Annotated in this window: 52 protein-coding genes and 1 pseudogene (2 of these 53 cut by a window edge); 27 read left to right on the plus strand and 26 right to left on the minus strand. The window is 63.9% G+C overall.

Annotation, left to right across the window (positions count from 1 at the left end; translation table 11 throughout):
• The 4 genes and pseudogenes from E5A74_RS18780 to E5A74_RS18795 all read left to right on the plus strand — a co-directional run.
• Positions 1–1079, plus strand: partial view of a tyrosine-type recombinase/integrase gene (locus E5A74_RS18780; protein ID WP_135987174.1) — the 3' portion only. The gene continues 184 nt to the left of window position 1, outside the view; only the last 1079 of its 1263 coding nucleotides appear in the window; the start codon falls outside the window, past its left edge; it ends in the stop codon at positions 1077–1079.
• A 123-nt stretch (positions 1080–1202) separates the two neighbouring features.
• Positions 1203–2060: a helix-turn-helix transcriptional regulator gene (locus E5A74_RS21305; protein ID WP_240699882.1), complete on the plus strand. Its 858-nt coding sequence runs from the start codon at positions 1203–1205 to the stop codon at positions 2058–2060.
• The gene (locus E5A74_RS18790) at positions 2057–3397 is read left to right on the plus strand and encodes a HipA domain-containing protein (RefSeq protein ID WP_135987175.1); all 1341 of its coding nucleotides are present in this window, start codon (positions 2057–2059) and stop codon (positions 3395–3397) included. Before E5A74_RS21305 ends, E5A74_RS18790 begins: the two co-directional genes overlap by 4 nt.
• Positions 3398–3616: 219 nt before the next feature.
• Positions 3617–3766, plus strand: a pseudogene (locus tag E5A74_RS18795) (DUF4172 domain-containing protein); the annotation flags it as partial.
• Positions 3767–3851: 85 nt separating this feature from the next.
• Here the strand turns inward: E5A74_RS18795 and E5A74_RS21390 are convergent.
• Entirely contained in the window at positions 3852–3986 is a 135-nt protein-coding gene (locus tag E5A74_RS21390; protein WP_276469531.1) for a hypothetical protein, read from the minus strand.
• Positions 3987–4053: 67 nt separating this feature from the next.
• Positions 4054–4389 carry a hypothetical protein gene (locus E5A74_RS18800; RefSeq protein WP_135987176.1) on the minus strand — a complete coding sequence of 112 codons (336 nt, stop codon included), beginning with the start codon at positions 4387–4389 and terminating at the stop codon, positions 4054–4056.
• 128 nt (positions 4390–4517) lie between these two features.
• Here E5A74_RS18800 and E5A74_RS18805 point away from each other — a divergent pair, with 128 nt between their 5' ends.
• Genes E5A74_RS18805 through E5A74_RS18815 form a run of 3 tightly spaced genes read left to right on the plus strand, consistent with a single transcriptional unit; the run spans position 4518 to position 7851 of the window.
• A complete protein-coding gene (locus E5A74_RS18805; RefSeq protein ID WP_338111990.1) occupies positions 4518–6077 on the plus strand; it encodes a recombinase family protein in 1560 nt (519 codons plus the stop codon).
• Positions 6077–6964: a plasmid partitioning protein RepB C-terminal domain-containing protein gene (locus E5A74_RS18810; protein ID WP_135987226.1), complete on the plus strand. Its 888-nt coding sequence runs from the start codon at positions 6077–6079 to the stop codon at positions 6962–6964. The genes E5A74_RS18805 and E5A74_RS18810 overlap by 1 nt, the downstream gene beginning before the upstream one ends.
• A complete protein-coding gene (locus E5A74_RS18815; protein WP_135987178.1) occupies positions 6961–7851 on the plus strand; it encodes a plasmid partitioning protein RepB C-terminal domain-containing protein in 891 nt (296 codons plus the stop codon). The genes E5A74_RS18810 and E5A74_RS18815 overlap by 4 nt, the downstream gene beginning before the upstream one ends.
• A 192-nt stretch (positions 7852–8043) precedes the next feature.
• On the opposite strand, the gene E5A74_RS18820 is transcribed toward E5A74_RS18815, so the two are convergent.
• Positions 8044–8241: a helix-turn-helix domain-containing protein gene (locus E5A74_RS18820; protein WP_135987179.1), complete on the minus strand. Its 198-nt coding sequence runs from the start codon at positions 8239–8241 to the stop codon at positions 8044–8046.
• On the minus strand, positions 8238–8324 hold the full coding sequence (locus tag E5A74_RS18825) for a DUF2274 domain-containing protein (protein ID WP_338111991.1): 87 nt from the start codon (positions 8322–8324) through the stop codon (positions 8238–8240). The genes E5A74_RS18820 and E5A74_RS18825 overlap by 4 nt, the downstream gene beginning before the upstream one ends.
• A 77-nt stretch (positions 8325–8401) precedes the next feature.
• On the opposite strand from E5A74_RS18825, the gene E5A74_RS18830 reads away from it, so the two are divergent.
• The gene (locus E5A74_RS18830; RefSeq protein ID WP_135987180.1) at positions 8402–10207 is read left to right on the plus strand and encodes a hypothetical protein; all 1806 of its coding nucleotides are present in this window, start codon (positions 8402–8404) and stop codon (positions 10205–10207) included.
• A gap of 20 nt (positions 10208–10227) precedes the next feature.
• Positions 10228–12918 carry an RHS repeat domain-containing protein gene (locus E5A74_RS18835; protein WP_166745739.1) on the plus strand — a complete coding sequence of 897 codons (2691 nt, stop codon included), beginning with the start codon at positions 10228–10230 and terminating at the stop codon, positions 12916–12918.
• A 752-nt stretch (positions 12919–13670) separates the two neighbouring features.
• Here the strand turns inward: E5A74_RS18835 and rlxS are convergent.
• From rlxS to E5A74_RS18855, 4 genes are all read right to left on the minus strand, one after another.
• Positions 13671–15635, minus strand: a complete 1965-nt coding sequence (rlxS, locus tag E5A74_RS18840; protein WP_135987182.1) for a relaxase/mobilization nuclease RlxS — start codon at positions 15633–15635, stop codon at positions 13671–13673.
• A 255-nt stretch (positions 15636–15890) separates the two neighbouring features.
• Entirely contained in the window at positions 15891–16358 is a 468-nt protein-coding gene (locus tag E5A74_RS18845) for a hypothetical protein (protein WP_240699883.1), read from the minus strand.
• Between the two features lie 112 nt (positions 16359–16470).
• On the minus strand, positions 16471–17064 hold the full coding sequence (locus tag E5A74_RS18850; protein WP_135987183.1) for a lytic transglycosylase domain-containing protein: 594 nt from the start codon (positions 17062–17064) through the stop codon (positions 16471–16473).
• A complete protein-coding gene (locus E5A74_RS18855) occupies positions 17052–17312 on the minus strand; it encodes a S26 family signal peptidase (RefSeq protein ID WP_240699884.1) in 261 nt (86 codons plus the stop codon). Before E5A74_RS18855 ends, E5A74_RS18850 begins: the two co-directional genes overlap by 13 nt.
• A gap of 221 nt (positions 17313–17533) precedes the next feature.
• On the opposite strand from E5A74_RS18855, the gene E5A74_RS18860 reads away from it, so the two are divergent.
• From E5A74_RS18860 to E5A74_RS18870, 3 genes are read left to right on the plus strand one after another with little or no spacing between them, the layout of a single operon-like run.
• Positions 17534–17746: a hypothetical protein gene (locus E5A74_RS18860; RefSeq protein WP_135987185.1), complete on the plus strand. Its 213-nt coding sequence runs from the start codon at positions 17534–17536 to the stop codon at positions 17744–17746.
• Between the two features lie 8 nt (positions 17747–17754).
• Positions 17755–18213: a hypothetical protein gene (locus E5A74_RS18865; protein WP_135987186.1), complete on the plus strand. Its 459-nt coding sequence runs from the start codon at positions 17755–17757 to the stop codon at positions 18211–18213.
• A complete protein-coding gene (locus E5A74_RS18870) occupies positions 18213–18527 on the plus strand; it encodes a hypothetical protein (protein WP_135987187.1) in 315 nt (104 codons plus the stop codon). Before E5A74_RS18865 ends, E5A74_RS18870 begins: the two co-directional genes overlap by 1 nt.
• A 33-nt stretch (positions 18528–18560) precedes the next feature.
• Here the strand turns inward: E5A74_RS18870 and E5A74_RS18875 are convergent, their stop codons facing one another.
• The 3 genes from E5A74_RS18875 to E5A74_RS18885 form a co-directional block, all read right to left on the minus strand.
• Entirely contained in the window at positions 18561–19205 is a 645-nt protein-coding gene (locus E5A74_RS18875) for an SOS response-associated peptidase (protein WP_135987188.1), read from the minus strand.
• A gap of 89 nt (positions 19206–19294) precedes the next feature.
• Complete coding sequence (locus E5A74_RS18880) at positions 19295–19951, minus strand: SOS response-associated peptidase family protein (RefSeq protein WP_135987189.1); 657 nt, start codon at positions 19949–19951, stop codon at positions 19295–19297.
• Complete coding sequence (locus E5A74_RS18885) at positions 19952–20368, minus strand: thermonuclease family protein (RefSeq protein ID WP_240699885.1); 417 nt, start codon at positions 20366–20368, stop codon at positions 19952–19954.
• 61 nt (positions 20369–20429) lie between these two features.
• Between E5A74_RS18885 and E5A74_RS18890 the strand changes: the two genes are divergently transcribed.
• The 4 genes from E5A74_RS18890 to E5A74_RS18905 all read left to right on the plus strand — a co-directional run bounded on the left by E5A74_RS18890 (position 20430) and on the right by E5A74_RS18905 (position 23078).
• Positions 20430–20981 (plus strand): hypothetical protein, encoded by a 552-nt coding sequence (locus E5A74_RS18890; RefSeq protein ID WP_135987190.1) that lies wholly within the window; start codon positions 20430–20432, stop codon positions 20979–20981.
• Positions 20982–21113: 132 nt separating this feature from the next.
• Positions 21114–21569, plus strand: a complete 456-nt coding sequence (locus E5A74_RS18895) for a dienelactone hydrolase family protein (RefSeq protein ID WP_166745738.1) — start codon at positions 21114–21116, stop codon at positions 21567–21569.
• A 294-nt stretch (positions 21570–21863) separates the two neighbouring features.
• Positions 21864–22478, plus strand: a complete 615-nt coding sequence (locus E5A74_RS18900; RefSeq protein ID WP_135987192.1) for a hypothetical protein — start codon at positions 21864–21866, stop codon at positions 22476–22478.
• A 141-nt stretch (positions 22479–22619) separates the two neighbouring features.
• Positions 22620–23078 carry a hypothetical protein gene (locus tag E5A74_RS18905; protein ID WP_135987193.1) on the plus strand — a complete coding sequence of 153 codons (459 nt, stop codon included), beginning with the start codon at positions 22620–22622 and terminating at the stop codon, positions 23076–23078.
• A gap of 161 nt (positions 23079–23239) precedes the next feature.
• On the opposite strand, the gene E5A74_RS18910 is transcribed toward E5A74_RS18905, so the two are convergent.
• A complete protein-coding gene (locus E5A74_RS18910) occupies positions 23240–24118 on the minus strand; it encodes a LysR family transcriptional regulator (protein WP_206365919.1) in 879 nt (292 codons plus the stop codon).
• Positions 24119–24237: 119 nt separating this feature from the next.
• On the opposite strand from E5A74_RS18910, the gene E5A74_RS18915 reads away from it, so the two are divergent.
• Entirely contained in the window at positions 24238–25227 is a 990-nt protein-coding gene (locus tag E5A74_RS18915; protein ID WP_135987195.1) for a zinc-dependent alcohol dehydrogenase family protein, read from the plus strand.
• A gap of 91 nt (positions 25228–25318) precedes the next feature.
• Here the strand turns inward: E5A74_RS18915 and E5A74_RS18920 are convergent, their stop codons facing one another.
• Positions 25319–25594, minus strand: a complete 276-nt coding sequence (locus E5A74_RS18920; RefSeq protein WP_135987196.1) for a hypothetical protein — start codon at positions 25592–25594, stop codon at positions 25319–25321.
• A 23-nt stretch (positions 25595–25617) separates the two neighbouring features.
• Here E5A74_RS18920 and E5A74_RS18925 point away from each other — a divergent pair, with 23 nt between their 5' ends.
• Positions 25618–25833 (plus strand): hypothetical protein, encoded by a 216-nt coding sequence (locus E5A74_RS18925; protein ID WP_166745737.1) that lies wholly within the window; start codon positions 25618–25620, stop codon positions 25831–25833.
• Here the strand turns inward: E5A74_RS18925 and E5A74_RS18930 are convergent.
• The 5 genes from E5A74_RS18930 to E5A74_RS18945 all read right to left on the minus strand — a co-directional run bounded on the left by E5A74_RS18930 (position 25828) and on the right by E5A74_RS18945 (position 28456).
• Positions 25828–26367, minus strand: a complete 540-nt coding sequence (locus E5A74_RS18930) for a JAB domain-containing protein (protein ID WP_166745736.1) — start codon at positions 26365–26367, stop codon at positions 25828–25830. The two genes, E5A74_RS18925 and E5A74_RS18930, sit on opposite strands and share 6 nt — an antisense overlap.
• A 41-nt stretch (positions 26368–26408) precedes the next feature.
• Positions 26409–26858: a hypothetical protein gene (locus tag E5A74_RS21020; protein WP_166745735.1), complete on the minus strand. Its 450-nt coding sequence runs from the start codon at positions 26856–26858 to the stop codon at positions 26409–26411.
• Between the two features lie 35 nt (positions 26859–26893).
• A complete protein-coding gene (locus E5A74_RS18935; protein ID WP_135987199.1) occupies positions 26894–27220 on the minus strand; it encodes a hypothetical protein in 327 nt (108 codons plus the stop codon).
• A gap of 37 nt (positions 27221–27257) precedes the next feature.
• Complete coding sequence (locus tag E5A74_RS18940) at positions 27258–27809, minus strand: helix-turn-helix domain-containing protein (RefSeq protein ID WP_135987200.1); 552 nt, start codon at positions 27807–27809, stop codon at positions 27258–27260.
• A 221-nt stretch (positions 27810–28030) separates the two neighbouring features.
• Positions 28031–28456 carry a hypothetical protein gene (locus tag E5A74_RS18945; RefSeq protein WP_135987201.1) on the minus strand — a complete coding sequence of 142 codons (426 nt, stop codon included), beginning with the start codon at positions 28454–28456 and terminating at the stop codon, positions 28031–28033.
• 135 nt (positions 28457–28591) lie between these two features.
• On the opposite strand from E5A74_RS18945, the gene E5A74_RS18950 reads away from it, so the two are divergent.
• The 8 genes from E5A74_RS18950 to E5A74_RS19075 all read left to right on the plus strand — a co-directional run bounded on the left by E5A74_RS18950 (position 28592) and on the right by E5A74_RS19075 (position 46596).
• On the plus strand, positions 28592–29875 hold the full coding sequence (locus E5A74_RS18950; RefSeq protein WP_166745733.1) for a hypothetical protein: 1284 nt from the start codon (positions 28592–28594) through the stop codon (positions 29873–29875).
• Between the two features lie 396 nt (positions 29876–30271).
• Complete coding sequence (locus tag E5A74_RS18955) at positions 30272–31057, plus strand: hypothetical protein (RefSeq protein WP_135987203.1); 786 nt, start codon at positions 30272–30274, stop codon at positions 31055–31057.
• On the plus strand, positions 31044–41195 hold the full coding sequence (locus E5A74_RS21025) for a calcium-binding protein (protein ID WP_166745732.1): 10152 nt from the start codon (positions 31044–31046) through the stop codon (positions 41193–41195). Before E5A74_RS18955 ends, E5A74_RS21025 begins: the two co-directional genes overlap by 14 nt.
• 729 nt (positions 41196–41924) lie before the next feature.
• Positions 41925–42089: a hypothetical protein gene (locus E5A74_RS21030; RefSeq protein WP_166745731.1), complete on the plus strand. Its 165-nt coding sequence runs from the start codon at positions 41925–41927 to the stop codon at positions 42087–42089.
• A 368-nt stretch (positions 42090–42457) separates the two neighbouring features.
• Positions 42458–44380, plus strand: a complete 1923-nt coding sequence (locus E5A74_RS19060; RefSeq protein ID WP_135987204.1) for a ribonuclease H-like domain-containing protein — start codon at positions 42458–42460, stop codon at positions 44378–44380.
• Positions 44370–45419 (plus strand): adenylosuccinate synthetase, encoded by a 1050-nt coding sequence (locus E5A74_RS19065; RefSeq protein ID WP_166745730.1) that lies wholly within the window; start codon positions 44370–44372, stop codon positions 45417–45419. Before E5A74_RS19060 ends, E5A74_RS19065 begins: the two co-directional genes overlap by 11 nt.
• Positions 45416–46372, plus strand: a complete 957-nt coding sequence (locus E5A74_RS19070) for a hypothetical protein (protein ID WP_135987206.1) — start codon at positions 45416–45418, stop codon at positions 46370–46372. Before E5A74_RS19065 ends, E5A74_RS19070 begins: the two co-directional genes overlap by 4 nt.
• Positions 46369–46596: a hypothetical protein gene (locus E5A74_RS19075; RefSeq protein WP_135987207.1), complete on the plus strand. Its 228-nt coding sequence runs from the start codon at positions 46369–46371 to the stop codon at positions 46594–46596. The genes E5A74_RS19070 and E5A74_RS19075 overlap by 4 nt, the downstream gene beginning before the upstream one ends.
• A gap of 83 nt (positions 46597–46679) precedes the next feature.
• Here E5A74_RS19075 and E5A74_RS19080 read toward each other — a convergent pair whose 3' ends face one another.
• A complete protein-coding gene (locus E5A74_RS19080; RefSeq protein WP_135987208.1) occupies positions 46680–48020 on the minus strand; it encodes a TonB-dependent receptor in 1341 nt (446 codons plus the stop codon).
• A gap of 265 nt (positions 48021–48285) precedes the next feature.
• On the opposite strand from E5A74_RS19080, the gene E5A74_RS19085 reads away from it, so the two are divergent.
• Positions 48286–48933 carry a DUF6088 family protein gene (locus E5A74_RS19085; RefSeq protein WP_206365920.1) on the plus strand — a complete coding sequence of 216 codons (648 nt, stop codon included), beginning with the start codon at positions 48286–48288 and terminating at the stop codon, positions 48931–48933.
• Positions 48934–49532: 599 nt separating this feature from the next.
• Here E5A74_RS19085 and E5A74_RS19090 read toward each other — a convergent pair.
• From E5A74_RS19090 to E5A74_RS19120, 7 genes are all read right to left on the minus strand, one after another.
• The gene (locus E5A74_RS19090) at positions 49533–51509 is read right to left on the minus strand and encodes a papain-like cysteine protease family protein (RefSeq protein WP_135987210.1); all 1977 of its coding nucleotides are present in this window, start codon (positions 51507–51509) and stop codon (positions 49533–49535) included.
• Entirely contained in the window at positions 51509–52429 is a 921-nt protein-coding gene (locus tag E5A74_RS19095) for a hypothetical protein (RefSeq protein ID WP_135987211.1), read from the minus strand. Before E5A74_RS19095 ends, E5A74_RS19090 begins: the two co-directional genes overlap by 1 nt.
• Positions 52426–53202 (minus strand): hypothetical protein, encoded by a 777-nt coding sequence (locus tag E5A74_RS19100; RefSeq protein ID WP_135987212.1) that lies wholly within the window; start codon positions 53200–53202, stop codon positions 52426–52428. The genes E5A74_RS19095 and E5A74_RS19100 overlap by 4 nt, the downstream gene beginning before the upstream one ends.
• On the minus strand, positions 53183–53461 hold the full coding sequence (locus E5A74_RS19105; protein WP_135987213.1) for a hypothetical protein: 279 nt from the start codon (positions 53459–53461) through the stop codon (positions 53183–53185). Before E5A74_RS19105 ends, E5A74_RS19100 begins: the two co-directional genes overlap by 20 nt.
• Positions 53462–53615: 154 nt before the next feature.
• Positions 53616–55523 carry a hypothetical protein gene (locus E5A74_RS19110; RefSeq protein ID WP_135987214.1) on the minus strand — a complete coding sequence of 636 codons (1908 nt, stop codon included), beginning with the start codon at positions 55521–55523 and terminating at the stop codon, positions 53616–53618.
• A gap of 15 nt (positions 55524–55538) precedes the next feature.
• Positions 55539–56594 (minus strand): hypothetical protein, encoded by a 1056-nt coding sequence (locus tag E5A74_RS19115; RefSeq protein WP_135987215.1) that lies wholly within the window; start codon positions 56592–56594, stop codon positions 55539–55541.
• Between the two features lie 30 nt (positions 56595–56624).
• Positions 56625–57266 carry the 3' portion of a hypothetical protein gene (locus tag E5A74_RS19120; protein WP_135987216.1) on the minus strand. 588 nt of this gene lie beyond the right edge of the window, so 642 of the gene's 1230 nt are visible here — the last part of the coding sequence; the start codon falls outside the window, past its right edge; the stop codon is at positions 56625–56627.

The following is a 57266-nucleotide window of genomic DNA, read 5'->3' on the forward strand; positions in this document are numbered from 1 at the left end:
CCGATGCCCGTATCAAACGCGACTCCGCGCGCCAGATGGTCGCGGACGGCCTCGACCCGATGGTCGAGAAGAAGCGCCGCAAGCTCCGCGCGCATTTCGATGCCAACAACACGTTCCGTGCGGTCGCCGAAGAATGGTTCGTCAAGATCACGCGCGAGGAGCGCGCCGAGGTTACGCTGAGCAAAGTCCGCTGGTTGCTCGAGAAGGTCTATCCGTTCCTCGGCGACCTGCCGATCCATGAGATCGAGGTGCAGGAAGTGCTGGCCGTGCTACGAAAGATCGAGGCGACGGGCCGCTACGAGAGCGCACGGCGCATGCGAAGCGTGATCAGCCGCGTCTTTCGCTATGGCATCGCCACGGGGCGGGCGAAAGTCGACCCTGCACGCGACCTGCGGGGCGCGATCATCGTGCCCAAGACCAGGCACTTTGCGGCGATCACGCGGCCGAAGGAGGTGGGCAAGCTGCTCCGGGACATCGACGATTCGCCAGGATACGCGATCACGCGGCTTGCCCTGCGGATGACGCCGCATGTCTTCGTGCGCCCGGGAGAGTTGCGCCGGGCCGAATGGAGCGAGTTCGACCTGGAGCGCGCCGTATGGTCGATCCCCGCCGAGAAGATGAAGATGCGCTGGCCGCATCAGGTGCCGCTGTCGCGGCAGGTGCTCGATCTCCTCGACGAGATCCGGCCGCTTACCGGCCACAGCCCCTATGTGTTCCCGGCCTCTCATACCTGGAAGCGCCCCATGTCGGAGAACACCATCACCTTCGCGCTTCGGCGGATGGGCTACAGCGGCAGTGAGATGACCGCGCATGGCTTCCGCGCGATGGCGGCGACGCTGCTCAACGAGATGGGGCTGTGGAACCCCGACGCGATCGAGCGGCAGCTCGCGCACATGGAGAATAATGGCGTGCGCCGCGCCTATGCGCGCGGACAATATTGGGAAGAGCGCGTGCGGATGATGCAGCACTGGTCGGATTATCTCGACGAACTGCGAAGCGGAGGCGACGGCAACAAGGCCTCCGATGGCGGCAACGTCGTCGCGGTCGATTTCGCCCGGCGAGGCGAGCGAAGGCGGTAGGTCGGCTATATGCACCAAACAGAATGCTCCCGTACAGGAACATTTCAGCCGTGATCGTTTCAACAAAGGCGCTATGGACCCGTTCGGGAACATTCTTGAAGCTTTAGCTATTTGGCCATATATATGTACCCGAACGGGAACACCACGATGCCGAAGCGATCACCTTTTGACGAGTTCAGCACGCTGGCCTCCGCTTCGGCAGCCGTCAAACAGACGCGCGAGCTGATGAGCGGCGGGCTTGACGATGCGACCCTTCGCGCGGTTCGGGAGAGCCAGACTCTCGAGTCGGCGCTCGCCGCAGCTAAAGACGGCACGGCGACCTCGCGCCTCCTCGAAGCCGATGCCGGCATCGCCAAAGCCATCAAGGAGATGGACGAGGCGCTGAGACCAGGCATCACGAAGAACCCGGTGGCCGAGGCGATCGGCCAGCTCCAGGCTGGCAGCGCGCTCGACACGAACAGATTGTTCCCCGGCGCGGCTGTCGTTCCGGATGTTGTCGGCAAGGCGCTCAAGGAAATGCAGGCGGCAGCGGGACTGGGCTCGGTTAGCGATATTCTCGCCCGCGACGGGCTCGGCTCCGCCTATCGGCAGCTCGCGGGTCCGGACGTCGTAAGCGCTCTCGATTACGTCTCCCCGATGCGTAGCGTGTTCGACGAACTGGGCGGCGCGGTCGCCCCCGCAGCGTCGGCACCGAAAACGCTCCCCGCGCCGCGGCCGCGCCCCGCGCGTCCGGCACCCGGGGGGCCAGAAGCCTCTCCTGCCGTACCCGTCTCGAGCGCGCCGGTTACGATCGGCGAGATCGGCAAGCGGGTTCGCGCTGCGCGCAAGGCGATGGGAATGACCCAGCAGCGCTTCGCCGATCTGGCCGGCGTCGGTCGACGCTTTCTGATCGAACTCGAACAGGGCAAACCGAGCCTCGAGATCGGCCGCGTCCTCGCAGTGTGCCATGCGGCCGGGATCAAGCTGGGCTTCCTGACGTGACCGTTCGCCTCACGCTGGATGTCCATCTGGATGGCCAGCACGATTCCGCAGGGCATCTGGAAGCGCTCGACGATGGCAACGTGCGCTTCCGCTATTCGGATGCGGCGCTTGCCGCCGGTCGCGCGATCTCGCTGTCGCTGCCGCTGGATGATGCACCTTTCGGCGATGCGATCACGCGCGCTTTTTTCGACAATGTCCTCCCCGAGAACGACCAGGTGCAGCGCGTCCTCGATCGCGAGGGACTGGACCGTGCCGATATCGTCGACATCCTCGCGCATGTCGGTGCGGACTGCCCGGGCGCGATCTCCTGCGTGCCGGCGGGCTCGGGCCCGATGAAAGTGCCGGGAGAGCTTGCCAGCGACTATCGTCCTATCGATCCTCAGGAACTGGCAGTTATCGTCCAGCGCCTCGCCGACCGCCAGCCGCTGCCCGACGATATCGTCGACCCGTCGCCCGTTGCCGGCGTCCAGCGCAAGCTCGCCGTCACCAGGCTACCGGACGGGCAACTCGCCTTGCCCGCCGACGGCCGCAAGGTGCCGACCACCCATATCCTCAAGGTACCCCGGCGTGCCGAGGCTGCAGAGGCCGTACAGGAGGCAGCCGCCTGCAGGATAGCGCGAGAATGCGGTTTCGAGGTCTCGGGCACGGAGCATTTCGCCTATGGCGGTGTGGACGCGGTTCTCATCGAGCGGTTCGACCGGGTCGTCATCGAGGATGTCGTCTATCGCCTGCATCAAGAGGATTTCGCACAGGCGCTGGGCCTTCCAGCACGGCTCAAATACCAGCGCAATGGCGTGGAGGGTCGCCGCTTCGATACGCAAGCGGTGCGTGCCCTGCTTGACCGCCTCTCTGCCCCCGCGCAGGCCCGCGAGACCTTCGTGCTGGCGACCCTGTTCAATCTGGCGATCGGCAATACCGACAATCATGCCAAGAACCATGGCATCCTCTATCTGCCGAACGACCGGCTCCAGCTGACGCCACTCTACGATCTGCTGCCGATCCGCCTGCATCCACGCTATACGCATGAGCTCGCCTATCATCTGGGAGGAGCCTCGCATCTCGATGACATGACTCCGGAACACATGGCGCGCTTCCTTTCCGAATTCGCTTTGGAAGGCGGACGCGCGCGGCGGTTCATCGAAGGACCGGTCCGCACCATGTTCGGGATCCTCGAGCGGCAAGCGCCAGTGCTCCGCAAGCTCGGACAGCGCTTCTTTGACGATCTGATCGGCCGCGAGCTCAGTCAGGTCTGCGACCTGCTGAACCTCGAAATGCCGATACGCGAGCGCGACTATTTCGAACCCGAGGGCGCCGGAGGATGGCTCGCGCCCAGTTAAAGGCGGCGGTCCTGACCCGCGGCGATCCATCGCAAATTCCCGATGCGCCTCGTCGCCGGAATCTGCGCGTTTCCGAGCAATAGAAAGATTCCTATCGATCAAATGATGGTGCAATTTGATCGATAGAAAGGTGTGTTATCGATCGTGCGCTGGAACTGGCAGCAACCGGAACGGGCCCAATTTTACCTATAACGCGAAGCGTCTGAGAAGCCGCGAAGACCGGTTTCTCAAGGGCGCGGCATTCTCGTCGGCGCGTTCCATCTCGATATCGGCGACCGCCAGAACCTCTCTATCGAACTCCTGGCCCAGGAAGCTGTCCACAGCTCTGCGATCGAGGGAGAGATCCTCGATCGCGCGAGCGTGCAGTAGTCCGTTGCCAAGCATAGCCACGTCCGACGGCATCTCGTGCTCGGCCTAAGCCGACCCCGTGGCCGACCGAGGCTTTAGTTCGGAACTACGCATCGTAGTTCGCCGAATCGCTTCGACCCTCTCTTGCCGTTGCCTTGCGCCGAAAAGCCCAAACCAGCGCAGCCAAGCTGCTGATCACATAGGCCAGACCGATCAGTTGGCCCTCGCTCAGGAAACTCATGTCCACTCTCCCTAATGGGGAGTCGAGATATGTTCACTTTACGTTCCTACATTGCAAGGGCCAATGGTCAGTCGAATACCGGCGGTCCTGGCGGCCTTCGGAGTAGTCGAAGTGCGCTCAGAATTTCCTCCAGCCCGGACTCCAGGGCACCGATGTCGATATTCAACGCGAGCCCATCATATCCGGTAAGTCGGAGGACCACCGACATCACCAGCCGGGAATGGGCCGCCAGCGCCAGCAGATGCAGACTGCTCGGGCTCTTGCGGCCGTGCAGCCAGGCACGCGCCGTGTGATCGCTGACGCTGGTCCATGCCATAATCGTCTTCGCCGCCCGGTGGCTGCCACCCAGTTCATCTCTGAGGGCGCCTCCGACAAGCGCAGCAAATTGTGCGTCCGTGATCATACCCTGTGATTTCGGAAATCGAGCTCCGCTTTTAGGAACCATGGTTCCGGACCTTTTGCGTTAAGTGGTCACTTCGCAGCGGCTTTTGCCGCCGAGCCAATCTGAGGCCGGCGATGGTAATAAACTGGATGCACACGGAGGGTCCGGACGGGCGCCCGCGGCCGCCCGCGGCAAGGGCGGCGCAGTACGTCCGCATGTCGACCGAGCACCAGAAATATTCGACGGACAATCAGGCGGAGGCAATCCGGCGATACGCGGGGCTGCGCGGCTATGAAATCGTCGCCACCTATGCCGACGAGGGCAAAAGCGGGCTGAATCTGGATGGACGCCCCGCCTTGCAGCGGTTGCTGGAAGACGTAGAAACCCATCGGACGGACTTCACCGCGCTTCTGGTGTATGACGTCAGCCGCTGGGGGCGGTTCCAGGATCCCGACGAGGCAGCCTCGTACGAGCTGCGTTGCAAACGCGCTGGCGTTCAGGTCCATTATTGCGCCGAGCAATTCGAGAACGATGGAAGCATCGGCTCGTCGATCATCAAGACCGTCAAGCGAGCCATGGCAGGCGAGTATAGCCGCGAGCTCTCGGTCAAGGTTTTTGCGGGCCAGGCAAACCTTATCCGGCTCGGCTATCGACAGGGCGGAGTTGCCGGCTTCGGTCTGCGCCGAATGCTGGTGGACGAGGCGGGTGTCGAGAAAGGAATCCTGCGTCACGGGGAACACAAGAGCATCGCGACCGACCGGGTCGTTCTCGTTCTGGGTCCTCAAGCAGAAGTGGAGGTCGTGCGAGAGGTCTACGCGATGTTCGTGGAGCGGGGGCTATCGGAGAACGACATAGCGAATGAACTCAATCGGCGATCCATACGCACAGATTTCGATCGAGAATGGACGCGTGGATCCGTTCATCAGCTTCTGATCAACGAAAAATACATCGGCAACAATGTGTGGGCCCGAACTTCCTTCAAGCTCAAATCCGCGCATGTTCACAATCCCGCGGACGAATGGGTACGGGCGGATGGAGCCTTCCCGGGACTTATCGACGCGACGACATTCGATCAGGCGCAGCAGATTATCCGCACGCGCTCCGATCGTCTGAGCGACGAACGGATGCTGGAGCTTCTGGCGGGAATTCTGGGCCAGCGTGGGCTTCTCACCGGCTTGATCATCGACGAGATGGATGATTGCCCTTCCAGCAGTGCCTACCGCAGCCGCTTCGGAAGCCTGCTTCGGGCCTACGCCCTGGTCGGGTTCGCTCCGGATCACGACTATCGGTATCTCGACGTCAACAGAAGACTGCGGGCCCTTCATCCTGAGCTGATCGGCACGGTGATGAACGGGATTCACCGCGCAGGCGGAAGCCTGATTCAGGACAGCGCAACCGACCTGCTCACCATCAACGACGAGTTCACCGCGTCGATCGTCGTCGCGCGGTGCTTTGAAACCGCCGCCGGCTCATCGCGGTGGAAGCTTCGCCTGGACACCGCGCTTGGGCCCGACATTACCGTCGCCATCCGCATGGATCGCTCGAACGAGCGCCCGGGCGACTACTATCTGTTGCCTCGGCTCGATATGCGCGAAGCGGTTCTGCGGCTCGCTGAATATAACGGCCTCTCCCTCGACGCGTATCGGTTTGACACCCTCGATCCCTTCTATCGCATGGCAGCCCGGGCAGCATGGCGGGAGGCGGCGTGATGACAGCATTGCCGGCACAGCGCGTCGAGATGATCCCGGTCGACAGAATCACCGTTGTGAACCCGCGAATCCGGAACAAGCGGTCTTTCAAGGAGATCGTCGACAATATCGCGCAACTTGGCCTCAAACGACCAATCACCGTTACGCGCCGCATAGAGGCGGACGGTCCTTTCTACGACCTGGTCTGCGGCCAGGGGCGGCTCGAGGCATATAGAATGCTGGGCCAACCTGAAGTGCCGGCGCTGGTCGTCGCCGCCGATCCCGAGGATTGCCTCGTCGCGAGTCTGGTGGAGAATTGCGCGAGGCGACAGCACCGCGCCATCGATCTGTTGTACGACATCCGGGGGATGCAGGAGCGAGGCTATGCCTCTGCGGAGATTGCACGGAAAACCGGCCTCTCAATGGAATATGTCCACGGTGTCGCCCGGTTGATCGAGAATGGCGAGCAGCGTCTCCTGCGCTCGGTTGAAAGCGGAATCATCCCGGTCAGCGTCGCTGTGGAGATTGCCGAGGCTGAGGATCACGAAGTGCAGTTCGCGCTGTCCCGTGCCTATGAGCGTGGCCTGCTGAAGGGCCGCAAATTGCTCGCAGCAAAGAAGCTCATCGAAACGCGGAGGCGACGTGGAAAGGGTCTCGCCACGGTAGGTCCACGAGCACGAGAACGCGTTTCGGCAGATACGCTGGTGAAGGCTTACCAGGAGGAAACCGACCGCAAACGCTCTCTCATCCGGCGCACGGAGATTACCCGCGGCCGCCTGCTCATCGTCACCGAAGCAATGCGGCGCCTGGCACGGGATGAAGCCTTCATGGGCATCCTCCAGGACGAAAATCTCGCGACCATTCCGGACAACATTGCCTCGAGGCTGCGCGGGGGCGCGGGATCATGACCACGAAGCTCGCCTCCCCCGTCGCACTTGCGTTCGAGACGGAGACCTTGCGCATCCAGATCGTGGACATCCTGCCGCTCCGCGAACTGGCGCACTCCGTTCGCAACTCGGTGAAGTACGGGCAGATCGCCGCCTCAATCGGCGAGGTGGGGATTATCGAACCTCCGGTGGTGGCGCGCGACCGGGACGATCCATCAAAATATCATCTGCTGGACGGACACCTGCGCGTCGACATCTTGCGGCTGCGCGGCGACCTGGAGGTCGTATGCCTTGTCGCGACAGAGGACGAGGCCTTCACCTACAACCGTCGCGTCAGCCGAATAGCCACCATTCAGGAGCACAAGATGATCCTGAATGCGATCAAGAAGGGCGTCCCCGAGGAGCGTCTGGCAAGGGCGCTCAACGTCAACATCTCCAACATTCGGGCGAAGCGAAATCTGCTCGTCGGAATATGTCCGGAAGCGGCCGAGTTGCTTCGGGACAAGCATGTCCCGATGAACGCCTTCACAGAGCTCCGGAAGCTGATGCCGATACGACAAATCGCCGCGGCTCAGATGATGGTAGCGATGAATCGATATTCGATTTCCTATGCCAAATCGATCGTCGCCGGCACGCCCGATGATGAGCTCGTCGCCGGGCGGCATAAGGTCCTGAAGGGACTCACCGACGAACAGGTCGCACTCATGGAGCGCGAATCGGCCGCACTGGATCGCGAGTTCAGGCTCATCGAGCAATCCTACGGGGCTGATCACCTCGATCTGGTCCTGGCGCTCGGCTATATTCAGCGCCTGCTCGGCAATGCGCGGATCGTGCGTCATCTCGCCAGGCACCATGCCGACCTGCTCGGCGAATTTCAGAAGCTCGTCGACATCCCGAAGGCCGCATGATGGGGACCCGGACCCGATAAGCGCGGGGACCGCGGGAGACGCCGCACTGCGGGGCGGATCGAGCGCGGTGGTGGGGATGGCGGCGATCCCGCTCGGAGCCCACCAGGAACCCGATAGGGTTCGACTTTGTGCGCCGGTCGGCGACAAGGCCGACCGGCGCACTTCTGACAAGCATGGACCGGCGGGCGGTGCTCAGCTCCGCTCGAACAGTCGCTTCAGACTTGGATAGAGGATGAACGTCGAGCGACCGATCTTCACCGTCTCGATTGTCCCGTCGCCGATGAGCTCATAGATCGTCGAGCGGCAGATCCCGGTGATCCTGACCGCGGTCGAGATCCGCACGCTGATCGGCTCGAGCGTCACCTGCTCCGGCGGGATGCCTGCGCTCATTTCGTCCTCTCCTTGCTGAAGGCGCGATCGCTGTCGAGGAATGCGGACAGCATCGCGGGGATGAGATCGGCCACCGGCAACACCGGCGTCTGTCAGGAAGGTCCGCCGCTCTGATCGAGCGGCTTCAGCTCAAACTCTCCGGAAATTCGAGGACCCCGTGTTGAAACAGCTCAAGAAGTCTCTGGCGTTGGCATGCGCCGCATCCGCGCTCTATGGCGCCGGCGCCGCCAGTGCGCAGGATATCGTTCCGCCCAAGGTCTATACCATGACACCGACCGGCGTGAGCCTCGCGGACGGCTCCTTCACCTTCACAGATACCGATCTGGTGATCGGCACGCTCAGGCTCGAGCGATTTCATCTCGGCGGTCAGCGCGATCCGAACAACCCGTTTTTCGGTCCACGGATGAGCCACAATTACGACATCTATGTAGCACCAAACCAGAAGACCAACTGCGATATCAATTGCACCACCTTCAAGAAGCCGATCGTCCACATGGGGACGAGCGCCAGCGGCACCTTCTATGAGACGATGCCACCCAATTCAGTGCTGCAACATTCAACCGACGACAGCTACGCAGGAGAGCTGGTTCGGGACGGCAGCGGCGCCTATGTCTACACAGACCGGGACGGCAATGTTTACACCTTCAGCACGACCGTCGGGGTTGCGGGTTCGTCGAGCCTCAGCAAACGTGTCGCCAACATCGTGTTCGCCAATGGGCGGCGGCAGGACTTCGCCTATAACGGCTCGGGCCAGCTCAAGGCAGTAGTCGACAGTTCCGGCTATGCCATCGTCTTCGACTACGCCGCGAACGGCAATGTCGGCGTGGCATGCGGCTACAATCTCGCCGACACCTATGTGTCGGTTTCGTCCACCTGTGCCGGCGCAGCCCTCAAAGTCAGCTACGGCTATTCAGCGGACACGCCCGCCAAGCTTATCAGCGTCACCGATCCGGACAACAATGTCACAACGTACAGCTATACGGGCAAGGAGATCGCCTGCGTAACGCCGCCCGGTTACACGACCTGCAAGGTCTCCAACGCCTATGGATATTCTCCGAATGTGTGGCAGGTGACTCAGCAGACGCTAGCAGACAATGCTGTGTGGAAATATTCTTATTCCGGTGACTATTCGAAGCCGCGCGACCCCGAAGCCTATGCGGAGATCGAGCCTTGGACACAGGCAAATGTCACCGATCCCGCGCTGAAGACGAGCTATTACACCTTCGTCGCAACGTCGCCGTTTACCGCGGTCGACGCGAACGGGCAGACGACGAACTACCGCTATCAGGGAGGGTGGGACTATCAGACCTCTCCTGCCTACAGCCAGAACCACGGCTCTGCGCTGGTGGAAGTCACCTTGCCCGAAGGCAACAAATATCTCGCGGCCTATGGTGGCCCACGGCGGTCGGTCACCGAGGAACGGCTTCGCGCCAAGCCCGGCTCCGGACTGGCCGATATCGTTAAGCAATATGGCTATGTGGCCGATTGCACGACCGCGCCTAACACGCCGCAAAACTGCGCGAAACCAATCTGGACGAAGGACGCGAAGCTCAACCAGACCGACTATACATATGCTGCGAACGGGCTGTTACTCACGGCGATGCAGCCCGCCCCTACTACTGGCGCGGCACGTCCGCTGAAAATCTTCACCTATGTTCAAAAATATGCCTGGGTGAAGAACTCGGGCGGCGGCCTGTCTCCGTCCGCTGCTCCAATGTGGGTTCCGCAGACCGAGGCGATCTGCCAGACCGCCGCCGGCAGTAGCACGCCGGTTTGTGATGGCGCGGCCGTCCAGACCGTCACCACCTACGAGTACGGCCCCGACGGCACCGCCAACAATCTGCGCGTGCGCGGTATGGTCGTGAGCTCGGGCGGCACCAGTCTTCGCACCTGCTACGGCTATGACTGGCGCGGGAACAAGATCTCGCAAACCAGCCCGCGCGCCGGCTTGTCGGTGTGCCAATGAGCGGCGCGGAGGGGATGGCCATGAAGAAAACCATTGCTGTGCTGCTCTGCTCGGTCGCAATCACTTTACCGTCGGCAGCGCTCGCCCAGGCATCGGCCTCGGATTTCACCAGCGCGACGCGGTACGATCTCGAGGGGCGCGTAACCGGCACGATCGCGCCCGATCCGGATGGGACGGGGCCACTCCGTCATCTGGCCACCCGAAATCTATATGACGCGGCTGGGCGCCTAGTCAGGCAGGAAAAGGGGGAGTTGGCGAGTTGGGTGTCCGAGGCCATCGCACCGGAGAACTGGAGCAGCTACACCACTTTTTCGATCCGGCAGCAGACCGATACGGTCTATGACGGGCTGGATCGCAAGGTGAAAGAGAGCCTGTGGGCAGGCGGCACACTCTATCAGGTCACTCAATACAGCTACGACCCGGTGGGCCGCCTCAAGTGCACCGCGGTGCGCATGAATCCGGCCGCGTTCGGCAGCCTGCCCGACGCCTGCACGCTCGGCACCCAGGGCACACACGGCCCCGATCGCATTACGCGCAATGAGTATGACAATAGCGGTCAGTTGCTGCAGGTGCGCAAGGGCCTCGGAACAAGCCTTGAGCAGGCTTACGTCACCTATGCCTACACCGAGAACGGCAAGCAGCAGTTCGTGATCGACGCCAACGGCAACAAGGCGCAACTCACCTATGACGGGTTCGACCGGCAGGTGGGCTGGTACTTCCCGTCGACTGCGCGACCCTCAGCCTTCAATCCCGCAACCGTGTCTTCCGCCTATTCGACAGCCGGAGCGATCAGCGCGACTGATTTCGAAGGCTATGGCTATGACGCCAACGGCAATCGCACCTCGCTGAGGAAGCGCGACGGGCGGGGGTTCGCCTATGCCTATGACGCGCTCAACCGAATGACGTCGAAGACTGTGCCGGACGCGTGCGTGTCGGGTTACGCCTGCACCAATGTGCCGTCGTCGATGACGCGGGACATCTACTATAGCTACGATTCCCGAGGACTGCAGACTGCGGCGAGGTTCGACAGCGCGAGCGGTGCTGACGCCGTAACGAGCAGCTATGACGGGTTCGGTCGTCTCACCTCAAGCACGACGAGCATGGGCGGTGTCAGCCGCACGCTGGGTTATCAATATGATGCCGATGGCAATCGCACGCGCCTGACTTATCCCGACGGCAACTTCGCCACCTATTCCTACGACGGTCTGAACAGGCTCAATGCCGCGGGCGTGAGCACTGCGGGGCTGCTCGCCCGGTACTACGACGCCGGGGGCCGGCTCGCGCAGCATTTGTCGGGAAGCTGGACCACCTACACCTACGATGGAATTGGCCGCTTGACGGGGCAGGATGAAGCGCTCGCCGGTGGCACGGGGAGCGTCAACACGACGCTCGCCTACAATTCTGCCAACCAGATCACGTCCCGGACGCGCTCGAACACGGCGTACGCCTTCACGGGCTATACAGCCACCAACCGCAGCTACACGTCCAATGGCCTCAACCAATATGCCGCGGTCGGCCCCAACACCTACGGCTATGATTCGAATGGAAATCTGACTTTCGACGGCGGTATCAGCTATACCTACGACGCCGAAAACCGGCTGGTGGTGACCTCCGCGGGCGCCCAGCTCACCTACGATCCTCTGGGGCGGCTCTATGAGACGTACAAGGCATCGAACGGCACAACGCGCTTCCTCTATGACGGCGACCAGCTGACAGCCGAATACAACGCCGCCGGGACAATGCTCAAGCGCTACGTCCACGGCCCCGGTGAGGACGATCCGCTGGCCTGGTTCGATGGTGCTGCCCTCGGGGGCGTTTGGTCGAATGCACACCTACCCAAGCCAGATCATCAAGGTTCGATCGTGTTGTGGACCGATTGGAATGGTGCACTAGGCCAGGTCAATAGCTATGATGAATATGGCGTTCCTGCTGCGACCAATGTGGGACGGTTCCAGTATACCGGTCAGGCATGGATCCCTGAGCTGGGAATGTACTACTACAAAGCACGGATCTACTCGCCGACGCTGGGACGGTTCATGCAGACTGATCCGATTGGATATGACGATCAGCTCAACCTGTATGCGTACGTCGCGAACGATCCGCTCAATGCGATAGATCCCGATGGCGAGTGCACCGGCTCGCTGTTCGCGGGCAAGTTGGGTGGCTGCACAGGCAGCGCCGGTGCTGGCCCGACAGAAGGCGCGTTGCTAGAACAGCAAGCGGCGCAAAATCGAGCCGGACAACAAGGCTCGCCCAGCCAAAAGCAATCTCCCTTAGGCCGAAAACTGCAGGATCCTGCACAAGGTTCGGGCGGCTACCAAGGAGCTCCGGATCTACCTCTTGAGGAGGACTGGATTACCACGACAGTCGTAACTGGAGGCGTCGGTGTCATCGCCAGCGGTGTTAAATCTGCGGGCTCCTTCGTTCTGGGCAGGCTGGTAGGACGGACGACGGTGCATGGGGCTGAGCGGATTGCAGGAGCTTCTGCAACCCGAGGCGGCGTGTTAGGGCAGGCTGGCATCCTATTTACGCGAGCTACCGGAAAGAGGATGACGCAAAGCGATGGCGCGATTGTGTTTGTCAGATCCCATTGGTGGGGAGGTAGATACGACATCGTGGTACAAAGACCTACCGGTGAATTGATCTCAACGTTCAAGGGAATATCACAAAAAAGTCTTGATAGGTTAACTAAGAGATTTGGATATCATTAATGATATGCTGCATATGTGGGGATGTAATAGAGGCCTCCGAAAGGCTTGCCTTGCGGATAAGGCTCAGCAACTTGTTTGTGAACAAGAAAAATACTCCGTATCAGGAAATGTTCGCTCATGATTACTGTTTTGCAAAAGTATTAGATAAGCAAGTTCCATTTGACCCTGAAGTTTTGTTGGATTAACATTATGAGGCATCGAGCTTTATTTGCGATCATCTAAGATGGATGTTTGCCGACATTCGCCGTGGTGGCGTGGGGCACGGCGGGTCCCAATCTTTTCGCACCGAAAGCCGGAGCGTTCGTTTCCCACCCGATCACGGATGTTCGGCAGCGCGCGAGCCACCCAACGAGCGCAAACGGCCGAGATCGGGAGGAAAGCTGCTGGCCGGCAGGCAAGCTCGCGCGTCTAGACGGGGGCTCGGCAGGTGAACCACGTGAGTGCTTGGCCGAAATAGCGCCGATGCCCAACATTGCACAAAATGCGATGAAGTAAGCAACGGTCGAGTGGGCCGGTATAGTTTACAGCCCGATGCGACCTGAGGACCGGAAGACGCCGAATGCCAATTCTATTCCGTAAAGAACTTAGCTCGAACTAACTATTCGTCCATACTGTCTCAGATACTGCCCCAAGGCCCAATGTTCGCAATGCAGGAGGCAGGCATTGCCATGCTGCGTGAACGAACGACGCCTTTCGGGATCGTTCGCACGCCGACGGATTGACCGATTTCGGGGCTCGAAGCCGCCATTGCTTTACCAGATCTGCGGTCCCGTGCGCGCCCGGCCCAACTGCCAGTTGATTCCGTCGCCCTGGACGAGTCCCGCAACCGGCTTGCCCAGTCGGCGTTCCAGCACGGGTCGCCACGGCACCAGCATGAACTCCCGGCTGCGCTCGACCAAGGCATAGCGTCCGCTCGCCGCATCGATCCGCCGGGTCAGACGACCCTCAACCCGCGTCCCGGAGTTGGCCTCGACATATGCCTTGCCGAGCTCCTCGCACAGGTCGCCGGCGATGAGCAGCAATTCGCGCCGTTTCAGCAGCGCGAGGGCGCCGCGCTTCAGCCTCGCTTCGCCTTCACCTGTGGTCTCGCACAGCCCTTGCTCGACCAGCCATTGCCGGCGTGCGCCGATCGCATCGCGCACCTCGCGCCCAAAGCCGGCATCCCGCGCGATCACCTTCTCTTCGCCGGCGAGCGTGCGGTCGAGCCAGATCGGCCCGTCGCTGTCGATCAGTCGCTCGATCGGTACGGACGACAGGACCTCGATCGCCACAGGCCGGTCGCGCAGAACGCGCGCTTCGAATCCGGCGACGCGTTCGAGATGGTCGTTTCCGACAAGCCAGCTGCCATCGGGTACGCGCTCGACGAGACCGTTGCGCCGAAGCGCCTCGAGCCGTCGCTCATGCGCCTCGGCGAAGGCCCGGCTCGCGCCCGGATCATGCTCGAGGTGCAGGTCGACCGAGTAGCGGCCCTGATGCGCCGCGGCGATCGCGGCGACAGTCCGGTCGACTTCGCGAACCTCCGCCGCGCGCGGCGCCACCCGCACGGTGGCGTTCTCCGGCGTCGGCTCGGTCGCGCCCGCCCGGCCGATGTCGAAATAGTGCAGCCGCCCGTCAATCCCGTCGACGAGCAGATAGTGGCGGTCGCGATGCTCGTCGGCGAAGCCGCGCTGGATGACCCGGCCTACGAGCGGGGCCTCGAGCCGGTCCTCGATCACACGATCGGCCGGCGCGCGTTCGAGCCGGCGCGCCGTCATCTCGCGCTGCATCAGGCGGATGATGTCGCCACGCTCGCCCATGCGGCGCAGCGTCTCCTCCAGCCCGTCGGCGAGACGCCAGCGCCCGCCTCCCAGATCCTCGGCAAGCCCCATCGCGCCGAGCTTGTGCAGCCTTCCCGTCGCCACCGCCTGCTGAAACCGATCATTGTGCGTCGGGCTGGTGATCCGATCCGCATCCATGCGCCGGAGCAGACGCCGGTCAAGCGCGGTCAGTCGCTCCTGGTCGACATCGCGGCGCAGTCGGTCCTGAATTTGGCGGTCGGTGCGCGGACCCAGGTCGAGCGTGGCGAGCTCGGACGCGCGCTCGCGAAAGCCATGCGCGACATATTCGCGGGCGATGACCAGGTTCGCGCCGCGGTCGTCGACCCCGCGCAGCATGATGTGGCTGTGCGGCTGGTCGGTGTTGAAGTGATCGACCGCGACCCAGTCGAGCCTGGTGCCGAGGTCGTGCTCGGCCTGCGCCATCAGGCGGCGGACATAGGGCTTGAGGTCGGCATATTCGGCGCCGTCCTCGGCGGAGACGATGAAGCGGAACTGGTGACGATCGCCGGCCGAGCGCTCGAGGAATGCCTTGCCGTCGGCGCTGTCGACGTCGCGGCCGTAGAGCTCGCCGGGATTGCCTTCGCGCGTCACGCCGTCGCGCTGGATGTAGCGCAGATGCGCCCGGGCGCCGGCCAGGCCCTTACCGGCCATCCGCACCAGCCGCGTCTTGACGATCGCGCGGCGCGCCCGCTGTCCCGCGAAGCGGTCGCGGCTGGAGAGAAGGCGACCGATGCTCGCGCCGCGGCCGATTCGGCTCCCGTCGAAACGGCGCGAGCGGATCCCGGTCTTGCTCCCGGCGAGGCGCGCAGCCGCAAGTGCACGCCCGGCATATTTGACGAGGCGCTTGCCGTCCTTGCCCTTCGGCTTGCCGAGCTTGGGCGTGAAGTCGTCGTCGCTCATCGCCGGCACGCCCGAGTCTCGCCAAATCGCGCCGAACCGCGAGGATTTCCGCCATTCCAGCCGCGCCTGTCTCGCGGCGGCTGACGCGTGTCTCGTGGGAAAACGATGTGCAGACAAAGGCTTAAGCAGTGTCGCGAGACGCTGCCTTTATCTTGTTTTCCCTTATCCCCCTTCTTCCCCCTGTCCCGGAGCAAAAAGAAAGCCGGGACACGCTGCCGACCCGACAGCGCATCCCGGCTTCGACAGGCGCGACCTTCACGCATCCGCGAACGCCGCGCGCGCCCGTTTCGCAGTCCTGAAGCAGCGCTTGCCGAGCATGCCATGCGCATTGCCGTCGCCGTCGACGACCATCACCGCGACGAACCAGCGCCCATCGATCCGGCCGAGCACCCGCACCCGATCGAGCTCGAACTCGGCTTCGTCGCCCCCAAGATAGCTGCCGAGACAGCGCTCCAGGAGCCGTGCATCCCAGTGGAAATCGACTTCTTCGGCCTCCAAGAAACGTGCCGCCAGCGCAGCACCCGCCTGCCTTCCGAACTCGATCTCGAGCCCCGAGACGAGCGATGCCATCACGCGATTTGCCGAGTCCGAGATAGTTTGCACCTGTGCCATGACCTGTCTCCGCTTGCAGTCCCCATCATCGAGGACGCCCTCATGGGGACGGTCGGCGGAGCGGCGGTCAGGGCCGCCGGAGCGCAAGCGCAGGCGCCGCGAAGCGGACATGGGGGGAGCCGATTTGGTGCTAGCCAAATCGGGGGGTACCCATGGGCCTTGAGGGCCGCTTTGCCGTCCGTCATGCTGGGACTTCACGACGAGCCCTTCCACCCTCGCCATGTCACGGCACCTCGCGACGAAGCGCGAACAGGCTTGCCGCGGTCGCCGGCGGGCTCGCCTCCGCGGCAGCGGCGGGCGTGTCGCGCCGCACGACGAACATCGGATCGCGCGGCGCCGATGGCGCTACCGGCGCGGCGGGCGCCGGCGCGCCGACCGCGCGCAGATAGGCCGCGGTCTCGCCCGGCAAGCGCGTCTCGCCCGCGAGCCACGCAGCATAGCGTGCGGGTCCCGCATTGTACGCGCCGAACAGCCCGGGATAGCCGAAGCGGTCGTACATGCGCCGCAGATAGCAGGCGCCCGCGACGATATTGTCCGCCGGCACGTCGGGATCGTCGCCGAGCGCGAGGTCGCGGCGCAGCTCGGCCCAGGTTCCCGGCATCAACTGCATCAGCCCGATCGCGCCTTTGCGGCTGCGGATCGGGCGCCCCGCGAGCAGGGTTTGCCCCCCGCTTTCCGCCCGCATCACCCGCGCGATCCACTCGGCCGGCACCCCGCAGCGGGCCGCCGCGGCATCGATCTCGGCGGACCAGCGCCAAACGCCGTCGGCGGCAGGTGCCGTCGCCAGCGCCAGCGCGATCAGGCTCAGCGCCGCCATATCAGCCTCGCCCGCCCGACGAGATCCCGGCGCGAACTGATCCCGAAATAGCGTCCGTCAAACGAGCCCGGCGCGTCCATCAGCAGCAGATATTCGCCGGCGCCGAGTCGGTGGCAGCCCTGCCACCATGGCAAATCGCGCCCGCTCTGGTCGCGGGCGAGGCGGGTCGCGACGGCCACGCCGTCCACCGAGACCCGCGCTCCCGCGCCGCATGCAATATCGCCCGGCATGGCGGCGACGCGCTTCACCAGCGGCACGTTGGCGGGGAGATAGTGACGCTCGGCGGCGAGCCTGCGCCAGCGCGGCGGCGGCCAGCCCTCCAGCGACGCACCTGCGGTGCGGAGCCAACGAACCCATCGATGAAGCTCGTGTCCATTCGGGAACCAGACGGGCTTGAACGATGTTCCCTGTTCGTTCTAGCTGAGCGCCGCCCGCCAACGCGGCGATTCGAACTTGATGGAGCTTGAGCATGGAGCATGACCTCCCGCTGCGCGCGGCTGCGCGCGCGATCTACGACAATTGCTATCCGAGCGAGGAGTGGGCGCCGGTCGGCTTCGACGAGGCCGAGCGCTTCCGCACGGTCCATTATCGCCAGGCGGTCGGCGCGGCGCAGCAGGCACGCGCGGTGCTCGGCGACAGCGCCGTGCAGCCCAGCCTGTTCGCAGGAACCCGGCAAGCCTGAGCCGAACCGTGGACGCGATCGAGACGGTAAACTGGCTGGCGCACCGCTGGCCGATCGAGCTGGAGACCCGTCCCTACGGTCAGTGGGAGATCCATGTCGGGAAAATAGGCGGCCAGAGGGTTGGCCAGCGCAGCTCGCGGGAAGAATATGACCACTGGCGCAAAGGGGCGCGGCCGATCTGTCTCGCGCGCTTCATTGCGAGCCGGTCGTCGCTCCATCCCGCGGCCGTCCTGATCACTTGCGGGACCTACCGGCTCGGCCGGATCCCCGCGGAGCTCTGGTGCGGCTACGACGTGACCGAGCTTCTCGATCTCCCCGCTGTCACCTTGCTGTCGGCAAAGGCCCGGGCGATGTTTCCGGCCTGGCCCGAGGCAGTGATCCGCGTCGTGCAGGAAAGCAGGCTGAGGTCACTCGGTCTCAAGCCCGCGCCCGACGCACGCGGCGCGCGGCTGCGGATCGTGGCGTGATGGCGCGGTATGACCGGGATGGCGGCCAGGTACCGACGACCTTGTTCGAATGCGCGGCCTTCCACCGGTCGGTGAAGGTGCATTGTCCGACCTGCGGTCGCGAGGCGGTATTTCACGGCGCCGCCTTGTGGTGGCTGTTCCAGCGCAAGCATTGGCCCGACCATCTGGACTACGTCCCGGCGAAGATGCGCTGCACGGGATGTGGGCGCCGCGGCATTCCGGTCCGGCTGAGCCGCGAGGCACCGACCATGGTGCACCTGCCGCTTCCCGACGATGCCGCATGGAAGCGCGCCGTCAGCAGGTTCCGGTCCTGACGCCCGACCGCTCAGGGGCCAGCGTCCGACAGGTCAAAGGAGCGCAGGCGCGCTCGCCTCTGCCTTGCGCTTGACCCAGAGTTCGCTGGTGCGGTCCATCTGGATGAGCGCGTCCGGAAAACAGCGCTCCTGAAATGCCACGACGTCGTCAAAGCTGCCGTGAAGCCAGCGATCATATTCACCGCGGTGAAGCAGGACCGGCATCCGGTCGTGCACGGGGCGGATCGCCTCGTTGCACTCTGTCATCACGCCCGAATAGACCGGTCCCCACTCGGCGCTCTCGCGCCACAGACCTGCCCAAGCGAAGACGGGTTCGTCCTTCACGCTGAACCAGGTCCGCGTCTTCGAGCCCTTGGGGCCTTCAGCCTCGGCGAAAGCCGTGACCGGGATCAGGCAGCGCCATTCGGGCTTGCGCGCGAGCCCGATCCACATGCCCTTGCGCAGATCGGCGATGTTGTTGACGGGCTTGGGCTTCGCGGTCGGGCTCATCGTCTTCAGCCGAAGCGGAAAACCCCAGACCATCGACTGCATGAGCGGCTTGCCCCCCACCTCCCGGACGACAACACCCGGGCAGCCGGGATATACCTCCTCGCCTGCGTTCGACAGGACCGGATTGGCGACACCGAAATGCGCGGCCACTTCCGCAGCGGACTTCCTGACCGTGTAGAGATTGCACATCGGCGAAACCTATCAAGCACCCGTCCGATGTCCAGACGAGCCCGGGTCTCCCAGCCGCAGAGTCCCGGCCGGTGCGGCAGCTCCGCGTGTTACAGCAGGCCCAGCTGCGATGCCGCGGGCGGCGGTCCACCGCTGCGCCAGGGATCGTCGGTATGCAGCACGGTCATCCGTTCGGCCGCCATGGGCGGACGGAACTGGAAGCCGATGACGTCCGCGATCGAGCCATGCAGCCAGCGCGCCTGCTCGTCCGGCTCGAGCAGGACTGGCATCCTGTCGTTGGTCGGCGGAATGGCGGCGTTCGCCTCCATCGTCATGCCCGCAAAACAGGGACCGACATCGGGAATATTCCGGCAGAACCCGGCCCAAGCCATGATCGACTGGTCCGCCACGGAGAACCAAGTCCGCGTCTTCTTTCCGGGATCGCCCTCGGGATTGCCGAAATGAGTGATCGGGATGATGCAACGGTAGCGTGGGTCGACCACGGTCTGCTCCCACATCGGATTGGTAAGGTCCGCGACCAGCCCGATGATGTCAGCCTCCTTGCCCTGCAGCCGAACGTCACGAATGTGCCGCGGAAAGCCCCAGCGCATCATCCGCAAACGCCGGCGTCCGCCGGCCTCGAACATCACGAGCCCCTGTCCGCCCTCGGTCAGGTCCGGCGGGATGACGATCTGCCCCGCAACCTCGGCCCCGAAGAAAGCACAGACCTCCTCGATCGAGGCGCGCAGGCTGTGGAGCCGTGACATCTAGCGCGCTGCGCGACAGCGCTGTGCGAGAGCGCCGCCGTCATCCCAGTCGCGCCGATATTGCGCCTGACTGCGCTGAAGCTGCCAGCACGAAAGATCGCCTTTTGCCCCTCGCACCAGCCCCAGTGTCCGACCATAGCGGTCGGCGCCGATCCGCTCGATCACCAACCGGCCTGCAGCCGCCTGCGTTAGGCTGCGCTTGCTCGCAAAGGGATCGCCAGGCGCGCAGCGCCGATTGCCCTGGCAGTGCCCTGGCATCTCAGCGGCGTCGATGCCGAGCAGTCGGACACGCTCCCGGCCACAACGCAGCGTGTCGCCATCGACCACACGACAATTCTCAAGCGGCGCCGTCAACGCCCCTCTTGCGTCGCCGGCGGCGCTGCCGGTCAGCAGCAATGTCAAAAGGGTCGCGAGCATACTGATAGGTTCTCTCAAGGGAAGGTGGTGATGGCCTACCAGATTCGATTTTGTTCGCCAAATGTTCTATACGCCGCCGCTCACCGAGTCGGAGACCATTGTGCGCTTTGAAGGAACATTCTGGCTGCTCTGGGAAGACGAACCTTTGAGCCCTGCCACCACGCGGTTCTTCGAATTTCGCGAAGGCATCATCTTCGATGCGCGTACCGATGCCCGGCGGGGTACCTATGCGGAGGTCGACCACGGCGTGGACGCGCTGTTCGACGAGGCGCACGGCGAGCGCGAGGTGATGATGTTTCGGATGCCGCACGCTTCAAAGAAGTGGGGCGGCAAGTTCGTCAACGTGATGCCTCACTTCGATCCGGAGTGCGAGAGCTACGCCATCACCTTCTCCAATGCGCGTTATGAAGCGTATGTCGCTTCGCGCCCTGCCAACGATTTCGAGACCGACGAAGAGGCAGACGAGCGGAAGGATCGCGAGACCGAAGAATTCGGCATCTTGCCCATGTTCGGCTATGCTTATCGTGACTGCATTGAAGTCCGCGCGATGGCCGACGCCAACGAACGCAGTGCGACTGCCCGCATGCATCGAGAGCATCTCAGAGCGGTCTAGCGTCTACCGAATGAGAGTGGGCGCTCGTACAAGCTTGATCTTTGGCAAAGGGGCGCGGATGCGCACCTAGCGTCGGGCCCTTGTTATATTCAGGTATATCCGTCGTGGGCTTCATTCGCTTGCGGCGTTACAATGGTTTATATGGATGCGCTGACCACCGCCGTCTCGGCCCCGGCCGTCCCCGCTGCTCGCGCTGCCCTGGGCAATGCATTCGTCGCCGCAGGATGGAACCGAGCGCAGGCAGAGGGAGCATTAAATACGCTGAGCGATCCGGCAGCGGTCTCGCTTTACACGGTTGAAGCGAACGATGTGCTGGCGCGGGTCAAGGTGCCGATCCTCGCTCTGTACGCGGCCAACGACGCGGTCATCTCCACCCGGCGGAGTATTCCGGAAGCTCGGCTTGCTCTCCGTGGCAACCCCGATGCCACCGTGATCGAAGTTCCGGATGTAAACCACGGGTTTCAGCAACTGGAGTCGGAAGCGTCCGGAAAATCAGAGTATAAGGGATGGCCGATATCCGATCCAAAAACCCTCAATCTGATCGACCAATGGCTCGCCAAGCGACTCCTTCGAGCCGGGCATGACTGAGCGGCCGCGTGCCGCCTTCACAATGCACGACGGGCGTGAGAAATGGTCCGCTTTCGTGCCTTCTGACAACTGAAGCCGTCGTTCCGAAATCCACCCGATCTCTGACATTCGCGGTCGAAACCCGGCGTTCGAAAGCGGAAGGGCAGCTCCCGCGCCACAGCCAGAAAATCCGAAAAGCGCCGACCGCTGCCGAACCGCGACGTTCTGAACACGACCATGGCGGTTATTACATAAATGATGCAGCATCCTTCCCGATTAGAAGGGCGCGACACGAGTCAAAGAGGCGAGTGTGCAATGTGGAAACTCGTGGTTTTGGTGCTGGCCTTGGGAACGTCGAATGTCGGCATACCGCAAGCTGGTCCGTTCGATCAGCCTGAACCACAAGTCTTTGCCCGTTCGGAAGATCAAGAGCGTGCACGAATGCTTTCTGAGCCATGCAGCGAGGCGGACATCGGGATCGGTTGCTATCGCTTTAATGGTCGCTCGATCCGTGAGGCGCCATGCACATACCATATCGACCCGGGGGTCATCGGATCATTGCCAACTGACCAGTGCTACAAAATGGACGCGCCCCGTCGCTATCGAGGCGTTTGGGTGGACGAGTTCGAGGGGCAGAGGTTTATACCGGAAGGCACAAGTCCTGCCGAATGGCCGCGCGCCGATCCAAAATCCGCCGGATGGAGAGAGCAATTTGAGCGCGCGCGGCTCGCGACAATCTGGCTGGACGCCAGTCGCGTCAGTTTTGACAAGATGCCCCGTAAGCGTGGAACGAAAAAGATCATCGAGTTTGTAGGGCGGAAGACCAAATATCCGGGCGCCTACGGCCACTTCGGAATGTCGGGACAAGAAATCATTGTCGATCAAGTGATCGCGCTGCGCGAATGTCCCTCGACCGGCCTCTGTCGCTGAATGCGGGCGGACCGCGTTCCAGCCAACGTCCGCCGTTCCGCAATTACCCATCCGGTTGGAGCGAGTGTCCGAGATCGGGTGGATTGCCGCCCGACTGCTTTCACAGCAGAATTGCTAAAAGCTGCTGTCGGAGACGCTGATATGAGTGTGGACTTTTACGTGGCCATGCCCGCTGCAAATTGGCCGACAGCTTCTGCAGTGCAACGATGTTTGTCCGAGCGCGCGCACCCGGTGCACGTCAAACGCTTCCCGACACTGAAAGGCGGAGGCGTCGTCAACGACGGAGCGCTTGCGGTGATCGACGGAAAAGAGGTTTATCTAGAGGGAGAGCTGGCTCCGGCTTCGGCGATTTCGGCAGACGTAAGGAGCATCAATGAGCGCCTAATGGCCGCCTCGGCTCCCGAACGGATCGGCGCGAATGATGTAATTGTGTCCTTTCGGACCCGCTCTCCGACGGAAATACGAGCGGCGAGCTACGTTATTTCGGCACTGATAGTTTGCTTCAACGGGCTCGGCTTCGAGCCGCAGGGCAACACGCATGGCCGTGCTAGCTTCGCCCGAGCAATCATTGAAAGTGCCGAGGCGCTCAAAGATTTGTAAGGGAAAGGCCGCTTTCGGGCAATGACGGCTGAATTCCGGCGTCCGCTAATGGGGTGGAGGCCGCCGCTCGAGGCGAACCCTGCGCTAATGTCCGCTTTCCCAGCATCGGCCCCCCAAAGCGGACGGGCAGCAAGCGGCCTAGGTTCGGCCATTCGGGGCCGCTAATCCATCAATCGCGGAAGCTGTGACGCCAGCGCGTCGATCGCCAGGCGGACTTTTGTCTGCATGAAAGGCGTCGCGAGCCAGACCGCATGACAATCGTACGGGTATTCTCCCTCGTCCTCCAGGATCTGCTCCAGCGCGCCGGCCGCGATTCTGCGCCTGACCAGCCAGAGTGGAAGCCAGGCGATGCCGAGCCCGTCTGCAGCTGCGTCCGCGATGGCGTCGAGATCGTCGAGCACCGCGCGTGGTTTTACGCTCACCTCGCGCGCGGGCCCCTCGGACGAGGGAAACATCCAGGGGGCTATCCTTCCGTCGCGGCCGTACAGGAGGGCAGCATGATGCCCGAGATCGGCCAGACTTTCAGGGGCGCCGTTTTCGGCGAGATAACGGGGCGCGGCACACACGACCATCCGTTGCCGTGCGATCCGCCGCGCCATATGGTCGCTCCGGTCCTCGAGGGTTCCGGTCCTTACGGCAAGATCGAAGCGGCCTGTTGCGAGATCGAGCAGCTGGTCGGAGAATGAGAGTTCGAGTTCGAGTTCCGGGTGAGCAAGAAGAAGCCTCAGCAGGATCGGCGATGCGCAATGCCGTCCGAAATGGACCGGCATGCTGATCCGCAGCTTACCCCGGATGCCGGCGCTTTCGGCTGCGAAGCGATCGAGTGCGTCGATCTCCGCAAGAATGTCCTTGCAGCGCGCAAAGTAGCTCAATCCGATCTCGGTCAGGCTTTGCCGCCGCGTAGTGCGATTGATCAGCCGTGCGCCCGCGGCCTGCTCGAGGGCCTTCACATGCTTGCCCACCATCGGGCCGGACAAGCCGGTCTCCTCGGCGACCGCCGCGAACGAGCCGACAATTGCGGCCCGGACGAAGATTCGCATGCTCTCGATTCTATCCATTGCAAATCACTGGTTTTGATTGTGTGTCCCGATACGCCCTTTATCGCGATTTCCGGCGCGCTAACGAACGATTTGTAGATATTTCGTTCGGAGTTTGACAGATGAGCCGTGCCATCCGCTTCCATCGTGTCGGCGGTCCCGATGTCCTTTGCTTCGAGGACATGGTGGTTCCCCCGCCAGGCGCTGGCGAAGTGCGGGTGGACGTGAAGGCGATCGGCCTCAACCGGGCCGATGCCTCGTTCCGGTCGGGAAGATATATCGAGGAACCGAAATTTCCTGCCTCGCTCGGTCTAGAGGCGGCCGGCATCGTTGAGAGCGTCGGAGAGGGCGTGAACGAGTTCGTGTCCGGGCAACTGGTCGGACTGGTGCCGCCCATCTCCATGGCGGAGAGCCCAACCTATGTCGAACGGGCGAATTTCCCGGCGAGGATGCTGGTGGCAAGCCCGCCACAGCTGGACGCAGCTTCCACCGCTGCGCTCTGGATGGCCTATCTCACGGCATATGGTGCGCTCATCGACATCGCGGGAATCGGCCGAGGCGACGCGGTGGCGATCACGGCCGCTTCCAGCAGTGTCGGAATCGCGGCCATCCAGATGGCCAACCTGCTGGGTGCGATCCCGATTGCATTGACACGCACGGGCGCCAAGGCCCGGGCGCTTCGGGAGCTTGGAGCCCGTGAGGTCATCACGACCGACGGCCCGTACGTGGCGGATCGACTCCAGGCGGCTGCGGGGGGGCTGGGGGTGAGGGTCGTCCTGGATGCCGTCGGCGGGCCGCTGATCGGAGAAATTTCGAAGGCGATGTGCTGTCACGGGCAGATCTTCGAATATGGAGGTTTGAGCAGCGAACAGACGCCGTTTCCCCTTGGGCAGGCGCTAGGCCGACAGCTTCTGATGCGCGGATATCTTGTGCACCATGTTACGGCGAATCCCGGCCGTCTCGCGCGGGCGGAGGATTTCATCCGGTCGGGAGTGGAATCCGGCATGCTCCGCCCGGTCATCGACAAAATCTTCCCCTTCGATCGGGTCGTGGACGCGCATCGGTGGCTGGAAGGCGGCCACCAGATCGGAAAGATCGTGCTCCAAGTTTAAGCCGGGCGTCCGCTTTCACCGTCGGCTGATCAAAAGTTGCCGGTCCCCTGTCGACCCGGAAACTGACCGACTGCAACGCGCCCCGTCCCGATCATTCGGCGCGTCTGCGTGCGCTCGATCCGCACGATGGCAGAGCCACATGAATCGGGTGCGCGAACGCATCGACCTGACGCGCCAGAGGCGGCGCTCGGAACACGCCATTGTCATGTTCGTGATCGAGGCTCTCACCGGTGCTGTTGCGCGTATAGATGGCAGCGTGCTTGACGCCGCGCGCGCTCGTCATGTCCTGGATACCGGCCGCCTGATTTCCTCCGGAGTCGAAGTCCGGACAACCGGAAAGAGGGGCGCGATGCGTGTCCCGGGGCATGGTGCGCGCCCGGACAATGCCGGATGGCGGACCCGTATCATATGCTCCATAAGGGCAGGATGGCGCAGGACGAAAAGCTGCAGCGCGCCTGCGCGCTGGTCCGCCAGGCCGTAGGGCTTTGCGACGAGATGAAGCTGCCGCTCCCGGCCAGCTACCTTCATCACGGTCTCGAGCTGCTCGAGGATGTGGCGCAACCGCACCGGATCCACGAATTGCCGCAGGATTTCCGGCCCTCATAGTAGCTGGTGCGTTCGAAAGCTGAAGTAGCTGGTCGGACTAACGATGACGTGGTCGGCGAGATGCAGCTCGACCGCGTGGGCGGCGACGTGGATCCGCCGCGTCATGTCGCGGTCGGCCTGGCTCGGCGTCGGATCGCCCGAGGGATGGTTGTGCACGAGGATCATCGACGTCGCGCCGGCCTCGAGCGCGCGCCGGATCACGTCCGCCACGATCACATACGTCATGTCGGTCTTGCCGCAGCAGAGTTGCTCGTCGCGGATCAGGCGCAGCTTCGCGTCGACCAGCAGAAGGCGTAACTGCTCGTACCGGTCAAATCCGGCCGAGACACGCAAATAGTCGACCAGCGCGGTCGAGCAGGAAAGCACCGGTTGCGCATCGAGTTCCTGGCGGAGCGACCAGATCATCGCCCTGGCGACCGCTCCGAGCAGCGCCACTACCGTATAGTCCCCGCCACTTGCGCGAATGAGTGCGGTCGCCGGCGCGCGCAGAACCCCGCGCAGCGAACCGAAATAATCGATGAGCCGCGTGGCCATCGCCGACGCGTCGAGCCCGCTGATCCCCGACAAGAGCTCGTTCAGGAGTCTTTCGCAACGCTGGCGCCCCGGCGTCGGCGATATCGCCAGATGCCAGTCATCAGCGCGAGCAGTATCGGCCAGCCAGACGCGCCCTCCATCGGGCCATAGGCCAACCTCGACAGGTCCGGGAGCAGCAGCTTCGAGAGGTGGCCGACCGTCGCGACGATCTGGAACGCGCTCGCCCATATCAACCAGCCTCGACCCGAGAGCGTCGCAGCCAGGACAAGGGCGAGCAGCACGGCGCAGTCGATGGCGACGAGCGCGAGCGCAATGGATGCGAATGGGTCGGCATGAGGTTTGAGAACCGCATTGGTGGCGATAAGCGCCAGCAGGAAGAAAAGGGACATCGCACGTTCGGTCCGACCTCCCCACAGGAAGGCGGCGAGGCAGGTCAGCGGCAGCGCGACCCAGAAGCCGTAGACATAGACCAGACCCAGTGGCGACAGCATGCGCCGGCGCAACCACGCCGGCGCCCGGCCGTCAATCAGGCGGCGCTCATCATTTCGAAACGACCGACCGGACATTGCGGACCAAAGCCGAGATCGTCCAGCAAGCCCGCCAGAGCCTGATGCGACTGTCCGAAGCAATTGGCGGCGAGTGTCAGATGATCGGCGCCGCGCGATGCCAGCGCGATGGCATCCGCGCCGAAGTCGGCGGCGGCGCCTGCCTTGTGCGCATTGGCACGTTCGTCGATCATCAGCGCCACGGCGCGGTGCGCCTGCGCGGCGGCAAGCTGGGCCGCGTCCTCGACCGGCAGCAGAGCGGTGCCGACGCTGTTCACGCTGGGAAGCAGGCGGTGTTTCAGGGACATGAAATTCTCCTCGCCCCGGGGGCGAAGAGCCCCGAGGTCATCTGGTGGGTAAGCTGAAGAGTTCGAGCCGAAGCTCGACGACGAGAGCGGCAAGTGCCTGGAAGCCATGGCCGATTGGCTCGGCCGCGCTCAGCACGACGACCATCGCTACGCTCAGGGCGGCGATCTTGAGCAGGACGTGGAGCGACGACGACGCATTGGCAACGGCTCCGATCGATCCGGAACGGACGATCGCGGGCTCGGGCAGATCGGGCGCAAATCGCACCGATGTCTCGCGCACCGCAGCTTCCGTTCGGGCTGGCGGGGGTGGCTCATAGGATGGGTCGAACATCGCGGATTCTGCATCCGGCGCAACGGGCTGTGGTTGAGGTCTCAAAGTTGAGGCAGGCTCGATCAACCCCGCGCGCGCCGCCGCGTGCGCCGCCTCGAAGCGATTATCGACGCCGAAATGGGTGATCGCGTCGCGCATGTACGAGTCGACGGTGTTCTGTGAAAGCGCGAGACGTCTGGCGATCACCTTGGACGACTTGCCCTCGGCGACGAGCGCGAGGCAGTCGAGATGCGTTTTGCCGAATCGCGAGGCCCCCACGGTCGCGTCTCCTTTCGGGTAAAATTAAAGAAGCTCAGGGAGATGAGCAACGCCTGCCCATCGCGCGCGTCGGCCGGAGCCAGGCGAGGGCGTCACGCGGCAACGCTTCTCCCGGACGAGGGCGGTCGAATGTGCCGTCCGATACCCGGGCGCGATCGATCCGACGCGGACGCCGCCACCGGACAGGTCACCGTATGCGACCCCGAGGACGGTCGCAGGGGTCATTCCGTCAGGAACGGGGCGATCGACGAATAGAGCATGATCGCGATCGCGATCGCGATCAGCACGGCGCACCCACCAATGACGATGCGGGACTCGGGCAGAGGATCGTCGGGACGCGGCCAGTCTCTGGGCATGGCCGCGACGCATAGCATCGAATTGCCGCGCGGTGTCTTCGTCATGCGCACGCCCGCTGTCGCACTCTGGCACTTTGACGCCGCGATCCGCCATCGGTCGGCGGAGACGCGTCGGTCGTGCCTGCCGACCCGGATGTCGGGCGCCGGCGGGCCACCAAGATCGGCGAGGAAATAATGGCCTGGTATGCCTTCGGTAACCAGAGCCGGATAAGCGTGGATGGTTCTCCGGCCGGAAGGCGTGGAGGGTGTTGTCTGGGCGGGCGGGACGCGAACTTCGGTATGAGTCTCCATTCGAGGGAATTCGGCGAGCGCGCGCCCCACGTCCCGGGTCACGGCACGATCAGATCCGACTTGCGAAATCCCGCCAGGTGGCGGACGACACTCGAAGCCTCGCTTTCTCTGCCCGGGCGCCTGTCTGTCGTCGCGGTGCTGCTCGTCGCGGGCGCACTCGAGCGTATGGCCTGGAATATGATGCGTACGACATGGAGCGCCGGCGGGGAGGCATTCCTCGTTGCCAATGCCGTTAGCGAGGGACGAGGCTTTGCGGGCGCATATGGAAACCACACGGGTGCGACCGCTCACCTCTTGCCGATAAGTCCCGGCATCGGTGGATCGGTATACTGGCTGTTCGGCTATACGCCGCTGGCCGAAGTGGTGCTGGCGTCGTGGTCGATCGGGCTCGCGCTTGGCAGTTATCTGCTCCTCTACAGGGCGTTCGGCCGTCTGCGCGTACCTGCGACGCCTCGCCTGGTCGCCCTTGCGTTTCTCTGCCTGGCGCCAACCTATGTCGCGCAGGAGGCCGTTGATTTCCGGCTCTGGGAAGGGGGGTTGGCGGCATTTCTGTCGGCGCTGATGCTCGAGCAGGTTCTTGCGTCGGACGATGACCCGGCGCGGCGTTCCCATCGCTTCGCGATCATGGCGACCGCGCCTTTGCTTTTCTTCGTCAACCCGCTGCTCGGCGTCGCGGCATTCCTACTGCTCCTGATGTTGTGGGCCGGGCGGGTTCGCTGGCGTGTCCTGGCCGGCCGCGGCGCCATATCGCTTGCATTGCTGGCAGGGCTGGTGGCCCCTTGGGCGATCCGAAATCAGCAGGTGCTGGGCGAGCCCGTGCTGCTGCGGAGCAATGCCGGGCTCGAGCTCGCGATTGCGCATTACCCGGGCGTGCCGACCCACGGCGATCGATATTCCGCGTTCATGGCGAGACTGCATGCCATCCATCCCCTGCAGAATCGCGACGCCTATGCGAAGTTGGCCGCGCTCGGTGGAGAGGTCGCCTATTCGCGCGCGCTTGGCGAGGAAGCGATGGCGACGATCAGGGCCGATCCGCGGCACGCGAGCGCAGTCGTCTTCGCGCATGTCGGGGACATGATCACACCGGGGACCTGGATATTCAGGCTTTGGGGGATTGAATGGCTGGCCCCCCTCCAGGCAGCCCTGGCCAGCGCGGTCGGCATAACGGGACTCGCGGGACTTTTTGTCGGAGTGGCGACACGAGAGCGGAGATGGCTATTCGTTGCAATACCGGTAGCGGTTCCCATCCTCGCAGTGGCGCCCTTTCAGCCCGTGATGCGCTACACCTACCTCATCTATGCGCCGCTCGCATTTTGCGCCGCGCACGGATTTGTTGTCGCGACGATCGGGTTTCGGAAAACACTGAGGCGCGGACACGCGGCGGCGGAGCCTCGTTCTCGTCCCTCGGACGCGCGTTGAAAGCACTGCCGAACCGGCGCGCGAATTCGGAGCGCGCAAGCCCCGACGAGCAGAAGCTCGCCAGCACCTAGGTTGTCGATCGGGAGCGCTAGAAACAGGCGACGAGTATCCCGCGACGCGGGGCTCTGATCTCGTTAACGCGCTGGTTAGCATCTGTTTTGATGTGTCGAACCATTGTTCGTAATATTGGTCCCCGTACGAGATACTCAGGGGCGGGGCGTTCGGGAAGATCATGCGAGGTGGCAAGAAGATTGGCGTTCTCGCGTTCGCCCGAACCGAAGTCTCCAGGATTTCCCGGACTGGAAGATTTTTCTTCTTCAATGACGCGATGCGAGTGAAGCTTCGGCCCCGCGGCCCCTCGTCGAATTCGATCTGCCGGTGAGAAAGCCGCAATCCGTGCCAACCGATTTCCCGCTCCTGAAGCCGCAGCAGCGACCGTGCCGTGATCGCCAGGCGGATCGACGATTGCGCTGGCTTGCGGCTCTGCCGTGCGCGCTTTTGGTAGCGTGCGGGCCCGTTCGCGAAGCGGCCGATCAAACAGCAACGCATTCTTCGGATGTCCGCCCCGTCCTGCTCAAGTTGGGCGCCCGCAGTCTGGCGGTGCCGCGCAACTGTCTCGATATGCCGATCGGCACCCCTGCGACGGCGGGGGCCGAGATCGTAGAAGAGGCATTGCTCATTGCGATGTTGCTGCCGGATCTCGAATGCCGGACTCCCGAGAACACGGCACATTTCGGTAAGACCGGGGCGACGAAACCCGGCCTGTTCGTATTGATACATTCTGTGAATCCGACACTTGGCGTCGACGGGGCGTTGCGGCGGTCCTATCGGTTCGAGACCGAGGACCATCCCGGCTACATTCCGGGCTCGATCAATCGTGTCGCACCCGACCAGGTGACGCTCCTTCGGAAGAAGTATCTCGCGAACGGTTATCGTCGCGTGGCCGTCGACGTGATCGGCTCTGCTTCCGACGGTACCTTCGTGGTCTGCACGCGATCCGCGGCCGGAGGCGGTGTCAACGGAAGCGATTCGGTGCCGATGTGCAGGCAATATTTCGGTGATGGCGGGCTCTACGTAAAGGCTTCCTACGGCCGGGCCTGGCTCGACCGGCACGAGGCGATCCGAGCCGGGGTCGTCGAAAAGATCAAATCCTTTGCAGGAGCGCAAAATGCCCGGCCGTAGCCTTACGCAAGAGCAAATCAACATCCTGAACGGCCTGAAAGACGACCCGTCCCAATACTACCTCGCTCTCGCAGGCTTTGGCGAAAAATATGGCGCCTTGGCGATGCAGGTCACCAATGATCAGACGATCAGTGGTTCCGTCGCGCGGGCGTTCGCCGAATCCGTCGCTCGCGAGAATGGCATCGCGCTCGAAACGTCGGACTGGGCAGCAGTTTCCAGAGCACTCGCGCTGGCGGACTATGAAGCGCGCCTGCATGCCTACAACCAAGGTTTCGCCTCGCTGGATTTGCCAGCGGCCGATATCCGCGACTACCACGTAGAGGTATTCGCGGAGTTCAATCTGCCTCCGGAAGCCTGGACCGCGTTCATCCCGTTGCAGTTGGCCGGGGATGCCGGTCGCGATGCGCTCTGGGAGGAGATGAAGACTACTGGCTGGCTGTATCAGGCGGCAGGTGGCGGAATGATCGCGCTCCAGACCGCGTTGGTCGGCCAGTCCGCGCAGAGTATCGCGACCTATATCGGGAGCTATGCGATCGGCGGGTTGTCGTTCGCCCTTTTGAGCGCGATCGTCGATTGGCAAACCGGGAGCGATCCAGCCGATTTCTGGATGCGACATATGGTGCTGTCCGGCTCCGCCGTCGCGGGCTTTGTCGGCAACAACGTCGATCCAATATCCTATGATCTCGCTGATGGCGGCAAGTTCATCGGGGGAAGAGGCCTTCCCTCCTTCCCGACAAGCATAGACTGGTTCACCAAGGGCAGTCCGGATGATCACCTCGTCGGTACCTCGCACAACGACCAGTTGCTCGGTTATGGTGGCAATGACATTCTCGAGGGCGGTACCGGTAATGATCTCTTGAGCGGCGGCTCGGGAGCCGACACACTTGTCGGCGGCGCCGGGGACGACGTGCTCGTCGGAGGCGATCAGGGGCCGACGGGCTTTTTCGGTGCCGGAACGGATACCGCCGACTATTCCGCTGCCGTCGGCGGGATCAAACTCACGATCGGCGGAAATAAGTCACTTGGTGAGATCCCCACGATTGCGGTGACCGATGACGGGTCGGGCGGGCATGACTTGCTCGTCGCGGTCGAGCGCGTGGTCGGAAGCCTGAACTCGGACACACTTACAATCAACGATCTCCATGCGCCGGAAATCGACAATAGCGCCTTCTCGTTCAACAGGTTCGACAGGATCGATTTCCTCACCGCGGGCTCGCCGTCGCAGAATGATGACCTCATCGATCTCTCGGGCGCCGGGCGAGTGGTCCAGAATTATTTCCTCGGGGCTCCGACCGGCACTGGAACTGCGGGTGTGCGTGTCGACCTGCGCGACACGTCCGACCAGATCATCCAGCAGCGCACAAACTGGGGGCCGCCGCCGTTGTTGGGATGGCTTGTGGGAGACCGCTACTCGACGTCGCAGACTCTTCTCAGAACCGCGAATGCCAACACGGTCATAGGAACCCAGTATGACGATATCTTGATCGGGTCGCGGGGCAAGCTGGTCAAGGACGAATCCGGTAACGTGCTTCCCGGGGAAGGATATTCGACCCTGAAGGGTGGGGCGGGCAACGACTTCCTTGCGAGCGCGGGTTGGGAGTCTCACCTTTTCGGTGGCAGTGGCGACGATACTTTCAGCTTGGGAGCAGGGGCCTGGGTGGAGGACGCCAGCGCTGGCGACGGCATCACTTTCGGTATCCCGCTGTTCGGAGGCGTGAGAACGTGGTGGATGGAGGGCAACATTGCCTATTGGGCGGCATTCGCTTCGATCACCACGGCCTTTCCAGTCATTGGCGCCGAGCTACTCTACACCGCTTCGTTCTTCATGGACCAGTGGAGCATGAAGTTCGCGCGCTACAAGCTGGACGACCAGGGAAATCTCTTGATCGATCTCTGGGGGCAAACCGCCCCGGCTGTCATTCGGGATTATCATCTCGATCTCGACACTGGCGAAGCTACCGGCGGTGTGGTCGTATTCGCCTCGACCGCCTACAGTGACCAGCAGCCCGCAGGGCATTCCCGGGAGGGTTTCCTCAACTACATCAACCTCGCACTGAAGGCCGGTTTCGGGGTCGGTTTCGGGAACATGGATCCGCTCGTCCTCGATCTCGACGGGGACGGTTACGAACTGTCGACCGAGCAGAATGGAACGACCTATTTCGAGTTCGACGGCGACGGGTTCGCCGAGCACACCGGCTGGATCAAAGGCGGCGACGGCTTCCTCGTTCGGGACGTCAACGCCAATGGAACCATCGACTCGATCGCCGAGTTGTTCGGCGCTCCCGGCACCTCGGGATTTACTGCACTCGCGGCACTGGACTCGAATGGCGACGGAAAGATCGATGCCGCCGATGCCGGCTTCGCGTCGCTTCAGGTCTGGCGCGATGCGAACATGGACGGGATTAGCCAGGCCAGCGAGCTGAGTTCGCTCACGGATCTCGGCATCGTTTCGATTAATCTGGCGGCGACGACTCCCTCCCAGCCGACAACGGTCGGCGACAATCAGATCGTGCGGGAGGGCAGCTTTACCCGGGCTGATGGTTCGACGGGCCAGATCGCCGACGTCGCGCTTGCCATTAACGAGAGCAACACGCGGTATCTCGGCGACACGACGGTTTCTGCAGCGGCGGCGGCGCTACCCGAGCTCACCGGCTTCGGCAATGTTCGCAACTTGCGTGTCGCGGCGACGCAGGACGCCGGGTTGTTCGCCATGGTCAGCGATTTCGCCGCAATGACGACGAATGATCTGGGTGCCCTGAAGGCGGCGGCGGAGGCGATCCTGTATCGCTGGGCGGGCGTCGACACCGTGCCGGCAGCTGCGCTTGGAACGAACGGGTTCGACGAGCGCAAGCTGGCCTTCCTCGAGATGTTCAGCGGCTATCAACTCACGCCGCGCGAGGACGGCGTGATCGCGCTCGAGAACATCGAGGAACTGGAGGCGACCTGGGCCGACCAGCTCGAGGGTCTTACTCTGCGGCTCGTCGTGCAAGGCCCGCTCTCCGACGAGTTCACTACGATCCACTACGACGTCGTGCGCGACATGATGATCGCCAATAACGCGACTGCGCTGGCGGACCTGCTCCACACCCGGCTCGAAGCGCTCCCGGCGGACGCGGGCGCGGCGCAGGCGGAGTGGAGTGCCTGGGCGCCACTGCTCGGCGCCTTGTCCGAAGGCATGATCCGCAGCGATGCGAACGAAGTGCGCGCCGATTATCTATTTGCCCAATTGGTGCGGGCGATGGACGGTGTCGATCAGCCGCTGTCGCTGGCGCAACTCGCAGCGGGTCTCGGCATCGCCAACGTGCGGACCGGAAACGGAGCGGACGAAACACTGTCCCGCGGCGCCGCCGAGGGCACTGCCGTGTATTTCGGCGGGGGCGGCACGGACCTGCTCGTCGGCGGAGGCGGACAGGACGTCTACGTCTTCGGCCGCGCGATTGGGCATGCCACGATCAACGACATCGAACCCAATCCCGCCGGCGACCGGATACGCTTCGCATTTCTGAATCCGGGTGAAGTGAGCCTGGCACGGGACGGAAACGACCTGCTCGTTACGGTCAAGGCGACGGCCGAGACCGTGCGGGTCGTCGGCCAGTTCGCGCCGGTCGTGCCGCTCGGGTCGGACGTGCTGCTCAGTTCGAACAAGGGCGTCGAGGACATTCAGTTCGCCGACGGAACGATCTTCGAGATGCCCGAGATCATGGCGGCGGTTGGCGAAGGGACCGCCGGCGTCGACCATATGATCGGCACCATGCATACCGACGTCCTTGTCGGCCGCGCCTCGAACGACATTCTCGAGGGCGGCGACGATGCCGACATGTACGTCTTCAACCGCGGCGACGGCGCGGACACGATCATCGATCAGCAGACCACGCCTCTGCTGCGCGGCGCGGACCTGATCGTCTTCGGCGACGATATTGCACCGGAGGATCTCATCCTCTCGCGTGCGGGCGCCAATGGCGAGAATCTCTCGATCGAAATAGCTGGCGGCGGAGGCAGCGTCCTCGTCCAGAATCAGTTCGCCTACACCTCGCTCGGCTACAACGCCGCTCTCGCGCCAAACTCACGCGTCGAGATGATCGCATTCCGCCATTATGGCGAAGCCTGGACCAACATCGACATCCAGCAACGGCTGATCGAGGATGGAACGACCTCCGGGGACGACACGGTCCGGGGCTTCGGGGACAATGACCGTTTCGCGATGTCGCAGGGCAACGATCTGCTCATCGGCATGGACGGCGCCGACACCTATGCCTGGGGGAAAGGTGCCGGCAACGACGTCATCGACGAAGGTGCGATCTATATCGACGTCGCCGTGGGGCTTGGCGGCCTGAGCCTGACCCTGCGCGCCGACGCGGTACAGTTCGGCCCCGATATCGCGCTGGAAGACCTGGTGTTCTCGCGTCCGGGCGCGGCTCCGGATCTGGTGATCACCAATCTCTCTTCGGGGGAGACCCTGACGGTCCGGGATCAGTTCGCCGGCTTCCAGACCGGCGTGCTCGGCGCCCAGTGGTTCGATCGCATCGAGTGGTTCGAATTCGCGGACGGATCCCGGATCTCCTGGCAGGACGTGCTTCTTCGCATCACTACGGGCGGTGCTGGCGCGGACCGGCTCTGGGGCGACATATTGTCCGACACGCTGCAGGGCGGAGCGGGCAACGACATTTTGAGCGGTCTAGGCGGCGGCGATATCTATCGCTTCAATGCCGGCGACGGCCACGACACGCTGCTCGACGATAATCGTACCCTGCTCGGAGACGGGTTCGTCACCATCGACGCGGCGCCCGACATTTTGTCGTTCGGCCCCGGGATCGTCGAAGCCGACCTGACCTTCGCGCGCAACGGCGCGGATATCGAGCTCGTGGTTGGAACCTCGGGTGACCGGGTGACGCTTTCGGGCCAGGATTCCTATTTTCACACGGCGGTGTTCGGTGCGCTTTCCTATGACCGCATCGAGGAACTGCGGTTCGCCGATGGCGCGTCCTGGACGTGGCAGCAGCTCAACCAGAAGGTGATCGCGGCGTCGACGACCGCCGCCAACGACATTACCGTCGGCTTCACGCTCGAGGACCGGTTCGAGGCAAGCGCGGGCGACGACGTCCTGCGCGGCGGCGACAGCGCGGACACCTATGTTTTCGGCATCGGCTCGGGGCATGACCGGATCGAGGAAAGCGTGACCAATGTCCTGTTCGGCGACGAGGACACGGTCGTGTTCGGTCCGGACGTGGTCGCCCAGGACGTCAATGTGACCCGTGAGGGCAGCGACCTCGTCCTCAGGCTTGCCTCCGGGGATACGCTTCGCGTGGCCGGCGAATTCGCCTTCCAGACGCTGTGGAGCTGGACCGATGTGGAACGTTTCGTCTTCGCCGACGGCACGGTGTGGACCAAGGAAGATGTGCAGGCCCGGCTTCTACAGTCGACCGGCGGCAACGATCATCTCATCGGCTTCCACCTGGGCGACGAGCTCGCCGGCGGGGCCGGCAATGACCTGCTAGAGGGCGCCGATGGCGGGGACAGCTATCTGTACGGGCGAGGCGACGGCAACGACGTCATCAGGGAAAGCGTCACCGAGGCCAATCTCGGCGACTTCGATCGCGTCGTCTTCGGCGCCTCGCTGCGCCCGGAAGACCTGAACGTTACGCGCGACGCGAACGACCTGATCATCACCGTCATCGACACGGGCGAGCAGCTTCGCATCGAAGGGCAGTTCGCCTTTTCGAACTGGTTTGCCTGGAGCGACATCGAACAATTCGAATTCGCGGACGGTACGATCTGGACCGACGTGCAGGTTGCCGCCCGACTGACTGGCGGAACCGCGGGCAATGATCATATCATCGGCACCTTCCGTACCGACGTGATCCGCGGCGCCGCCGGTGACGATCTTCTGGAGGGCGGCGATGGCTCGGACATCTACGTTTTCGACCTCGGCGACGGTAACGACGAGATTCGCGAGGGGCTGACCACCGCCAATCTCGGTGAAGACGATGAGCTTCGCTTCGGCGCGGGAATCACGCTCGCCGATCTGGGGTTCGCACGCCAGGGCAACGACCTTCTGATCACCGTCGGCGCTGCCGGCGACAGCATTCTGCTGAAGGGCGAGTTCAACAATTCGTCGTGGTTCAGCTGGAACGACGTCGAGCGCTTCACCTTTGCAGATGGCGGCGCGGTAACGCGCCAGCAGATCCAGCAGGTGTTGCTCGGCGGCACCGCCCAGGCCGACCACCTCGTCGGCTTCTTCGACGCAAATTTGCTCGACGGCGGCGCGGGCGACGACATTCTCGAAGGCGGCGACGGGGAAGACACCTATATATTTGGTCGCGGCTACGGCCATGACCTCGTGCGCGAGATCAAGACGGACGGCAACCTGTCCGATTATGACACCGTCCAGCTCGCGGACGACATTCTTCCCGAGCACGTGACTATCAAGCGCGAAGGCGACGACCTGATCATCCGCCTCGACAGCGGCGACACGCTGCGCGTCGAATCCCATTTCAGCTATGGATATAACGAGCCGCTGACCTTCCTCGACATCGATCGCATTTGCTTCGCGAACGGCGTCGAGTGGTCAAAGGACGACATCCTGCTAAAAGCACTGCAGGGGACGCCCGGAGACGATATGCTGGGCGGCGGTCCCCAGACCGACATCCTGGATGGCGGGGCGGGAGATGACTTGCTGCGCGGTGAGGAGGGCAGCGACGAATATGTCTGGGGCGTTGGCTATGGCCATGACACGATCCAGGAGCGCTTTGGCCTGGTTCTGCGTCCCGAGTTCGACCGGCTGACGATCCACGACGTTCTGCCCGAGGACCTGCTCGTTTCGCGTGCCGGGACGGACATGGTCCTCACGCTGGTCTCGGGCGAAACGCTGACCGTCAAGGGCCAGCTCGAGGATCTCGGCTATACCGACATCGAGGAGATACTGTTCGACAACGGCACCGTCTGGTCACAGGCGGACATGCGGGCCCGGATCCTGCTGCAGGAAGCCACCAACGGCGCGGATACCATCAACGGATTCTCCACCGACGACGTCCTCGTCGGGGCCGCGGGCAACGACAGCCTGTCGGGTGGCGACGGGAACGACCTGCTCGAGGGCGGTGCGGGGGACGACCGGCTGATGGGAGGCATCGGCGACGACACCTATCGTTTCGCCCGCGGTGACGGACATGACGTTATCGACGACTATTTCCCGGGCCGCGATTCGGGCCACGATATCCTCGAGTTCGCGCCCGCCATCGCTGCATCCGACGTATCCGTGTCGCGCGACGGCTACGACCTCGTGCTGACGATAAACGGCGGGGACAGCGTTCGCCTCTACTTCGCAGCACTCGACGTCGGCACGGTTTCCAATGAAATCGAGGAGGTACGCTTCTCCGACGGGACCGTCTGGACTTCGGCGGACCTGCGCGGATGGGCTTCTGCGGGCAGCGCCGGCAACGACGATATTCTGGGAAGCTCGATCGGAGAAACGCTTTCGGGGCTCAGCGGAAACGACACGATCGGGGGGCGCGGGGGGAATGACATCCTCATCGGCGGCGCCGGCGACGACGTCCTTTCCGGCGATGGCGGCGACGACGTCTATCGCTACGCGGCCGGCGACGGCAACGACGTCATCAACGACAACATCACCGGCTCGGGTGGCCAGCTCGGTTTCGACACGCTGGAGCTCGGCGCGGGAATCCTCACATCGGACCTGAATGTCACGATCGAGCCCAATCTCCGGGACTTCCGGATCACCTTCAAGAACGTCGCGGGCTCGATCCTGCTGACGTCGAGCTATTCGCAAGGTTCGGGGGCGATCGAAAAGCTGCTGTTCGCCGATGGTACGCAGTGGCTTTACGGCGACCTGGTGATGCGCGCGAGCGGCGCGACTCCAGGTGACGACGTGCTATACGGCAGCAGCGCCGGCGAGGTCCTGAACGGCGGAGGCGGCAACGACACGCTCGACGGCAGGGGCGGAAACGACACGCTGGCGGGAGGCATCGGAAACGACACGCTCTATGGCGGCAGCGGCGACGACCGATATCTCTTCAACCCCGGCGACGGCCAGGACACGATCAACGAATATGATCGCGAGGGCGCCGGCTTCGACCGGCTTGTTCTCGGATCCGGAATTCTTTCATCGGATATCCAGGTGTCGCAGGCGAACAATGGCAATGACATCGTCCTCAAGATCGCCGGCACGTCCGATCAGATCACGATGCGCAACGCGAACTACTGGTCGGCGGGTTTCCGGATCGACCAGATCGATTTCTCCGACGGCACGAGCTGGAGCTTCCGGCAACTCTTTGATCGCGCCGCGGCGGGCACCTCGGCGAACGACACGATCCATGGGAGCCTCGACGCCGAAAGCCTTACGGGGGCGGCTGGTAACGACTGGATCGATGGTCGCGCCGGTGCCGACATCATCGCTGGCGGAACGGGCGACGACACGATCTATGGCGGCAGCGGGGATGATCGCTACCTCTTCAATCTCGGCGACGGGCAGGACATTCTCGACGAGTATGACCGCGAAGGGGCGGGCTTCGACCGGCTGGTATTCGGCGACGGCATCCTGCCTTCGGACATCCAGGTGTCGCAGGCGAACAACGGCAACGACATCGTGCTGAAGATCGCCGGAACGAGCGATCAGGTGACGATGCGCAACGCGAACTACTGGTCGGCGCAGTTCCGCATCGACCAGATCGATTTCGCCAACGGCACGAGCTGGAGCTTCGCGGATTTGTTCGCTCGCGCGACGGCCGGCACTCCCGGTAACGACACGATCCATGGCAGCATCGAAGCCCAGGCGCTGTCCGGCGCCGGCGGGAACGACTGGATCGACGGTCGCTCGGGCAACGACGTGATCACCGGCGGTGCCGGCGACGACACGATCTATGGCGGCGGCGGAGACGACCGCTATATGTTCAGTCTCGGTGACGGTCAGGACGTCATCAACGAATATGATCGTGAAGGCTCGGGATTCGACCGGCTCGTATTCGGGGCCGGCATATCGCAGGCCGACGTCCGAGTCTTGCAGGCGAACAATGGCAACGACATCGTCCTCAGGATCGCCGGCACGTCCGACCAGCTGACGATGCGGAACGCGAACTATTGGTCGGCGGATTTCCGGATCGATCAGGTCGATTTCGCCGATGGGACGAGCTGGAGCTTCGCCGATCTGTTCGGCAGGGCAATGGCAGGCACCTCCGGCAACGACACCATCCATGGCGGCATCGGCGCACAAACGATCACCGCAGCTGCCGGCGACGATTGGGTCGATGGCCGTTCCGGGGACGACATTCTCATCGGCGGCACCGGCGCCGACTATCTCTCCGGCGGCGCAGGGAACGACGTCTACCGCTTCGCGCGCGGCGACGGTGTCGATTCGATCCGCGAATATATCAATTGGGACAGCGGCTGGGGCGGTACCGACGCAGTCGAGTTCGCTTCCGGTATTTCCGCTTCCGATGTGACCGTCGGCAAGGCGAATTCGGGCAATGACTATGTCTTCTACGTCGACGGGGGGGCTGACCGGGTAACTGTCGTCGGGGGAGTGACCGGCGGCTCGGATCAGGCGGTTGAGGAAGTCCGTTTCGCCGACGGCGCCGTCTGGAATCTCGCGAGCATCGCCGCACGTGTCGTCGGAGTCTCGAACGCCAATGACGTGCTGAACGGGTCGGCAAATGCGGATACCCTGCGAGGCCTGCAGGGCGATGACACGATCAACGGTCTTGCCGGAAACGACTCCGTGCGTGGCGATGCCGGCAACGACACGCTTGCGGGTCAGGACGGCGACGATGTGCTGGATGGAGGCGCAGGCAACGACATTTTGTCGGGAGGGTTGGGAACGGATCAGCTATGGGGAGGCGCCGGAGCCGATCGCTTCGTTTTCGCAAGCGGCGATTTCGGGCCGGGCGCCGCCCCGGACAAGATCAATGATTTCAGCCATGGCGAAGGGGACATCATCGATTTCTCCGCGATCCCCGGGAGCCACTTCATCGGGACCGGCGCCTTCACCAATGTCGCCGGGGAGCTTCGCTACGAGCAGTCCAACGACAATACGGTCCTGCTCGGCGACCTGGACGGGGACGGGTTGGCCGACTTCTCGATTCTGCTGACGGGGAACGTGATGCTGCAGGTGTCCGACTTCGGCTTCTAGGATTGGACGACCAGCCGGCCGAGAGAAGGGGCGGGCGCCACGCCTGTCCCATGCTCCTGTCGAAGAATGGTATCGTTTCGCCCTGGAAGGCGCGCGAACGGTAAAATGGCGCCGATGCCCCGACTCCGGGTTGCGTCGTCGTGCGCCAATGCCCCGAGGATGGCGTGCACCTGTCCGTGGCATGGGCGCCCCGCGCGGCCTACGATCCAGGCCGCATAGGTGTAACCGTCATCGAGCGGCAGAAACGCGTGTGGCGTGGCGGCGAGCGCGTGCAATACGCGCGCCGGCCGCAGCCGTGCCCCAGGTCCAAGCTAAGTGCGCAGCGGACCACGACACGCGCGAACCCGTGGCTGCCTGCCAGCCGCAATGTGCGCACAACCAGCCCGCGCTCCGGTATGCATCGCGCGCGAGGCGCCGAACACTGCGTCGACGGGCACCGGCCAAAGTTCACGCAAACTAAACGGTGCCCCTTTAGCCAGGCCGATGACCATGACCCGGAACGAGGCCGAATGGGCCGCGGTCTTTCTGGCAGCGGGCGAACTGACCCGGCGCGGCTATTCGGTCAGCCTGAGGCTCGGGCCGAACGCGCCCTGGCCGACCTCGTCGTGCGTGCCCCGAGCGGTGCGAGCTTCATTGTCGACGTTAAGGGTAACCGCAAGCCGGGGGCCTGGATGGTGAAGCCGAAGCAACCCACACCCGGGCTATTCTATATGCTGGTGCGCCCTCGGCATGAGCCCGACCGGCATCGACCGGGCGGCCGACCGTTTCTACATCATGCCGCAGGCCGAAGCGCTGCGGCTCACCAAGATCAACCACAAGCATCCCGGACTGAGCGGTTTCACTTCTGCCGCAGCGGCCGGATCACTCGATGCCTGGTCCTGCCTCCCGGGGTAACCGCAAAGTTCGCCTTGCAACGCGTGACGGGCGTTCCTTCGTCCGGATGATGAGCACTTCCGTTGGGACGCCCAATGCGAGGCGATCATGCCTAGTGTGGCGTCCGACACGATGGAGTTCTGAGCGCCGTGCACAGTTCCGGCCTCGACCGACGCGACAACCCGAGCGAACTCATTGTGAAGCTCTGACTCACGCGGCGGTAGCCGGTTCGATTATTATTGTGATCCTGTCGGCAAGCCGGCCGGTGGGCCCAATCTGGGAGAGCCTGCCTAGCTGACGCCCATGCATAAGGCCGAGCGTTTCATCGATGCGAGATTTGTCCAGACGCCGCCTTTCGGAGCTCGCCTAAACGAGCTAGCGTCGCTGGGGTGGAGCTGCTCGAAACCCAAGAGTCCGTCGTGGACGCCCAAGCGGCGGGAGAAACTGCGCCTTTGCGAGCCCTTGTCGGGGCAGCCAATGCGCGACCGAAGACCAGTCGCGACCTAACGCCTTTCCTCACTGCGCCGGAACGCGTGCTTTTCCTCGATATAGAGACCACCGGTCTGAGCCGATATTATGACAAATTGACCTTGGTCGGATTCGAGATCGACGGGGTCTATGATGTGGTGCTCGCTGGGGAGTCTCCTGAGCGGTTGCATGATGCCTTGGCGTCCGCCTCAAGCATCGTCACCTTCAACGGTTCGACGTTCGACCTGCCGTTCCTAGAAGTGGCTTTCCCGGATATTCGCTGGCCGCAGCACCATGTCGACCTCCGCTATGCATGCCGCCGTCTCGGATTGACCGGTGGACAGAAGCGCATTGAAGGCGAGATCGGCGTTGATTGTCGAGAAGGACTAACAGACATCGATGGCGCGTTTGCGGTGGTCCTTTGGCACCGCTATCTGAGGGGCGACGTTGGGGCGCTCCGGCAACTGATCGACTACAACCGCGCCGATGTGCGGGCGATGACACATATTCTCGATCACGTCATTGCCAACCATGCTGAGCCCGACCTTGTTGCGCGGATGCGCCCTGCGACAACCTTTGCAAGGCAAATGGACATGCGCCTTGGCTTCGGCCTTCCGGACGCTGACCTTCCGAACCCGCCGGTTCGGGCCCGACGGGCGATGACGTTTCAGTCGTTGTTCGCCGAAACTCCCGCTGCAGTCGCCACCGTGGTGGGTTTAGACCTCACAGGCTCGGCCAAGCGCCCCTCAGGCTTTGCAGTCACGCGGGGTGATTACGCGGAGACGATGCTTCTCTCATCGGACGATGAGATTCTCGAGTCGGTTTTCGCGGCCGATCCCGATCTTGTGTCAATCGATTCTCCCCTCTGCCTCCCTGTTGGGCGGACCTGCGAGACAGATGATGATCCGATGCGCAATATTGCGGGGATCATGCGCGTCAGCGAGCGCATTTTGAAGCGCCGGGGGATCAATGTATATCCATGTCTGCTCCCAAGCATGCAGCGCTTGACGGCGCGTGGAATTCGGCTCGCGGCCGCCATCCGGGCGCGTGGCATTCCGACCATCGAGTGCTATCCTGGCGCCGCACAAGACATCATGGGCATCCCGCGCAAGGGGGCCGGTCTGGAATGGCTGAGACTCGGACTTGAAGAATTCGGCGTGCAGGGTGCGTACGTGAAGGAGGGGGCATCTCATGACGAGTTGGATGCGATCACCTGCTCGCTCGTCGGTTCATTCCATTTGGCGGGGCAGACGGAAGCGATTGGCGGCGTGGGCGAAGAACCGATGATGGTGCCGGATCTCCATGCCAAACGCGCTGTCGTCGTCGGAATTAGTGGTTCAATCGCGGCGGGGAAGACAACCGCCTCAAAACATCTCCAGCAGCACGGCTTCGGCTACACGCGGATCAGCATGGTGATTGATGAGACGCTCCGAGAGCTGAACCTCGCGCCCACCCGCAAGCATCACCAGGAAGTTGGAATGCGCCTGCACGAGGAAAAGGGGCAATCTTGGTTGTGCCGGCGTGCAATCGAGCTCCTACCAGAGGGCACGACCGACTTTGTCATCGATGGGCTGCGCTGGACCGATGATGTGCGGTATTTCCGAGAACGCTTCGGCGGTCGCTTCTTACATATTCATATTACCGCGCCTGAGGTCGAGAGACGCAAACGGTACAACGATGCCGTGAAAGGAGTGCCGTTTGATATTGCCGTTGCGCATCCCGTCGAACAGGGGATAGCGGCCGCAGGAGATTTGGCCGATGTGACCCTGGCGAACGATGGAGCGCTTGCTTCATTCCTCGCTCGTGTCGAAGAGCTTGCGAGAAGTTGGAACGATGCCGATTGATGTTGTCGTAGGAGGCCAATTCGGATCCGAGGGCAAAGGCAAGGTCGCGCTCTGGCTGAAACGCACGAAGCGCGATCATACGATCGTGGTCCGGCCCGGTGGCACTAATTCTGGCCACACCGCCTATGATCGGGACGGTCGTCGGCTGGTGCTGCGCCAACTGCCTGCTGCCTGCGTCGATGGCGATGTCGAAATCGTCTTTCCCGCTGGCAGTTACATCGATCCGGAGATTTTGCAGCGCGAACTCAACCTCACCGGCATCGATCCTGCGCTTGTCCACATCGATGCTAGAGCCCAGGTAATCTTGCCTGAACATCGGGATGCCGAGACGCAATCCGGGCTTGTGGGAAGCATCGGCTCTACGGGGTCGGGCACGGGTGCGGCGGTGATGTCGCGGATCGCCCGCTATGCCCCTGATCATATTCGGGGCGTACCCATTGAAGAGCATCCATTTCTTCTAAGGTTCGTCGACGACACCTCTGCGCGTATGACGCGAGCGCTAGCCGCCGGCGACGGCGTACTGGTCGAGGGGACTCAGGGGTTCGGACTGTCGGTTCTCCACGGCGACAGCTGGCCAAAAGCGACTGCTCGCGACACGACCGCTGCCGGCTTCCTTAGCGAGTCCGGCCTGCCGCCGCGCGGCATTCGCGACGTCGTGATGGTCATTCGCTCCATGCCTATTAGGGTGGGCGGTGATTCTGGCCCGCTCTTTGGAGAAACGAATTGGGACGCGGTGCGCGACGATTCCGGCAGCCGAGAGAGTGTTGCGGAGTTCACGAGTGTCACGAATCGGCTGCGCCGCGTGGGCCATTTCGAAGCGGCGACGGTAAAGCGTGCCATTGCCGCGAACGACCCTACGATGATCGTGCTAAATCATCTCGACCACATTGACGCCTGCGTGGCGCACGACGCTGCCATGTCGGCCAAGGCTATGCGCTTCCTGGAGGAAGTCGAGACCGGGATTGGGCGCGCGATCGATTTTATTGGCACCGGGCCCGAGAGGCTTTCGGCTAACGTTCCTGCAGGGCTTTGCTTATGAGCCCTTGGGTTGCTGAGAACGACGAGGAAGAAGCACGCAACCGGGCAGAGCACTATTTGCACCGGGACCCTTTTCCTGACATCCCGTCGGCCCTGCTCTCGACCGAACATATCATAGCCTATGCGCGGGAGACCGCGATGATCTGGCCCGCGCACGGCATCGACAAGGACAAAGACAAAGGTCGGGACGGAGCGCTGAAGTCGGCATCCTACGAGACCAAGCCGGGCTCTGTCTTCATGTATTTCAATGATAAGGGCGAATTGGTCAAAAAGCGCCTGGATAAGCGAGACAGGGACGGAAAGCCTGCGCCGCCTGGTACGATACGGCTTCCCGCAAACTCGATCACGTTCGTGTCGACTAAGGACCGGTTCTTTCTCCCGAGCTATATCGCGTTGCGCTTCAATTTGCGCATCAAGCATGTTCATCGAGGGTTGCTACTGGGAACCGGACCGCTCGTGGATCCAGGATATCACCGACAGATACTGATCCCGCTGCACAACTTAACCGACCAAGAATATCATATCTCGACGGACGAGGGTCTGATCTGGGTCGAGTTCACCAAAACCTCGACGCTGCCTGAAGGCAAGAAGTATACTTTCGATCCAAAACCCCTTGCCGTGCCACCTGTGCTGCCAAAGAATACTCAAAAGGGGATCGAGGAGCATCTGTTCAAGGCCAGCGCGGGTTTCCCGATCCGAAGTTCGCTGCCGACCGCGCTCAATGAAGTGAAGGAAACGGCGGAGACCGCAGACCGCCGTTCGAAGCTTCTTCAGGGGGTTGGTATCCTAGCTCTCGTTTCGTTCGTCATCGGTCTGATTTCAGTCTTCATTTCCATTTTGTCGCTTCTTTCGAACACCAACGCCCAAATGCGCGCACTCACCGAGAAGGTTGCAAAATTGGAAGAGAAAGCTGACCGTAACGAGGGCAACACAGAGGGGACAGGAGCGAGATGAGCCCGGACCTCTATCGCGTTCTGGCGGGAGCTGTTGCGCTGACCGGATCTCTCGGGGCGCTAGCGCTTGCGGCTACAGCGCTGCTGAAGCGACCCGAAAGTGCAAGTTTGTTCGTGGAAGACCAGTTTGGTTATTTCCTTGTGAAGGCTCTCGCTGCGCTTATCCTCGGTTCCGTCGGAATCTGTGGTTTTTTCAAAGCCATCGATTTCCTCGTGAGGGTCTAAGGCTCTCAAACGTATTCCCAAACAAGGTCTTGGCTTGGCCGAGATATGGGCTCCAGTGCCTTCACAGACTATCCGCTGCTCGCTCATCGTCTGAGCAGCGCCCGCCAGCCCCCCGCGGCCATCGCCTTTGCCTCCGTCGCTCGCCTCCGCACGCGGGTCATGAGGAAGTCGGAGCGCCCCTGCCACTCGGCGCGAACTCGCTCTTCGCCATAAAGCGCAATAGCCATCTCCCGATAAGAGGCACCGTCCGCGATCGCATCCCCGACACGCAGTGTCTCAAGCCTCCGCGGCAGGCCGGGCAGGCTGAGCTGGCCAAACGTCGTGACCGGAGCGCTCACCGTGAACGCATTGCCCTTACGTGAGCGGCGGTCGGCGAGCTCGGCATCCAGCTCGAAGCTGATCCAGCTTGCCAGGTCCTGGTGACCTGCCAGCACGAAGCTGACCTGCCGGCTGCCCGTCGAGAGCATCTGCGAAGGCGTCAGCCCCGAGCTATAGGACCGGTCATCGGCATAAATCGGCGTCGCCTTGCTATAGTCGATCGCGGCCATGAAGCCGCCGTCGGCCCAGCGCGCGCCGCCGATGCCCGAATATTGCTGCTGCACATTGCCGCCTTCGGTCGACGCCCCGATCCGCGCGCTGGCGAGGACGCCGGAATAGTCGCGACGCAGAAGGATGTTGGCGACGCCGCCGACGGCGTCCGACCCGTAGAGGGCGGAGGCGCCGTCAGCGATCACCTCGATGCGTTCGAGTGCGAGAAGCGGAATGGTCGAGATGTCGACGCCCTGATTGACGGCGTCGTAAGGAAGGCGGTGACCGTTGATAAGCGTCAACGTCGCGTCCGAGCCCAGCCCGCGAAGGTTGAGCGTCGTCGCATTGTTGAGGTTGTTGTATCCGCCCTGGTCACCGCCTCCCGCGACCCCGGGGTTTTGCCCTCCGGTGAAATTCTGCGGGATGATTCGCGAAACGCCCGTCATGTCGGGGATGCCCTGTTCCTCGAGTCCGCGGCGGGTCATCACGATCACCGGCGAGGGACCGGTCGCGCCGCGGATGCGCGTCCCCGTCACCGTGATCGCCGTGCCGGCGGTCTCGTCCTCGTCGGCTTGGGGACGCACCCGCACGACGAGCGCCCCGGCTTGCTCCTCGACGACGAGGCCGCTGCCCTCGAGCGCGTGGCGGACCGCCTGCTCGGCGGTCAGCCGGCCCTGCACCGCAGGGGCCTGGCGACCGCGCACATCGGCATCGGCGAAGAGAATCTCGCGGCCGCCCTCGCGACCGATCGCGCGCAGGGTCGTCGCGAGATCCTGTGCCGGCAACGCCCATGCGACCTGCGCCTCTTGCGCGCTGGCCGGCAGGATGACCATGCCGGCGGGGAACGCGGTGGCGGCGAGCAGCGCGGCACATAGCGCCTTTTTCGAGATCGTCATTCTTCCCTCCCATCGCCAGTTGCTCCGGCGTTGGGGGATTGACGCGGCGCAGGTCCAATTACGGGGTCGATGCGAGAATATTTTTCGGAAGATCGACGCGGGCTAGAGACGCACGGATTTCGCACATTCGACGGAGCAGGTGGCGCCAGTGATCGGCCGCAGCGCCGAGCATCACGGGTTTTGCAGGACTTCTGTCCGAAATTTGTTGTTGTTTTTCGGACAAGAGGTTAGAGGGGTGTCCGAAATATGTAGGTAAATTTCGGACATGGCCAGTCCAGACCTCAAGACGCAGATCATACGGCGCGTTGCCTCGGCGAAGCCGCGCGCGGTCTGGACGCCTGTCGATTTTCTCGACCTCGGAACTCGGGATGCGGTCGACAAGGTGCTGCAACGCCTCGTCAAGACCCGCGGCCTGCGCCGCATAGACAGAGGCCTCTACGACAAGCCGGATATGAACAGCCTGACGCGCCAGCCCACCGCCCCCGATCCGCGCGAGGTGGTCGAGGCGATCGCGCGCCGCGACCAAATTCGGGTGCTGGTGGACGGGATGACCGCAGCGAACGATCTGGGTCTCACCAACGCGGTCCCGTCGAAGATCGTGGTGCACACCGATGCGCGGCTACGCTCGATCCATCTCGGCAACATGATCATCACCTTCAAGCTCACTGCGGCGAGCAAGCTTTATTGGGCAGGTCGGCCGGCAATGCGTATTGTCCAGGCGCTGCACTGGCTGCGCGATACGCTGTCCGACTCCGACGATTGGCAAGACCTAAGGCAGCGGGTCGATGATATTCTGCACAGCGGTCCGAACGCGACCAAGGTTCGCAACGACTTGCGGGACGGGCTCTCGACCCTGCCGACCTGGATGCACGATTTCCTCAAACCGCTTCTGACGGCGAGACGCCCTGCATGAACCCGGCCTTTGATCCAACAGCAGGTCAACGATGCTAAGCCGGGCTGAAATCCGCGAGCAGGCTAACTGCGCAAATCAAGACACGCCCGAGATAGTGGCTAAGCACCGTGGCCAGCTCCTCCTTCGAGACTAGGGGGCGTCAGCCGTTCACATAAGGGTGCGGGAGGGCGATGGATTGGTGAAGTCGGTTGGCTCCCGTTCACCGCACCCGAACCCGTTCTCGATGGCCCCGGGGCGGCACCTCGCCCTGCGTGTCTTATAATGCGAGTCCTGCCGGGCACGCAGTTGAGTTTTGCGGATCCACCCAAGTACATATGGACAATCCGGCAAGAGAATAGTATAGGAGAAATGTTGGCGAAGTTAGGTAAGGGCTGTTGAACCAGGACTCGAACCGCAAATTGGCTCCTCGAAACGAGTCTATTTGGCGGTATAAAATTGACTTCGATTTTAGTTAGAGAAATCTTCTCAAATTGATGTCGATATTTATCAGGTTCTCTTCTGGCACCATTTTCCTTTTGGCGAGCAACAGCCACCGCCATTGGCGGCGCATCGGCTCCGCTTTGGTCCGCGACGCTCGTCGACGACCCGTAGGCCGCCTCTCAGAGCCGCCCGAGCCGGTCGAGCACGCCCGCGGGCGGGTCGTACTTCACATGTCCCAGATAGGTCAGGTTCGCCTTGAGCGCGATGTCGCCGGGATTGGCCGCGCGCGCAGGGACCGGCAGCAGCGGCAGGCCCGCCGCCTCGAAGGCCTCGGCGACCAACGACGAGCAGATGAACCGCCCGTCATTCCCGCGTCCGATATCGACGGGACCGACCATGCTCAGGCAGCGGTCGCGCATCGAGGCCGGCAGTTGCTCGCACACCATCCGGCCGAGCTGGAATTTGGCGTGCGCGACGATCAGGTCATAGTCATAGGGGGTGCCGATCTTCTGGCCGACAAAATCGCGCGCGATCAGCGCCCGGTCGTCGGTCAGCGCCGGATGGCGGAAGGCGACCCCGACATAGCTGTGCGCGAGCGCGTCGGTCAGCGTGCGGTGGACCACGCCCTCGCCGATCGCCTCGACCACCATGCCGCCGCCGACATAGAGCATGACGTGGCTCACCGGCGATCCGATCCGGCGGATCGCGATCGACGGCGCCTCGGTGGTGGTCGACACGATCAGGTCGCCGATCTTGAGCGCGGCATGGTCGAGCGAGCGCCCGCCGACCGCCGGCGACAGCGGGATGTCAGGATTGTTGATCCAGTCCGACAGCCCCTGCTGCTCGACATAGCTCAGCGCGTGATAGCCCGGCGACAGCCCCAGCGCGGTCGGCGGCAGCCCGTTCTCGATCTCCTCGAGCGTGGTGCGCCACTGTAGCGCAACGGTGTTGCGCACCGCGACCGAGAAGCCCTTGGGCCCGCGCACCTCGCGCCACAGGATCTTGACCGCCTGCTTGGCCAGCCAGCTCGGCCCCGGCGGGGTGGTCGGCACGTCGGGCAGCCGGTTGAGCATCTTCTGCTTCTCGAGCGCGGCGTGGAACATCCGCGCCGCCAGCCGGACATGGTCGTTGCCGATGCTGCCGAAGCTGCGGTCGGGATAGAAGAATTGCAGGATTTCGCGCGCGGTCTCGGCTGGATCGCCGTCGTCGGGGTTGGGCACGGTCGGCGTGTCGAACGCATTGGCGCGCCACGACAGCGGCACCGGCCGGTTGAAATTTGCGCGCACCTCGGCCTCGAATGCCTCGACCAGCCGCTCGGCATCGATCTGCGGCACGCCGCGCGCGGTGAGCGCCGCGATCAGCGCGCCGCGCGCAGTGCCGGCGAGCAGCGGCGGCGGGACATAGGCGGGCTCCTGGCTTCGCGCATAGGAGAAGGCCTTGGCGCCTGCGGGCCAATGGACGATCTGGATGCGCAGCTCGCCGTCCGGCCGCGACGCCTCCGCCTCGAACTTGCGCAGGAAGGTGGTGAGGGTCTCGACATTGGTGCCGGCGTTGCTCGGATTGATCAGCGTCAGCTTCGTCCCGTCGGCGGTGCCGTCGCCCTTCATCGCGATCAGCACGCGGGCATGGATCATCGGCTTGGTTGCGCCTTCGTCGGTGGTCACCCAGAGCGGACCGTAGCTGCGCAGCATCTCGGCCCAGCGCTCGATCGTCGGGCTTTGCGGCGCGAGCGCGACCAGCCCGGCATCGGCGAGGAAATCGACCTTGTCGGCGGCGAGCAGTCCTTTGGTGGCGCCCTGCGCGAGCAATGCCGACCAGCGCGCGCCGACACCGGCGATCGCGCTCTCGACCGTCTCGGAGCGTTGGCGCTTCCAGTTGGCGAGCATCGTGTAGACCGTCGCCCAGCAGGTCTTGGCGCTCGCCTGCTGGAGTGGCGCGAGCGCGCCGTCGGCGGCGACGTCGATCGCGTTGAAGCTGCGCACGCGCGGCTGGCCGAGCGCTCCCGGCCGGACGGGGCCGGGCCGGGCCGCGGCGATCAGCGCGCTGGCGGGGCGGGGCGCGGGCTTCGGCCGACGCTTCACCGGGACCGCCGGCGTCGCCGCCGGGGCATAATGGAGCCGCAGGCCGCGCTCGATGTCGAAGATGCTCTTTCCCATTATTCGTCCTCCGCTTCCGCTTCGTCCTGGCTGTCGCTCCAAGGCGAATGGGCGTTCTCCTCCGGCTCGGCGTCGAGCGAGTCGAACGCCTCCTCGGTGTCTTCCTCCTCCTCGGCGAGGCTGGATTCGTCGTCGCTGGTCAGCGCCTGCGCCTGCAGCCCCTGCGCGCGCGCCACGCGCGCGAGGAAAGTGTCGCTGTCGGCATCGCGGCGCAGCGGGACGCCAGCAGCCTCGGACATCGCGGCGAGCTCGCTCAGCAAGTCGAGATCGTGGAGCTCGCGCGGGCTCGACAGCGCGACCACCGGCTCGGGCGCGACCGGATGGAGCGCCATGCCTTCCTCGAGCATGTCGAAATGCCGGTCGAAGTTGAAGCGGCCGAGCTGGAAGCTGTTGGCGTGCGACATCGCGCGACCGAGCTGGCCGAAGATCGCGTGCCGGTCCTCGGCGGGCGGAGCGGGTTCCTCCGCGGCCGGCGCCGGTGCCGCGGGCGCTGCCGGCGCTGCGATCAGCTGCGGCGCGATAGGCGCCAGCCCGTTGTCGCGCAGGATCGCGGCGACATCGTCCTCCGTTTCGGCGTCGTCGAGCGGCCCCGCCGGCGCTTTGTAGGCCGGGGCGGGGTCGGGCCAGCCCGGCTGCGGCGCCGGCGCCTCGCCCAGCGGCACGCTGAACGCGCTCGCCGCTGCCTCGCCGGCATCGGGCCAGCTGAGCGTGCTCGGCTCGGCGGCCGGCCAGCCCCAGTCTGCGGGCTCGACCGAAAGCGTGCGCACCGGCGGCGGTAGCGCCGCCAACATCGCCGGCCGCGGCCCCTGCGCCCGCACGGTGAAGCCATCGTCGCGGAAGCGCGCGCGGACCGCTGCGGGCCGGGCGGAGCTTGCCGACAGGCCGAGACTGTGCAGCCGGTGGCGGCGCGGGCGGCTCATTGCAATGCCTCGGGGCCGACGACGGCGAAGTCGACCACCGCATAGGGATCGAGCGCGATCCGCACCATATTGTCTCCTGCTCCGAGCTGGTCGCGGTCGAGCGCGAGGCGGAGCCGGCCCGGGCCGGCCTCGACCACGTCGACCGCGCGATCGTTGATGAAGGCGAGCGGAAACCCCGCCACGGGCGCCACCGCCAGATTCTCGCCCTCGATCGCGATCGCCAGCTTCTGATCGTGACGGCCGAGGCTAAGCCCCGCGACGCGCGGGGCGTTCTGCCGGCGGCGCGCCTTGTTGATGATCGCGGCGAGGTCGCCATAGCCGACCCTGGCAGTGCCATCGGTCTTGTCGGCGACGAGCTTGCCGACATCGACCTGGCGTTCGGACAGCCGCTCGACGTCACGCGCCGAGCGCACGCCGACTTGCTGAAGCGACGCCTTCACCTCGGGGGGCAGATCTTCGACGTCGTCGAGCGCGATGTCGTCCTCGATCGGCGGACGGTTGCCGCTCTCCTGGATCTGGCGGTCGGTGATCGAGCCGAGTGAGAAGCTGATCTTCGACGCGCCCTCCTCGCCGGGCTTGGCGACGTTGAAGCGCAGCCGACCGTCCTCGAAGCGCGGAAAGACGAACAGGTCCATCGCCACGTCCTGAACCGCATAGGTGAGCTTGCGCGTGACGCCCTTGACCGAAAGCGTGTCCTGCGCGCGATCGAGCTCGACGATCAGCGAATCGAGAAAGGATTCGAGCTTCCACGCGTCAGGCGTCGCTGCCGGCATCGTCCGCCTCCGCGTCAGAAAGCGCCGCGAGCGTCACGCGCAGCCGATGGAACACGGGCAGCAGGCTCGTCTCGATCCGCTGGGTCGGCGGGCTCGCGCCCAGCGCCAGCACCGCCCCGCCGCCGCTGAGCAGATCGCATTCGATCGGCATATCGACGGTGATCCGTTCGAGCCCAGCGGGGTCGCTCGGGTCGACCAAGTCCATCAACTCGCCGACGAACGCGCCGAGCGGGGGCAGCGGGTCGAGCCGGTCGATCATGCCCGTGCCCCCTTGCCGCGCGGGAACAGATTGGCGCGCTTGTGGACAAACACTTCCTGGCCATCGATCTCGGCCGGTGCGGTCGAGATGCCAGCGTTGGGGGCCTCGAGCATACGCGCGAGACGCGGGCGAGGCGGGGCGGGGGCGAGGCTTCTCATCGTGCGCGCGTCCCCACCAGATTGATCGCCGCGGGCACCGCGAAGGGCAGCCGGTGCGGCGCGAGCGCGGCGATGTTGCCGGTGTCGAGCACCGTCTCGGGGGCAAGCAAGCTCAGCGTCGCGCGGCGCACCGCCGGATAGGCCCAGAGCGCGAACGCCTCGTCGGCGCGGCCGCGCAGCTTGAGCATCGCGCGCGCGCCGAGCCCCAGCCGCTCGGCGAGCAGCGGATCGGCGAGCGCGCTGCGCACCTCGGGATCGAGCGGGGCACCGCCCGGAGCCAGCGCCTCGGCGGCCGCCGCGAGCGCGTCGGGCGAGAGCACCAGCCCGCTCTTCACCCGCGCCTCCATTCCGGCGACCGATCCCTCGGCGGGGCGTGTCCGGATGCTCGATTCCTCACGTACCACGTCGCGCGCGCCGGCATCCCAGCCATAGCTATAGTCGATCTCGGCCTCGAACCTCTTGGCTTCCTCGGCGAAGCGCCCCGCCCACACCTTGTGCCAGAACGGCCGGTGCCGCTCGGGATCGGCGAGATCGATCGCGGGTCCCTCCTCGTGGAGCGCGTCGAACACATAGGGGCCGGCGAGATGGATCAGCTGGGTCATCACCGCGCCCAGCCGCCGGCCCTGCAGCTTTTTCGGGCCACGCCAGGTCAGCGCGACGCTCAATAGCCAGTCGCGCCCCGCGCCGAGCTGCGCCACCTGGTCCGCGGGCAAGCTGATCGTGCCCGCCGGCCCGCTATCGGCGATGTCGTCGATCGCCGCGCTGCTCCGGCGCACCACTGCCAGCGTCACCGGATCCTTCACCTCGAGCGTCAGCCGCGCCTTGCCCAGCCGCGGCGCACGGCCCGAGGCCAGCCGCGGCAGCTCGACGCGCATCGGCAGCACGATCGCGCGGTCGTGCGCGAACAGCACGCGGCTCGCACCGCCGGCGGAGACGCTGCGCAGCCCCTCGAACGCCAGCCGCACGCGCGAGGTGCGCACCCAGTCGCGGCCATCGGCGCGTATCGGGCCGCGCAGTCCCAGTCCTTCCATCAGCCGGTCGAACGCGGGATCGTCGACGCCGGGGTTGAGGTCCTTGAGATGGTCCATCTCGGCCTGGTTGTTCTGGATGCCGAGCTTCATCACGTCGGTGACGCCGTTGATCAGCGTCTGCGCCGCGCGATTGGGCGCATCGACCAGCGTCTGAATCGTTTGCGGCGTCAGCACCTGCTGGAGCAGCGGCATCAGCGCGGGCAGCGCGGCGAGCAGCGCCGGGGCGACCTGCGCCTCCGAATAGCCGAGCGACTTGGCTGTCGGCGTCGTCGCGGGCGCGCGCGTCACTTGCTGGAGCAATTCGGTGAGCAGCTTGATCGTCGCCGGGTCGGCAAGCCGCTGGAGCAAATCGCCGCCCGCGCCGCCCCCGGCCGGAGCCGCGGGCGGGGTGGACCCACCCCCGCCCAGCCCGCCGAGCAGCTGGCCCACCGCCGGCGCCAGCGCGGAAAGCACGTCCCACAGCCCCAGCGTCGTGACTGGCACGCGCGTCGCCAGCCGGCTGGCAGTACGCGCCATCGGCATCACCGGTGGCGGCGGCATCGCCGGCAGGCCCTGGCGGGCCCGGACGATCGTCGAGACCGCCGGACCGTGACGCTGTGCGGTGCGATAGCTCATCATCTGGACGAACTCCGCCCCGTCCGTGAACACGCGCTCGTCGATGCCGAAGCGGCCGCGCCCCATCGCCTCGGGGCCGAGCGGACCCTGCATCGGCGAGAGCCAGACCGGACGGTCGATGAGCGAGACGCCGTCGAGCTGGCGTCGCTCGGGGCCGCCCACCGCGAAGCGGTAATAAGGCGCGGCGCCGATTTCGAAGCGGAACCAGCGTTTGCCCGCTTCGCCATCGTCCTCGGGAGCCAGTATCGCGAGCGCCACATGCCGGCCCTCCGATCAGCGGGCGGGCATGGCGGGCTGCGCCGGCGCCGCCGGAACCGCCGCGCCGGCGCCCGCGGGTGCCTGGGGGCCGTACATCGTCGCGAAGTTGTCGAGTTTGAAATAGTCGGACTTGAAGGTGATATCGACCGAGCCGGTGATCTTGGCGCTGAGATCGGTGGTCGAACGGCTCTTGGCGCTCGACACGCTGATCCGGGTCTTGCGGGTGCTGGCGGTGTGTCCCGCGCGCGGCCCGCCGAAGATCGATCCGATCAGCCCGCCGCTCGCCCCGACCGAGGTGCTGGTCGAGATCGCCTCCTTGAGCCCGGCCTTGTCGGTCTTGTCGATCGCCTCGGTCGCCTTGATGTCGAACACCACCGCGGCCTTGACGTTGCCCTTCTCCACGACGAGGCGCGAGATGCCCATCAGGATGGTCTCGCGGAGCAGCGCGCGCTGCTCGCGGGCCATCGCGATCTTGGCCTCCATGATCTTCACCTTGACCTGGTTGTCGCCGATGTCGACCGGCTCGCCCGAGGCATTGGTGAGCACCGCCTTGGGGCTGCCATCGGCCTCCTTCTCATTGTCCGAGAAGTCGATCGAGAAATCGTCGCCCTGGTTTTCGGCGAGATAGCCGAAGGCGGTGGTGTCATCGATCGCGTTGGCGAATTTGGAGATCGACTGCGTCGCGGTCTGGAGCAGCTTCTGATAGGTCGTCATCTGGTCGAGCGTGACCTTGAGGTTCGCATCGAACACGCCCTTGAGCAGGTCCTTCACGAAACCCGGGAAGTCGACCTCGTCGACGAAATCGCCGGCCAGCTCGCCCGCCTGCTCGATCCGTTTGTTCTGGTGGCGGCCGTCGTCGATCATGTCGCTGGCCTTCTCGGCCAGCGCGCGCGACACCGATTGCTGCTGCGGCCGTCCTGCCGCGGCGAGCTCGTCGTAGTTGCGGCGATAGGCCTCGCGGAACAGATCCTTTTGCTCGTTGACGTCGAGGCTGAGGAAGGTCGGCATGTTGCGGAACGCGTCCCGGGTCTTGGCGCGGGCGAGTTCCTTCAGGGATTCATTGTCGTACATGACGCGCTCGGCTCCGGCTCGAGAAGGGGATTATTCGGCGAACTCATCCTCGAAGGCGTCGTCGGAGAAATCGTCCTCCTCGGTCGTCTCCTCGCTGCTCCCGGTGAAGCGCGGCTCGTCGCCTGCCTGACCGTCGATCACCGACGAGTTGATGATGTAGGATTCGCCCGCGTCGATCAGCGCGCGGAACTGCGCGGCGGAGAGGTCGACTCCGTCGAAATCGGCGATGATCTGGTAGATCTTGTTGCCGTCGACAGCGACGCGCAGCAGCGGCCCGATCGGCAGCGAGCGGCCGAATTCCTGCTTCGAGAGCTCGGCGATCACCGTCCACATGTTGCGACGGCGCGGGCCGCCGAAATTGGCGACGATGTCGGGATCGCGCAGCACGTCGAACGCGCCCTGGAGCTGCTTGTAGATCTCCTGCGCCTGCACGAACGCCATGCCCGTGCAATATTCGGTGAGGTTGTACTGGATCTCGCGCATCGTCTGGTAGATCGGCCCCGGCGATACCGAAGTGGCATCCGAGCGCCCGGTCTCGAGCCGCTCGGCCTTCTCGATATAGGTCGCGATCTCGCCCATCAGGTTGGCCCAGAGTGGCTGGAAGCCTTCGTTGGCGACCATGCGGCTAAGCATCTGCGAATCGCCGCGCCCGATCACGCGGCGATAGAGCAT

It is taken from the genome of Sphingomonas naasensis (genome assembly GCF_004792695.1).
Classification (GTDB): domain Bacteria; phylum Pseudomonadota; class Alphaproteobacteria; order Sphingomonadales; family Sphingomonadaceae; genus Sphingomonas; species Sphingomonas naasensis.

Bases quoted from the DNA above. Each gene is read 5' to 3' on its own strand.
- E5A74_RS18860 (WP_135987185.1), top strand. From the start codon at position 17,534: ATGGAGCATGACCTCCCGCTGCGCGCGGCTGCGCGCGCGATCTACGAC.
- rlxS (WP_135987182.1), bottom strand. From the start codon at position 15,635: ATGAGCGACGACGACTTCACGCCCAAGCTCGGCAAGCCGAAGGGCAAG.
- E5A74_RS18885 (WP_240699885.1), bottom strand. From the start codon at position 20,368: ATGCTCGCGACCCTTTTGACATTGCTGCTGACCGGCAGCGCCGCCGGC.
- E5A74_RS18905 (WP_135987193.1), top strand. From the start codon at position 22,620: ATGAGTGTGGACTTTTACGTGGCCATGCCCGCTGCAAATTGGCCGACA.
- E5A74_RS19075 (WP_135987207.1), top strand. From the start codon at position 46,369: ATGAGCCCGGACCTCTATCGCGTTCTGGCGGGAGCTGTTGCGCTGACC.
- E5A74_RS18895 (WP_166745738.1), top strand. From the start codon at position 21,114: ATGGTTTATATGGATGCGCTGACCACCGCCGTCTCGGCCCCGGCCGTC.
- E5A74_RS19100 (WP_135987212.1), bottom strand. From the start codon at position 53,202: ATGCCGGCAGCGACGCCTGACGCGTGGAAGCTCGAATCCTTTCTCGAT.
- E5A74_RS19095 (WP_135987211.1), bottom strand. From the start codon at position 52,429: ATGAGCCGCCCGCGCCGCCACCGGCTGCACAGTCTCGGCCTGTCGGCA.
- E5A74_RS19085 (WP_206365920.1), top strand. From the start codon at position 48,286: ATGGCCAGTCCAGACCTCAAGACGCAGATCATACGGCGCGTTGCCTCG.
- E5A74_RS19115 (WP_135987215.1), bottom strand. From the start codon at position 56,594: ATGTACGACAATGAATCCCTGAAGGAACTCGCCCGCGCCAAGACCCGG.
- E5A74_RS18820 (WP_135987179.1), bottom strand. From the start codon at position 8,241: ATGAGCGCAGGCATCCCGCCGGAGCAGGTGACGCTCGAGCCGATCAGC.
- E5A74_RS18880 (WP_135987189.1), bottom strand. From the start codon at position 19,951: ATGTCACGGCTCCACAGCCTGCGCGCCTCGATCGAGGAGGTCTGTGCT.
- E5A74_RS21390 (WP_276469531.1), bottom strand. From the start codon at position 3,986: ATGAGTTTCCTGAGCGAGGGCCAACTGATCGGTCTGGCCTATGTGATC.
- E5A74_RS18925 (WP_166745737.1), top strand. From the start codon at position 25,618: ATGGCGGACCCGTATCATATGCTCCATAAGGGCAGGATGGCGCAGGAC.
- E5A74_RS19105 (WP_135987213.1), bottom strand. From the start codon at position 53,461: ATGATCGACCGGCTCGACCCGCTGCCCCCGCTCGGCGCGTTCGTCGGC.
- E5A74_RS18815 (WP_135987178.1), top strand. From the start codon at position 6,961: ATGACCACGAAGCTCGCCTCCCCCGTCGCACTTGCGTTCGAGACGGAG.
- E5A74_RS18890 (WP_135987190.1), top strand. From the start codon at position 20,430: ATGTTCTATACGCCGCCGCTCACCGAGTCGGAGACCATTGTGCGCTTT.
- E5A74_RS21020 (WP_166745735.1), bottom strand. From the start codon at position 26,858: ATGCTGTCGCCACTGGGTCTGGTCTATGTCTACGGCTTCTGGGTCGCG.
- E5A74_RS18915 (WP_135987195.1), top strand. From the start codon at position 24,238: ATGAGCCGTGCCATCCGCTTCCATCGTGTCGGCGGTCCCGATGTCCTT.
- E5A74_RS18845 (WP_240699883.1), bottom strand. From the start codon at position 16,358: ATGTCCGCTTCGCGGCGCCTGCGCTTGCGCTCCGGCGGCCCTGACCGC.
- E5A74_RS18870 (WP_135987187.1), top strand. From the start codon at position 18,213: ATGGCGCGGTATGACCGGGATGGCGGCCAGGTACCGACGACCTTGTTC.
- E5A74_RS18850 (WP_135987183.1), bottom strand. From the start codon at position 17,064: ATGGCGGCGCTGAGCCTGATCGCGCTGGCGCTGGCGACGGCACCTGCC.
- E5A74_RS18875 (WP_135987188.1), bottom strand. From the start codon at position 19,205: ATGTGCAATCTCTACACGGTCAGGAAGTCCGCTGCGGAAGTGGCCGCG.
- E5A74_RS19065 (WP_166745730.1), top strand. From the start codon at position 44,370: ATGCCGATTGATGTTGTCGTAGGAGGCCAATTCGGATCCGAGGGCAAA.
- E5A74_RS18935 (WP_135987199.1), bottom strand. From the start codon at position 27,220: ATGTCCCTGAAACACCGCCTGCTTCCCAGCGTGAACAGCGTCGGCACC.
- E5A74_RS19080 (WP_135987208.1), bottom strand. From the start codon at position 48,020: ATGACGATCTCGAAAAAGGCGCTATGTGCCGCGCTGCTCGCCGCCACC.
- E5A74_RS21305 (WP_240699882.1), top strand. From the start codon at position 1,203: ATGTACCCGAACGGGAACACCACGATGCCGAAGCGATCACCTTTTGAC.
- E5A74_RS18800 (WP_135987176.1), bottom strand. From the start codon at position 4,389: ATGATCACGGACGCACAATTTGCTGCGCTTGTCGGAGGCGCCCTCAGA.
- E5A74_RS18910 (WP_206365919.1), bottom strand. From the start codon at position 24,118: ATGCGAATCTTCGTCCGGGCCGCAATTGTCGGCTCGTTCGCGGCGGTC.
- E5A74_RS18900 (WP_135987192.1), top strand. From the start codon at position 21,864: ATGTGGAAACTCGTGGTTTTGGTGCTGGCCTTGGGAACGTCGAATGTC.
- E5A74_RS21030 (WP_166745731.1), top strand. From the start codon at position 41,925: ATGAGCCCGACCGGCATCGACCGGGCGGCCGACCGTTTCTACATCATG.
- E5A74_RS18810 (WP_135987226.1), top strand. From the start codon at position 6,077: ATGACAGCATTGCCGGCACAGCGCGTCGAGATGATCCCGGTCGACAGA.
- E5A74_RS18835 (WP_166745739.1), top strand. From the start codon at position 10,228: ATGAAGAAAACCATTGCTGTGCTGCTCTGCTCGGTCGCAATCACTTTA.
- E5A74_RS18920 (WP_135987196.1), bottom strand. From the start codon at position 25,594: ATGCCCCGGGACACGCATCGCGCCCCTCTTTCCGGTTGTCCGGACTTC.
- E5A74_RS19070 (WP_135987206.1), top strand. From the start codon at position 45,416: ATGAGCCCTTGGGTTGCTGAGAACGACGAGGAAGAAGCACGCAACCGG.
- E5A74_RS18805 (WP_338111990.1), top strand. From the start codon at position 4,518: ATGCACACGGAGGGTCCGGACGGGCGCCCGCGGCCGCCCGCGGCAAGG.
- E5A74_RS21025 (WP_166745732.1), top strand. From the start codon at position 31,044: ATGCCCGGCCGTAGCCTTACGCAAGAGCAAATCAACATCCTGAACGGC.
- E5A74_RS19090 (WP_135987210.1), bottom strand. From the start codon at position 51,509: ATGGGAAAGAGCATCTTCGACATCGAGCGCGGCCTGCGGCTCCATTAT.
- E5A74_RS18930 (WP_166745736.1), bottom strand. From the start codon at position 26,367: ATGGCCACGCGGCTCATCGATTATTTCGGTTCGCTGCGCGGGGTTCTG.
- E5A74_RS18945 (WP_135987201.1), bottom strand. From the start codon at position 28,456: ATGGAGACTCATACCGAAGTTCGCGTCCCGCCCGCCCAGACAACACCC.